The sequence below is a fragment of the Luteimonas notoginsengisoli genome (assembly GCF_042648885.1).
GTDB lineage: Bacteria > Pseudomonadota > Gammaproteobacteria > Xanthomonadales > Xanthomonadaceae > Luteimonas > Luteimonas notoginsengisoli.
On the sequence record NZ_JBHRYF010000008.1, the window covers coordinates 909,768 to 964,127 of the forward strand.

Here is a 54,360-nt window from a genome sequence, read left to right on the forward strand (position 1 = left end):
GGCGGGAAAGGCTCGCGGCTGAAGCCGCTCCCACAACGGCTTGCCGCAGGTCGGGGCTACGCCCCCGACACCATGCGTCAGGGCGCACCACGCCGCAGCGTCACCCGATCCACTGCCCACATCGCCGGCCGCGTGTCGCCGGTGAACACGATGCACAGGTTTGCGCTGGCGCGCTGACCTGCCGACAGCGGCGCGCGCAGGGTGATGAAACCGTCGTCGCCGGGCGCCGCGGGCAGCGGCACGCTGGCCAGCAGGTCGCCCTCGCATCCGTTGCGCAGTTCCAGCTCGCCGTGCGCGCTGCGCGCGGGGCGGAACTTGCGGTTGGGCTCGTCGCCCGCCAGCTGGAAGTAGTAGGGAATGCGACCCGCACGTACTTCGACGGCGGCAATCCCACCCAGCGGCGCATCGCGCCACAGCCAGCAGGGGTTGAAGATGTCGATGTTGTAGATCGCGCGCGGGCCTTCGGGCGGGCCGTCGTCTTCCAGCCGCAGCATCAGGCCCTGGCTGCACATCGCCAGCGCTTCGTCCTCGCGCTGCAGCAGCGACGCGGCATCGAAGCGCCGGCTCGTAGGCTCTGCCAGCGCGCGTCCATCGACGAACGCGGCTGCCGCCACCTGCGCCGGCAGCGGTAGCGACAGCGGTTGGCGATAGCGCGGCGAGTCCGTGGTCGGCGCGCTGCCATCGGTCGTGTAACGGATTTCGCCAAGCTGCAGCGGGGTCGACATCGCCACGCGCAGCGTCGCCCGGGAAGGCTCTCGCGCGCCCTCGATGCGCACCGCGAACGGCGTCTGCGCGTAGTCGATGCCGAATGCACGGTAACGGCGCAGCTGGGCCGGGAGCCGCGCGAGGAAGTCGTCGTAGTCCTTGCGCGCCCTGGGCGACCAGCCGGTTTCCGCCACCGCCGCGATCCGCGGGAAGAACGCATGCTCGACGCGCTCGAACGTGCGCATGTGCTCGGTCCACACGTTGGCCTGCAAGCCGAGGATATGGCGCGCCTGCGCGGCGGTGAGCGCGGCCGGCACCGGTTCGAAGTCATAGGCCTTGCGCAGCGGGATGAGCGTGGGTCGGCCCGGCGGCTCGTCGGGCGAGTCGGTCTGCAGGTAATCCAGGTACAGGTGCGAAACCGGCGCCATCACCACGTCGTGGCCCTTGCGCGCGGCCTCGGTGCCGCCTTCGATGCCGCGCCATGACATGACCGCGGCGTCGGCGGGCAGGTCGTCCTCCAGGATCTCGTCCCAGCCGATCACCCGCTTGCCGCGGGCCGCCAGGAAGCGCGCCATGCGTTCGACGAAGTACCCCTGCAGCTGCGCCTCGTCCGCCACGCCCAGCGCGCGCATGCGTGCCTGCACCTTCGGCGAGGCCTTCCACTGGTCCTTGACCGCCTCGTCGCCGCCGATGTGCACGTAGCGGCCGGGGAACAGTTCGGCCACTTCGGCCAGCACGTCCTCGAGGAACGCGAACGTGTCCTCGTCCGCGTTGAACAGATACTTGTGCACGCCCCACTCGCTGGACACCGGGCTCGGGCCGTCGACGCTGCCCAGCCGGGGATAGGTCGCCACCGCCGCCTGCGCGTGACCGGGGATGTCGATCTCCGGCACCACGGTGATGTGGCGCTCGCCCGCGTAGCGGACGATGTCGCGCACCTCGTCCTGGGTATAGAACCCGCAGTACGGCACCGGCCGGCCGGTACGCGGATCGATGCCGCCGTCGCCGGCAGGAATGCGGCAGCCGCCGATTGCGGTGAGCTCCGGATACTTGCGGATCTGCAGGCGCCAGCCCTGGTCGTCGGTCAGGTGCCAGTGGAAGGTGTTGAGCTTGTGCCGCGCCATCGCGTCGAGAAGCTGCTTGATCTCGTCGACCGACTGGAAATGCCGCGCGGAGTCGAGCATCAACCCGCGCCAGGCGAAACGCGGCGCGTCGTCGATACGCAGCGCGGGTATGCGCGTCGCCGCGCCGTCGTTGACTTCGGTCGTGGCCAGCTGCCAGAGCGTGACCGCACCGTAGAACAGGCCACGCGCGTCGCCGGCCGCGACCACAACGCGCTGTGGAGAAACATCGAGCGAATAGGCTTCGGGCGATGCGTCCGGCGTCATGGGCGTCATGCGGAACTCGATCGCGGGCGCTTCGCCCGTGGCCGCATCGCCCACCTGCAGCGCGATGCCGCGGCTACGCTGCATCAAGCCGGCGAACTGCCGCGCCACCCGCGCCGCCCGCGGATCCGCGGCAACGAGCGGCGTGTCGGCGAGGAGCGAGAACGCGCCTTCGCCCCGTACGAGCGAGGCGGGGGCAGGAATCAGCGACAGTGGCGCTTTTGCGCCTGCTGTGTCTGCCGGCGTTGCTGCGATCGCGGTGACGGGCAGCAGCGCGAGCAGCAGGAGAATGTGTCGGAGCTTCATGGCGATTCCTTGCAGGGTCACGATGCCGAACGATGATAGGTGTGGTGCGCCTTTCTCTGCGCTGGGCCACGCGGGGCGGACGTCCTGAGCTTCACGTCCAGGTGGATGTCTCCCGATTCCCGCTGGAACAAACGCTCGCGTGCTGAAACGCCGGAGTGACGACTGTAGCGAAGGCGACGCCGGCTGATCCGCGGCCGCGCGTCGATCGCAGCGTCCACTTCGAGCCGATCCGGATTGGCACGCACTGCGATCGGCCTCCCCGAAACGACGCGGGCCCGGGAATCCCGGGCCCGCGAAGCCAAGCAGCCGGCCCGCGCTCAGTACTTCAGGCGGACGTTGAAGTAGTACTGCCGGCCATTGTTGTAGAACGAGGTGGGGATGTACGCGTTCTGGTAGTACTTGATCGTCGGGTTGTTGAGGTTCAGCGCGTCGAAGCTGAAGCTCAGCCAGTCGCTGGCCTTGTAGCTCAGCGATGCCGACAGGGTGCCGAAGTCGTCCTGGTAGTACGGATTGGCGCCCGACAGCCCGATCAGGAACGAGGAGCGACGCGTGTAGCTGACCCGCGCGCCGAAGCGGTCGTTCTCGAAGTACGCACCCACGTTGTAGGTGTCCTTCGAGTTGCCCAGCAGGTTGTTGCTGCCATCGGCCCAGGTATGCGACGTGCTGCCATCGGAGTAGGTGTAGTTGGCGAGGACGCCGAAGAACTCGCCGATGGGTTGCTCGTAGGCGACTTCCACGCCGTGGACCTTGGCGTCGGCGTTGACCGGCACGGAGACGTTGTATTCCTCGAGCTGGTGCGTCAGCTCGCTGAACAGCATCTGTTTCTCGATGCCGTACGCCACGTAATCCTGCAGGTCCATCGCGAAGGCGCCCACCGACAGCAGGCCGCGCGGCATGAAGTACCACTCGAGGTTGGCGTCGAAGTTGGTCGACAGCACAGGCTCGAGGTTCGGGTTGCCACCGCCGCCGGTCTTGTTGAGGTCCGACCCCCAGCTCGACGCGCCCAGGGCGGAATAATCCGGCAGGGTCTGCGTCTGCGAGGCGGCGAAGCGGAAGACCAGATCGTCGGCGAGGTCGAACTTCAGGTTCGCGCTTGGCAGCACGCGACTGTGCTTGTTGTTGGTGGACTTGCGGATCCAGTTGCCGAACAGGCTCGACACGTCCGCGTTCGCCGGGTCGGCGACCGACTGGTAGGTGTCGATGTCCTGGTCGACGTTGACATAGCGCAGGCCGACATTGCCGCTCCAGCGGTCGCCGGTGAAATTCGCCTGCACGTAGGCGGCCAGGTTGGTCTCGGCCACCGTCCATTCGGCGCCATAGTTGTGGCGACCGGTCGGGCCGTCGTTGTCGTACAGCCAGGTGGAGTTGTTGAGGATCGCCTCCTTCAGTGCATCCGGAGTGAAGTACCACAGGTCCCGCGGGAAGTTGCCGCCGATGTCGCTGGCGAACCCGTCCGGATACGAACCGGTGGCGCCGCCCTGGAGCGCGGACCAGATGTCGCCGGGGCTTGCACCTTCCGGCGACAGCGCCTTGCGCTCATGGTCGGCGTAGCGCACGCCGAAGTCGATCGACGACAGGGTGCCGCCGTTGAAGTACTGGCTGAAGTCGGCGGTGAACCAGTCCTCGTCGTCCTTGGCCGTGACTTCCTGGTTGCCCCAGGTGCCGAAGCTGGTCACGCCGGCCGGCGAAATGTCGCCACCGACGCTCCAGTCCAGCGGCGAACCGGCGCCATGGCTGGTCCAGCTTGCGCCGCCCCCATCAGCGACGGTCACCTCGGCGATGAACTGGCGCGCGGTCGAGCCTTCGCCGCTGGTGGTGCCGGCCTGGAACCTGGAGCTCAGGTTCTCGTTGATCTGCCAATCGACGTCGAAGGTCGCGTAGTTGCTCTTGGCCGTGGCTTCGCGGTAGATCATGTCGTACACGGCGTACGGCCTGCCGGCCACGCCGGTGTACGTGGCCTCCGTCAGCACGCCGTCCCTGACGACGTAGCCCGCGTCCGGCGCCTGCGCCCTCGCAAAGTTGCCGCCCCACAGCATGAAGTTGCGGTTGTAGTTGTTGGCCTTCATCTCCGAGCTGAAGCCGCTCACGCCCAAGGTCAGGTTGTCGCTGGGCTTGAACTGCACGTCGATCAGCCCGCCCTTGCGGTCGCGGGTCTGTTCGAACAGGGTCGAACCCAGCAGGCCCGGCGCATAGACGCCGACCAGGTCCGGGTTGGAAATGCCGGCCGGGTCGGTGGCCGCGATCTGGAAGAACCCGCCCGGGATTTCCTGCGCCTGGCGGCTCAGTTCGCGCTTCTGCTTGAACGCCTGCACCAGCACGCCGAACGTGCCCGCGTCGTTCTTGTAGTTGAACAGTCCCGAGAACTGCGGGTCGGTGCTCTCGGCGTTGTCGGAATGCACAGCGCCGATCGAGGCTTCAGCGCTGATCTGGTCGGCGAACTGCAGCGGCCGGCGGGTGATGATGTTGACCGTGCCGGTGGTGCCGCCGTCCTGCAGACGCGCCTGGGAGGACTTGTTCACTTCCACCGAGCTGACCAGTTCGGAAGGCAGCAGGGTGTAACTGACGCTGCGGCCGACGTTGCTGCCCTGGCTGAGCACGAACCAGTCGGCCGAGCCGACGCTGTGGCCGTTGATCAGGGTCTGGGTCAGGCTGGGGCTCGTGCCGCGCAGGCTGACGCGGTCGGCTTCGTCGAAGCCGCCTTCGTCGGCGCTGGACGAGCTGATGTTCACGCCCGGCAGGCGCTGCAGGGTGTCGGCCACGTTGTGCGCCGGCAGCTTGCCGACGTCTTCGGCGGTGACCACTTCCAGGCGCGAGTTGGCTTCGCGCTTGGTATCCAGCGACTTTTCCATCGAGCCGCGGATGCCGGTCACCACGATCGTTTCGAGATCGGTCGTGTCGTCGGCCTGCGACGCCGGGGCGTCCGCCCGCGGCTGGTCCTGGTCGCTCGGGGTTTCCTGCGCCCGGGCCTGGGTGCCCAGGCCGAAGCCGAGGCAGGCGACGATCGCGGCGGACAGTGCGGATTTGCGGTACGTCATGGTCTCTCTCCCGTCTTGCGTTGATTGGCCGGCGTCGACTGCGTGGTCGTGCCGTGTCTTGTTGGTGCCGGCCAATGCGTCGCGACGGGCGTCGCGCGCACGCTGGCCGCTAGTGCGCTTGCTTCCCCGTTTCATTCACCGCGCTGGACAGGTACCAGCTGGCCGCGCCGATCACGCCCAGCTGCCCGTGTTCGACCAGCTTCACCGGAATCCGCTCCAGCGCCTCGCGCATCGGCCCCTTGTTGAGGAAGCGTTCGACGAAGCTGCTCTGCAGCAGGAATCCGCGGATCTGCGGCAGGATCCCGCCGGCGAGATAGATGCCGCCCTGCACCCCGTACAGCAGCGCCATGTCGCCGACCGTGCTGCCGAGCAGGCCGCAGAACACGCCCAGGCTTTCGCGCGCACGCGCGTCGCTGCCGTCGAGCGCGGCGGCGGTGATCGCGTCGGGCGTGCGGTAATCGGATGTCGTGCCGTGCAGCGCGCACAGCGCGGCGTGCAGGTGCATCAGGCCCGGGCCGGACAGGGCGTGCTCCACCGGCACGTGGCTGCGCTGGCCCAGCATCTGCTTGAGCAGCGCCATCTCCAGCTCGTTGCCCGTGGTCAGCGCGGCCTGGCCGGCCTCGGTCGCCAGCACCACCGGGCCATGGGCGGTCGGAATCCAGACCGCGGCGCCGAGCCCGGTCCCGGGCCCGACGACCAGGGTGGGGCCGGGCGCAGCGGTATCCGGCCCGGTGAGCTGCAGGACTTCGCTGGCGTCGACGTAGGCGGCCGCGTGCGCCACGGCCTCGAAATCGTTGACCAGGCGGAAGGCGCGGAAGCCCAGCCGCGCGCGGATGTCCTCGAGCGAGACCTGCCAGGGCAGGTTCACGGTGATCAGCGAGCCGTCGTCGAGCGGATAGCCCGCGCTGGCGATCGCGCCTTCGCTGACCGCCACACCGTCGAGCCCGGACACGAAATCCTCGATGATCTCGGCCAGCCCCGGGTACCGCGCGCACACGTACTTGCGGTACTTGAGCACGGACACCGGATGGGCGGCGTTGCCGCTGGCGCGGACCAGGCCGATGCGGACGTGGGTGCCGCCCACGTCGGCCGCGATGAACGGCGCATCGGCGCGATTCATGGCGTCCATCGGCATCGGGGTGACAGCTGCAGGCACGTGATCTCCGGTGTGGCATTGCACCCATGCGCGGCAGGGGTGGTGAAGTGGCCCGGAGTGTGGGAGTGCGCTGACAACGATGTCAACACACCGTCACCCAATGCTGCTGGACCGGGCTGGAGTGGCGACAAAAATGACGTGGATTGCATCCAAACGATTCCTTTATCGACAACGGAGTTTGTAATAAGCCGCTTTAGCGGATTCTGCAGTGCAGCAAAAGACGACGCCATGGTGCGCCGCACAAGCCAATCGCGATGCAAACGGAGCCGCCAGGGACGTATAAACGTGGCCGGAACGGGAAAAGTATGACAACGTTATTCCCGGGGCTGTCCGGTGCGACATCACACGACCGACGCCATCGCATCCGTTGCGCACAGGAGACATTGTCCATGGCCGTCGCCGCATCCGCATCGAAATCCGCAGGCACCACCGGCTCGATCGCCATCATCGGGTTGCTGTTTTTCATCTTCGGCTTCGTCACTTGGCTCAACGGGCCGCTGATCTCGTTCGCCAAGCTCGCCTTCGATGTCAGCGAGACGCTCGCCTTCCTGATTCCCAGCGCGTTCTACATTTCCTACTTCTGCCTCGCGTTGCCTTCGTCGTGGGTGCTGCGTCGCACCGGCATGAAGAAGGGCATGGCGCTGGGCCTGTTCGCGATGGCGATCGGCGCGCTGGTGTTCGGTCACTACACGACGCTTCGGGTGTACCCCGGCGCGGTGGCGGGCGTGTTCGTGATCGGCGCGGGCCTTGCGATCCTGCAGACCGCGGTCAATCCCTACATCAGCATCCTCGGGCCGATCGAAAGCGCGGCGCAGCGGATCGCGGTGATGGGCATCTGCAACAAGACCGCGGGCATCCTCGCGCCCTTGCTGATCGGCACGTTCGTGATGCACGGCATGGGCGACCTCGCCGCCGAAGTTGCCGGCGCCGACGCCGTGACGCGCGAGGCGCTGCTGGCCGGGTTTGCCGCGCGCGTGCACACGCCCTACATGGTGATGGCCGGCCTGCTGGCGCTGCTGGCGATCGGGATCGTGTTCTCGCCGCTGCCGGAAATCCGTTCCGAGGACGCCAACGCCACGGCGACAGGCGGCGCCGGCAAACGTGGCCTGCTGCAGTTCCCGCACGTCTGGCTGGGCGCCCTGTGCATCTTCGTGTACGTGGGCGTGGAGGTGATGGCCGGGGACGCGATCGGCATCTACGGCCAGGGCTTCAACCTGCCGCTGGACCAGACCAAGTTCTTCACCTCGTTCACGCTCGGCGCGATGCTGGTCGGCTACCTGGTCGGGCTGGTGGCGATCCCGCGCTTCATCTCGCAGGAGCGCTACCTGAGCCTGTCGGCGATGCTCGGCGTGGTGCTGGCGCTCGGCGCGTTCCTGACCCATGGCTACGTCTCGGTCGGTTTCGTCGCCGCGCTGGGGTTCGCGAACGCGATGATGTGGCCGGCGATCTTCCCGCTCGCCATCCGCGGACTCGGCCGCCTCACCGAAACCGGATCGGCGCTGCTGGTGATGGGCATCGCCGGCGGCGCGGTGATCCCGCAGCTGTTCGCGGTGTTCAAGCAGCACCACGATTTCCAGCTGGTGTTCGCGGCGCTGGTGGTGCCGTGCTACCTGTATATCCTCTACTACGCCCGGCGCGGCCATCGCGTCGGCCTCGACTGATCGGCGCGGGATGCACGGTGATGACGGACAAGCGCGGGCGGAGGCTGCATTGAACACGCGAAGGCCGACCATCAAGGACGTCGCCGAGCGCGCCAAGGTGTCGCTCAAGACGGTGTCGCGGGTGATCAACAACGAGCCATCGGTGATGCAGGCCACGCGCGCGCGCGTGCTGCGGGCGATCGACGAGCTCGACTACGAACCCGACCCGTCCGCGCGCAGCCTGCGCAGCGCCACGCCGTACGTGATCGGGCTGGTCTACGACAACCCGAACCCGTATCACATCATCGGCGTGCAGAACGGCGTGCTCGCCGCGTGCCGCGAAACCGGCTTCGACCTGCAGATCCACCCCTGCGATGCGAGCTCGCCGCTGCTCGCCGACGAGCTGGGCGAATGGGCCCGGCGTTCGCGCCTGGCCGGGCTGGTCCTGACCGCCCCGATGTCCGAATCGAAAGAACTGGTCGATGCGCTGGCCGCGCGCGGGGTGAAGCTGGTGCGCATCATCGCCGCGACCGAGGATCCGAAGGACGGCCACCCGTGCGTATTCGTCAACGACCGCGCCGCGGCCTACGAGATCACCGAGCACCTGGTCCAGCTTGGCCACCAGCGCATCGGCTTCCTCTGGGGCGGCGCGGCGCATCGCTCGAGCCGGGAGCGCTACCAGGGCTACGAGGATGCGCTCAAGGACTATGGCATCACCCTCGACAAGCATCTGGTCGTGCCCGGTGACTACACGTTCGATGATGGCTTCCGCGGCGCGCGCCGGCTGCTCGCGCTGCGCGAACCGCCGACCGCGATCTTCGGCTCCAATGATGAAATCGCAGCCGGCGTGCTGGCCGCTGCAAAATCGGCCGGCGTCGACGTGCCTTACGAGCTGTCGATCGCCGGCTTCGAGGACAGCCCGATTTCCAAGCAGTCATGGCCGGCGTTGACCACCGCAAAGCAGGCGACCGGCGACATCGCGCGGCACGCGACGCGGCTGCTGGCCGGCAGCCTGCGCCAGGACGCCTACGACGACCATCCGATGGCGATGCACAACCAGGGCTTCGTCCCGCAGCTGGTGGTGCGCGGGTCGACCGCGCCGATGCGCGCACGCGGCAACGGCAGCGGTCGCGGTACGCAGCAGCCGGAGCGTGAAACGTGAGCGCGACCACGCCCGCGGCGGCGACCGCGCCCGAATCGACGCTGATGTTCCGCGAGGCCGCGGAAGCCGCTGATGTGGTGGCGCGGCAGTTCGCGCGCAACCGCTACGTGGTGGCTGGCCTGTGCGCCGACCTGCGCCGTTCGCCGCCGCCGTTCGCGGTGACGTGCGCGCGTGGCAGTTCCGACCACGCCGCAACCTATGCAAAATACCTGCTGGAAACCCAGCTCGGCATCGTGACCGCGTCCGCGTCGCCGTCGGTGGGCTCGGTGTATGGCGCCACGCAGTCGTTGCAAGGCGCGCTGTACGTGGTGATCTCGCAATCGGGCAAGAGCCCGGACCTGTTGCGCAACGCGCAGGCCGCGCGCGACGCCGGTGCGCGCGTGGTGGCGCTGGTCAACGTCGAGGATTCGCCGCTGGCCGGGATGGCCGACACCGTGATCCCGCTGCACGCCGGCGCCGAGCGCAGCGTGGCGGCGACCAAGAGCTACCTCGCGTCGCTGTCGGCGATCCTGCAGCTGGGCGCCTGCTGGAAAGGCGAATCGCCGCTGCTCGATGCGCTCGATGCGCTGCCCGATGCGCTGCGCGCGGCGTGGCGCTGCGATTGGTCGCCGCTGGTCGACGGGCTGACGGACTCGCGCAACCTGTTCGTGCTCGGTCGCGGCCTCGGCCTGGCTGCGGCGCAGGAGGCGGCGCTCAAGTTCAAGGAAACCTGCGGCCTGCATGCCGAGGCCTTCAGTTCGGCCGAGGTGAAGCATGGGCCAATGGCGCTGGTGGGCCCGGGCTTCCCGGTGCTGGCGTTCGCGCTTGCCGACGAAACCGGTGTCGGGACGCGCACGCTGGCGGAAGAATTCCGTGCGCGCGGCGCGCCGGTGTGGGTGACCGCGGGCGATGCGGGCGTCGGCACGCTTCCGCTGGCCGATGCGCCGCACCCGGCATGTGCGCCGCTGCTGGTGGTGCAGAGCTTCTATCGCGCGATCAACGCGCTGGCGATGCGGCGCGGCTTCAACCCCGACCTGCCGCCGCACCTCAACAAGGTGACGGAGACGGTGTGATGGCGACCGCGCTGGCCAACGGCAGGGTGCTGCTCGACGATGGCCTGCACGACGGCCTCGCCGTGCTGCTGGAAGGTGGCGATATCGTGGCGGTCCTGCGTGATGACGATCCGCGCGTGCGCGCTTCGGATGTCCACGACCTGCAGCGCGGCGTGTTGCTGCCCGGGTTCATCGACGCACAGGTCAACGGCGGCGGCGGGGTGTTGTTCAACAACGCGCCCGACGTCGCGGCGTTGCGCGCGATCGGCGCGGCGCACCGTCGCTTTGGCACCACCGGCTTCCTGCCCACGCTGATCAGCGACGACGTCGACGTGATGCGCGCGGCGATCGACGCGGTGCGCGAGGCGATCGAGCAAGGCGTGCCGGGCGTGCTCGGCATCCATCTCGAAGGCCCGTACCTGGCGCCAGCGCGCAAGGGCACGCACGACGCCGGCAAGTTCCGCATTCCGGACTCGGCGGAAATCGAACTGGCGACCTCGCTCGGCACCGGCGTGACCCTGCTCACGCTGGCTCCGGAACAGGTGCCGGCGGAAAGCATCCGCGCGCTGGTTGCACGCGGCGCGATCGTGGCTGCCGGGCACACCGCGGCCAGCTACGAGCAGGCCCGCGCGGGGCTCGGCGCCGGCGTGCGCGGCTTCACCCACCTGTACAACGCGATGACGCCGCTGCAGGGGCGCGAGCCCGGCGTGGTCGGCGCCGCGCTGGAGGATCGGGGCAGCTGGTGCGGGATCATCGTCGACGGCGTGCACGTGCACCCGGCCAGCCTGCGCGTGGCGCTGGCGGCCAAGCCGCGCGGCAAGCTGTTCCTCGTGACCGACGCGATGCCGCCGGTCGGCGCCGACAGCCCCGACTACGTGCTCTACGGCGAGACCATCACCGCGCGCGACGGCGTGGTGCGCAACGCGGCGGGCGCGCTCGCCGGCTCCGCGCTCGACATGGCGACTGCCGTGCGCAACGCGGTGTCGATGCTCAGCCTGCCGCTGGAGGAAGCGGCGCGGATGGCGTCGCTGTACCCGGCGCAGTTCCTTCGGATCGACAACGCACGGGGGCGGATCGCGCCGGGTTATCGCGCCGACCTCGTGCTGCTCGACGACAAACTCGACGTCGCCACCGCATGGATCGCCGGATCGCTCCTGTAGGAGCGGCTTCAGCCGCGAGCTCTTGTGTGGTCCGGGACGGCAGCCGGACCCCGCCCTGCGGTTCCCTGCATTGGTGGGAGCGACTTCAGCCGCGAGCTTTTCGATAAGACGACGACATTGGTATCGGCGGCAAGGAGCTCGCGGCTGACGCCGCTCCTACAGAGCATTGCAATGCCCGTGCAGGAGACGCACTGTCCGTGACCTATACACGCCGCTTCGCTTCCGTCGATGCCCTGCGCGGCCTGACCGTCGCCGCGATGCTGCTGGTCAATACGCCCGGCGACTGGGACCACGTCTACGCGCCGTTGCTGCATTCGCAGTGGCACGGGTGCACGCCGACCGACCTGGTCTTTCCCTTCTTCCTGTTCATCGTCGGCGTGTCGATCGCGCTGGGCATCGTTTCGCGCGTGCAGTTCGGCGTCGATCGAGATCCGCTGCGCCCCGCATCCCTGCAACGCGCGCTGCTGTGGCGCGCCGCGCGCATCATCGGACTCGGCCTGCTGCTGCACGTCGCTGCGTGGTGGCTGCTCGACAGGGAAGACTTCCGCCCGTGGGGCGTGCTGCAGCGCATCGGCCTGTGCTTCGCCGTCGCCGGGTTGCTCGCGCTGCATATCCGCGCGCGCACGCAGTGGCTGTGCATCGGCGCGCTGCTGCTCGGCTACTGGGGATTGCTGGCGTGGACCGGCGGTGTCGACCCGTGGACCAACTTCGCCAGCCGCGTCGACACCGCGATGCTCGGCCCGCACGCCTACCTGTTCGATTCCGCAACCGGCCGCGGCCACGATCCCGAAGGCTTGCTCAGCACGCTGCCGGCGATCGCCACCACCCTGCTCGGGCTGCGCGCGGGCGACTGGCTGCGGCGCGGGGACGCCAGGCGGATCTGCGCTGCCGGCGTCGTCGCGCTGCTGCTTGGTGCGCTCTGGGCGCAGGCGTTCCCGATCAACAAGAACCTGTGGACCTCGTCCTACGTGCTCTGGTCTGGCGGCTGGGCGCTGCTGGCGCTGGCCGCGGCGCACGTGCTCGTCGACCTGCGCGGCTGGCCGGCGCTGGGTCGCGCCTTCGGCAGCAACGCCATCGTCGCGTACGCCGGATCGGCGCTGATGGTGTACGGGTTGATCGCGCTGGGCTGGTGGGAACCGGTCTATCGCGTCGGCTTCGCCGCATGGATGACGCCGCGCTTCGGACCGACCCTGCCGTCGCTGGCATTCGCACTCGCGTTCGTCGGGCTGTGGTGGGTCGTCGTGCGCTGGATGGATCGGCGCGGTTGGCATCCGAAGATCTGACCGTTGGTGGCTGCCGGAGCGATCAGTCGCCCGATCGCCGCGCTTCCGCGATCGCCGCGATCCTCGCCTTGCGCAGCGCCTCGCCGATCTGCGGGCCGGCGAGGCCTTCGCTGGCGATGTCGCGCGCGCCCACGGCGAGGGCGGCGGCGTGCAGGCGCAGGAGTTCGCCGCGCTGCGGGTAGGGCGCGTCCTGCAGGCCGGCGCGGCCGCGCTTGTCGGCTTCGCAGGCGACGGCGAGCTGCGCGATGCGATCGGGCTTGCGGAAGCCGTCGCAGCGGGCGAGCAGGTCGTGCACCGTGGCGTCGCGCAGTTCCAGCAGGCGATGGACGTTGAGGTGCTCGCGGCACGCCATGAGCGCAAGCTCGCGGTGCGCGACCGGCACCTTCAGCCGCTCGCACAGCGCGCGCAGCGGCGCCAGGCCGCGCTGTTCGTGCATCACGTGGCCCGGCAACTCGTCGTCCGGCGTGAGCGCCTTGCCCAGGTCGTGGGTCAGCGCGGCGAAGCCGACCACCGCGTCGCCGGGCGCAAGCTGCGCTGCCATGTCGCAGACCAGTTCGACGTGGACGCCGGTGTCGACTTCCGGGTGGTACTCGGCGCGCTGCGGCACGCCGTACAGCGCATCGACTTCGGGCAATACCGCAGCCAGCGCGCCGCAGTCGCGCAGCGTTCGGACGAAGGCGGACGGGCGCGTCGACGCGATCGCCTTCGACAGCTCCTGCCACACGCGCTCGGGCACCAGCGCGTCGAGTTCGCCCGAGGCGGACATCCCGCGCATCAGCGCCATCGTTTCCGGCGCGACGCTGAACCCCAGCGCCGCGAAGCGTGCCATGAAGCGCGCCGCGCGCAGCACCCGCAGCGGATCCTCGACGAAGGCCGGGCCGACGTGGCGCAGCATTCGCGCCTCGATGTCGCGCGCGCCGCCGAATGGGTCGACGAGGTTGCCCTGGGCATCCTGCGCGATCGCGTTGATGGTGAAGTCGCGTCGACCGAGGTCCTCTTCGAGCGTCACCGACGCGTCGCTGTCGACGACGAAGCCGCGATAGCCGCGCCCGGACTTGCGCTCGGTTCGCGCCAGCGCGTGCTCCTCGCTGGTTTCAGGATGCAGGAACACGGGGAAATCGCGGCCCACCGGCTTGAAGCCGGCGGCAAGCATCGCTTCGGGCGTCTGGCCGACGACGACATGGTCGCGATCGCCGGCTTCCAGGCCCAGCAACCGGTCGCGCACCGCGCCGCCGACGAGATAGACGCGCATCGTCTTCAGTGCGACGCGTTCTGCGCCAGCAGGGCCACGATGTCGGCCGCGCCTTCCCCGCGCCCGATCGTGCGTGCCAGCGGCTCATCCTGTCCGTGCAGCCAGATCCGCAGCTCCGATTCCAGGTCGAAGTGGCCTTCGGTCTGCAGCGAAAACATCGCGATGCTGCGGTAGGGGATGCTGCGGTACTCGATCCGCTTGCCGGTGACGCCCTGCTTGTTGACCAGGACCAGCCGCCGGTCGGTGAACACCAGCAGGTCACGGATCAGCCCGAAGGCGCGCTGCAGTGTTTCGCCCGGCGCAAGCAGGGGCGCGAACTCCTCCGCGATCTTGTCCAACGGCTGTTCGCCGGCATTGCCGAGCAGGCTGTCGATCAGGCCCATCGAAGTGTCCTCATGCACAAGGCGGTGGAGAAAGCTTAGCCCTGCTACCGGCGATGTGCGCCCCGGGTCCATGTCGCGGATTCCCGCTTGCGACGCGTAGCCATACTCAGTCGCGCGCCGCAACCGGGCGTGCCGCGGCCGGCGCAGGGCATGTGAACTTCTTCCGCGTCCCGCCCGTCTGCCCGCGCAGGCGCTGGCTCACCGGCAGTGCGTCGCCGTTCAAGCGCCAGTCGTAGATCACGCTGAAGGCGAGCACGCGGGCGACGTAGTCGCGGGTTTCCTTGTAGCTGATGGTCTCGATCCAGAAGTCCGGATCCATCGACGGGCGCTGCGACTGCCAGCGCGCCACCGGCGTCGGACCGGCGTTGTAGGCGGCGATGGCGTAGTAGGTCTGGCCGTACTTGTCTTCCATCTGCCGCAGGTAGGCGCTGCCGATGGCGATGTTGGTGTCGGAGTCGTACAGGCTGGCGGCGCCCGCGTAGGGGATGCTGTTGCGTTTGGCGACCGCGGCGCCGGTCGAGGGCAGCACCTGCATCAGGCCCATCGCGTTGGCGCTGGAGCGCGCACGCGGGTTGAAGATGCTCTCGGCGCGGATCTCGGCCGCGATCCAGGCCGGGTCGAGGCCGTGCTTCGCGGCCTCGCGGCGGATGGTGTCGCCGTGGTGCAGCGGGAAGCGCAGCTTGTACAGGCGCTTCTCCTCCGGATGCTCGGCGGTTTCCAGGCCGAACACCCCGCGGTCGAACCAGCCGTTGTCCTGCGCCACCTCGATCGCCAGCCGGCGCTGCCGCTCGTCGAAGCGTGACAGCGCGTCGTTCCATTCGCGCTGCGCCCAGCCGATCCGGTCGATGCGCTGCAGCGCGATGGCACGCACCAGCGCCGGGTCGCGGGCGACCGGGGCCTTGGCCGAGGGATCGTCATTGGCGATCCACGGGCACAGCGCGTACGGCTGGTCGAGGCGATCGGCGGCGAGGAAGCCGTGGAAGTCCGATTCGCGCGCGGCGCTGCGATACAGCGCCTGCGCGCCGGCCTTGTCGCCGGTGAGTTCCGACAGCCGCGCGGCGAAGTACGTCCAGCGCGACTCGCCGCGCTGGGCATCGCCCATCGCCTGGATCGCGGCGAGCGCGGCGCTCCAGTCCGAACGCGAGAGCGCTTCGCGCGCCCGCCACTCGTGCAGGCGCGCGTCATAGGCCGATGCCGGCACTGCGGCGAGGCGGCGCGCGGATTCCGGTTCGTAGGATGCGGCGGTCCACAGGGCGATCTGGTACAGCACGCGGCCGCGTTCGGCTTCGGTGAACCCCAACGCGCTCGCAAAGCGCGGGAGCGCGTTTTCGGCCGCCACCGGCGTCGACTTGGCCAGCTTCGCCAGGCCCTGCGAAGCGATCAGGCGACTGCGCGGCGTCTTCGGCCAGGACAGCGCGCGGTCGTTCACGGCGTCGAAGAACGACGCGTAATCGTTGGCCAGCGCAAACTGGTCGGCTGGCAGGCCGCGTGCGGCGGCGCGCATCACCGACGGCTGCCACTCGGCGGCGGCCTTCTCGATCCGCTCCCAGCGCAGCTCCGGCGGCAGCCCGCCCTTGGCCGCGAGGATCGCGAACGGCGCATCGCAGCCGTCCGGCAGCGACTTGCCGCTGCTGCGCCAGATGTCCTGGGCGTCCTTGATCCACTGCGCGTCGGCGGCGCCGGTGGCCTGGCGGGCATCGAGCTCGGCGCAGCGCAGCGCGACGTCCTTGATCGAAGGCGACCAGGCGGCACGGAATGCCGGCCAGTCCTGGCGCCGCGCCAGCGCCGCCAACCACATCGAACGGAAGGCCTCGGCGACCGCCTCGCCCTTGTGCCGCGACAGGAACGACTGCGCCTCGCGGACAGGCAGCGTGTCGATGCGGCGGCGCAGGTCGGCGTATTCGAGCCAGCCGTACAGCGGGTCGTTGGCGAAGCGCGCGGTGTCGACCGGCCGACCGCGCTCGGCCGCGGCGATCGCGTCGCCGATCGGGCTGATGGCAGAGGCCGATTGCGCGTGCGCGCTGCCTACGGCGAGCAGGCAGGCCAGCGTGCAGAGCAGGGTGCGGAAGCTGTCATTTCGCATCGCCCGACTATAGCGAAGGCCGGGTGAACGCTCATCTTGCTGAGGTCGCAGCGCACGAGGGGCGATCGCAGCCGCGCGCGAGTTCCGACGCGACAGCGGTAACCTGCACGCCGCCATGCCGCTGCGCGGCGACACCGATGCCCGAGAGGCGCACGCATGCTGGATGGAGTCTGGATGTTCCCACTGCTCGGCATCGTCGCCGGCCTTTTGGCTGGCCTGCTCGGCGTCGGCGGGGGGCTGGTCCTGGTCGCGGCGCTGGTCTGGCTGCTGCCGCTGCACGGCATCGGCCAGGACGCGGCGATGCATGCGGCGCTGGCCAGTTCGATGGCCAGCATCGTGCTCACCGCGGCCTCGTCGGCCTTTGCCCACCATCGTCGCGGCAGCGTGCTGTGGCCGACGGTGGCGTGGATGGCGCCTGGCCTGCTGGTGGGCGGCTGGCTCGGCAGCCTGCTGGCGGTAGCGCTCGACGGCGCGGTGCTGAAGTGGGGCGTGATCGGCTACTGCCTGCTCGCCGCGGGGCAGATGGTCTTCGGACGCACGCGAGCTCGCGATGGCGACGTGGTGCCGGCGGGGGCGGGCATGACGGCGGCTGGCGTCGGGATCGGCGCGGTGTCGGCGGTGGTCGGCATCGGCGGGGGCAGCATGACCGTGCCGCTGCTGGTCTGGCGCGGCGTGGCGGCGGTGCGCGCGGTGGGCACCTCCTCGGCCTGCGGGGTGGTGATCGGTCTGGCCAGCGCGGCCGGGTATGCCCTCAACGCGCCGGCGGGTGCGTTGCCGGAACACGCGGTCGGCTATGTCTACCTGCCGGCGGCGATCGGGGTAGCGGTCACTTCGGTCGCAGCCGCTCCGCTGGGCTCGCGCCTGGCCCACGCGGTCGGGGGGCCGGCGCTGAAGCGGGTATTCGCCGCGTTCCTCGTCCTCGTCGCCGCCAGCCTGCTGCTGCAATAGCCGCAAGCGTGCCACCGGCATTTGTGCGGCGCCGGGGAATTCGTTACAAACGGTTCGTTGCGACGCACTGTTGCAACCGAAATGATCGCCGCGGACAGGGGGCCGGCGGTCCATCACTCTTGGGAGAGAGATCGATGATGCGCCTGCCCCACGCAAGACTCGCCCTGGCCATCCAGGCATCGCTGCTGCTGTCGTTTTCCGGCCTCGCCGGCGCCCAGGACGCTCCTGCCACGGCCGACCAGGCCACGACCCTCGACACGGTCACCGTGACCGGTACCCGCATCAAGAAGGCCGAGCTCGAGAGCCAGGTGCCGGTGCAGGTCCTCACCCGCGAGGACATCGACCGCAGCGGCTTCACCTCGGTCGCCGACATCGTCCAGAACCTCACCGCCAGCGGCGCGGCGCTCAACACCAAGTTCAATTCCAGCGGCAACTTCGGCTTCCCGCCCGACGGCGGCGGCGTCGGCGCCGGCGCGGCGACGGTGGACCTGCGCCACCTCGGGTCCAAGCGCGTGCTGGTGCTGGTCGACGGCGTGCGCTGGGTCAACGAATCCTCGGCCTCGGGCGTGGGCTCGTCGGTGGACCTCAACACCATCCCGCTGTCGATCATCGAACGCATCGAAGTGCTGGAAGACGGCGCCTCGTCGATCTACGGCTCGGACGCGATCGCCGGCGTGGTCAACATCATCACCCGCCGCAGCATCGACGGGGTCAAGCTCGACTTCAACTACGGCGACTACGACGACCTGGCCGGTGGCGAGAGCTACGGCGCCGACCTGGGCTGGGGCGGCACTACCGACCGCGTGCAATGGTTCCTGGGCGCGTCGTATTACAAGCAAAAGCAGATCGCGTCGTCCGAATACGGCCCGGCGAGCGAACCGGTGCCAGGCACCGGCCTGTCTAACGGCAGCTCGGCGACGCCGCAGGGGCGTTTCGTGTTCCAGGATCCCAACACCGGGCAGGTCTACAGCATCACGCCCGACACCGGCGTGGCGGATCCCACCTACACCAGCGGCCAGCCCGACTGCCCTACGACGCGCACCGACGACTACCACTGCTTCGGCACCCCGGACCGCTTCAACTTTGCGCCCTACAACCTGTTGTCGACCCCATCCGAGCGCAAGAGCGTGTTCGGCCAGGTGCGCTTCGACTTCACGCCGACGTTCAGCGGCCACGCGAAGTTGCTTTACAACCAGCGTGAATCGGCCAACCAGGCGGCGCCCGAGCCGATCTTTCTCGGCACCGATGCCGGCGTCTACAACGATTACGCGGAAAAGACGCTGGTGATCTCGGCGCTCAATCCGTACAACCCCTTCGGTTTCGACCTGACCACGATCGGGCCGGATGCCAATCTCTTCCTGCTCGGCCGACGCCCGGTCGAGGGCGGGCCGCGCCGCTACCAGCAGGAGGTCAAGACCTGGTACGCATCGGCGGGCCTGGAGGGGTCGTTCGACGTCGCAACGCGGCCCTGGAACTGGGATGTCAACGTGGCCTTCAGCCGCAGCCGTGCCGAGCAGACCAACACCGGCAGCTACAACATCCGCCGTATCAACGAAGCGCTCGGCGACCCGGCCGCGTGCGCCGCGATCGCCGGCTGCGTACCGCTGAACCTGTTCGGTGGCGAAGGCACGATCACGCCCGAGATGCTGTCCTTCATCCAGCCGGTGGTGCGCGACCAGAGCGAGAACAAGCTGTCGCTGTTCACCGCCAACCTGACCGGCGACCTGTTCGAGATGTGGGCCGGCCCGCTGTCGTTCGCCGCCGGCTACGAGTACCGCAAGTACGAGGGCAGCTACACGCCCGATCCGATCACCATCGCCGGCGAATACAACGGCGTGCCTTCGGGCGCGACCTCGGGCGACTACGACGTCAACGAGGTGTACGTCGAATTCAACGTGCCGCTGATGCGCGATGGCTGGTTCGGCAAGAGCCTGGACCTGAGCGTGGCCGAGCGCTACTCCGACTACTCGACGTTCGGCGGCGAAAGTACCGGCAAGATCGGCCTGCGCTGGCAGGTGGCCGACGAGCTGCTGCTGCGTGGCTCGTTCGCGCAGGGCTTCCGCGCGCCGTCGATCGGCGAACTGTACGGCACGCTTGCCCGATTCGATGCCACGCTCACCGATCCGTGCAACAACGCAGCGTCGACCACGCCGGCGTGCGTCACCGAAGGCGTTCCGGCCGGCTACGAGCAGTCCAATCCGCAGATCTCGGTCGTCACTTCGGGCAATGCGAACCTGCAGCCAGAAACCAGCCGCAGCCTGATGCTGGGCAGTGTGTGGAGCCCGTCGTTCGCCTCCGGTACGTCGTGGTCCGACAGGCTCGACATCGGCGTGACGTTCTACCGGCACACGATCGACAATGCGATCCAGGCGCGTGATGCGCAGACGATCCTCGAGCGTTGCATCTTCACCCGTGACCCGGAGTCCTGCGGCTTCTACGACCGCAACCCGGTCAGTGGCCAGATCGTGCGTTTCGACGACATCCTCGACAACCTCGGCACGATCAAGACCGACGGATGGGACTTCAACGTCGGCTGGAGCCTGCCCGAGCGCGACTGGGGTCGCCTGCGCTTCGACTGGAAGAACACCTGGGTCGGCCACTACGAGCTGGTCAACGAGTCGGGGCAGGCCGAGCCGCGGCGCCCAGGCCTGGAGCTCAACAACAGCGCGATCCCGGAATGGACTTCCACCCTCGTCACCGACTGGACGCGGGGTCCGTGGACGGTGGCATGGACGGTGCGCCACATCGATGCGCTGACCGAGTCGTGTGCCGGTGCCAACGGTTTCGACATCTGCGACGACAGCGCCAACGACATCAATCACCTGCCCGCCACGACCTACAACGACCTGCAGGTGTCATGGCAGAGCACCGCGTGGATGAAGGGGCTGAGGATCAGCGCCGGGGTCAACAACATCGCCGGCAAGGATCCGCCGATCTGCCTGAGCTGCACCCTCAACGGCTACGACGCGTCGACGTACGATCTTCCGGGCCGCTTCTGGTACGCGCGCCTGGGCCTGGATTTCTGATCGGATGCCGCCCCTCTCCCGCCTGCCGGAGAGGGGCGGTTGCGGGCGCCGCCCGGCGCGCCGCGCGCGTCAAGCGCGAGTTGCGTTCTTCAGCCGGCATGTCTTCCTGTCCCGCTCGCAGGGGAGGAACATGAGCGCGCCTTGCGACGCCGACCGTCACCTTGCAGCCTCAGCCGCTCAGCCGCTCAGCCGCTCAGCCGCTCAGCCGCTCAGCCGCTCAGCCGCTCAGCCGCTCAGCGCTTGAGCGCCTGCTCCGGCACGTCCAGTTCCAATGACAGCGCCAGATGGTCGGACGCGGCCGCGGGGAGCGCGCGCATCTCCCGGCAGCCGAGATCGCCGCTGACCAGGATGTGGTCGATCGCACGCTGCGGCTTCCAGCTGGGAAACGTATGGACCGCGCACGTCGGCGGCTGCAGGCGGGTGCGCTTGTAGAGCACTTCCATTTCCGGCCGGTCCGAGGTGCAGTTGAAGTCGCCCATCAACACCGCGTGCGGGTGGTCGGACAGCAGCTCGGCGATGAACGACAGCTGCGCCAGCCGCGACTGCGCGCCCAGCGACAGGTGGGCCACGGCGATCGTCAGTCCCTCGTCGCCGTCGCCGAAACGCGCCAGCAGCACGCCGCGGCCCGAGATGCGGCCGGGCAGGGAATGGTCGATCACCTCCAGCGGCTCGAGCTTGCTGAGCAGGCCGTTGGCGCTGGAGGCGACGTTGCCGACGCGGCGGTTGGGCTGGTGGCTCCAGTAGTCGAAGCCGCCGCGTTCGGCGAGGTAGTGGGTCTGGTTGGTGAAGCCCGAACGCCAGCTGCCCGGATCGCTTTCCTGCAGGCCGACGATGTCGTGGTTGCCGGCCATCGCGGCGATCGCATCCAGCGCGCCGCGCTTGTTGCCGGCCGGCAGCACGTGCGACCAGCTGCGCATCGCATAGTCGCTGTAGCGGCGCGTGCTGGAGCCGGCCTGGATGTTGGCGCTGAGCAGCTTGAGGCTCTGGTTCGGCATGTGCCTTCGTCCGCGGCGTTACTGCCCGGCCGCGCGCTCCTTGGCGATCAGCTGCTCGGCGTTGTCGATCATGTTCTCGTAGCTGGTGCCCTTGACCAGGTACTTGCCGTCGATGACCAGCGTCGGCGTGCCGGTGATCTGGCTGCGCATCGCGAACTGCTTGGCGCGGCTGGTCTTGGCGTTGATCGCGAAGCTCGACATGGTGCTGGCGAACTGCTTCGGGTCGGCGCCGTGCTTGCCGTAGAACGCGGCGATGTCCTCCACCGAATCCCGGCCGCGCTCGCCCTTCAGGCTGCGGTCGATGTGGATCGCCTGATACAGCGCGTCGTGGGTCTTGTCGACCAGGCCCATCGACTCGGCGGCATAAAAGGCGCGCGCGTAGTCGTCCCAGGTGCCGCCAAACAGCGCCGGCACGTAGGTGAAGCGGACATCCGACGGCAGTTTCGCCTTCCACGAGCGCACCAGCGGCTGGAAGTTGGCGCACGCCGGGCACACGTAGCCGAAGATCTCCACCACCTCGACCTTGCCGTTGCGCGGCTCGAACGGCTGGCCGTTGGGAATTTCCACGTAGTCACGGCCGGCCACGAGCGAGGCGCCCGCGTTGGGATCGATCGGCGGCGGTGGCGGGGCCGGCGCTTCGGTTGCCGCTTCGGTCACTGCTTCGTCGGCGGCAGCGGCCGGTGCATCGCCGGCGGCGGTATCGGCGGCCGGCGCCTGCGCGGCGGGCGCCGGGGCGGCATCGGCGGGCGCGGCGTCCTGGCGCGAGCAGGCCATCAGCGGCAGCAGCAGCAGGGACAGGAGGGCGAGGCGCTGGGTCATGGTCGGTTCTCGTCTGGGTGGCGAAATCGGGATATCTGGAAGATGCGCAATCGGTGGGGTCACGGCCGCTCGCGCGCGGCGCGCTCCATCGCCACCAGCTGCCCGGCGATCCGCAGGGCCTGCTCGTGGCTCGGGGCCTGCACGCGGTACTTGCCGTTGACGACCAGGGTCGGCGTGCCGCGCAGGCCGCTGGCGATGGCGAACTCGCGCGCCCGCTGCATCATCGCATCCACGGCCGGGCTGGCCATCGCAGCCCTGAACCGGGCCGCATCGATGCCCTCGCCGCGGGCGAAGGCGGCCAATTCGTCGACGCTTGCGTGGCTCATCGGCACGGTCTGGGCGGTGTGGATCGCGCGGAACAGCGGGCCGTGGAGCCGATCCAGCGCGCCGAGCTGCTGCGCCGCGAAGCAGGCGCGGCCGTAGTTGTCCTGCGGACTGAAGGCGGCCGGCACGTAGCTCACGCGCACGTCGGCGAGCTGCTTGCGTTTCCAGGCATCGAGCGCGGGCTGCAAGTCGGCGCAGTGGTGGCAGGTGTAGGCGAAGATCTCGGCCACCTCGATCCGGTCGTCCGCCGACGACCAGCGCTGCCCGCCGGGGATGACCACGTAGTCCTGGCCCTCGACCGGGGCGTTCGACGCCGACTGGGCAATCGCGGCCAGCGGCAACAGCAGCAGGCACTGGAGCAGGAGCAGCGCGAGCGCATGGCGCCACGGCGCGAGCCGCCAGAACGCGGGGCGGCCGGGCTTGGCGACATGGGGGGCGGCGGCGTGGGTCATGGCGTCCATCGGAAGGCGGGAACGGGCGGCAAAAAAAAACGCCGGCACAGAAGTCTGGCCGGCGATCTGATTCAAGGACTGTGAACATCCGACCGCGGGTCGGAAGCGAAGTTCATCAGCCCTGCTCGGGCTGCGCCGCCGGTTCAGCTTCGGGTGCGGCCTCGGCTGGGGCCGGCGCCGGCGGTGGCGGGGTCGCTGCCGGCGCGGCGGCGGGCGCCTGCTTCGCCGCCTTGGCCATCGCCATCTGGGTCGCCATGTCCGGACGCTCGTGCAGGCCCTGCAGATAGCTGCCCAGCGAGCTGATCTCCTCGTCGGTCAGCGACTTGGAAATCGTGGCCATGATGTTGAACAGGTGCGGGTCGGTCTGGCTGGTGGTGCCGGTGCGGTATTCCTGCAGGCGCCGCTCGACATAGGCCGCCTGCTGGCCGCCGACGTGCGGATAGGCCGGCCCGGGATTGCCGGCGCCCGCGGGGCCATGACAGGCCATGCAGGCCGGGATCCCGCGCGTCGCGTCTCCGCTGCGGAACAGCTTCTGCCCGACCTGGTAGAACTTCATGCCCTGGTTGGGGCCCGAGGTGATGACGGTGTCGTCGGCGATGCCGGCGCCCGCCTTCTGGGTGGCGAAGTAGGCACCGACGTCGCGCATGTCCTGGGCGCTGAGCATGGAGGCGAACGGCACCATCACCGCGGCCATGCCGCTGTTGCGCTGGCCGTTCTTGAACAGGGCCAGCTGGTGGGCGACGTAGCGCTCGCTCTGCCCGGCCAGGCGCGGGTACTGCGGGTCGGTCGGGTTGCCGTCCAGGCCGTGGCACGCGGCGCAGGCCCCGGCCTTGGTGGCGCCTGCCTGGGGATCGCCCCACTTGGCCTTGGCCAGCTCGGCGACCGCGGACGAATCCAGCGAAGCCGTCTGCACCGGCGCGTTGTCGGGCAGTGGCGTCACGGTGGTCTGGGCGACGGCGGCCGCGGCCACCACCGCAAGGGCGGCGAGGCCGGCAAAACCGTAGGCACGGGCGTGGCGCATGAGCTGGGCTCCGGATTCCATGAGATCGCGCAGGCCCCGGCCGGCGCGGCAGTGCAGGGGCGGTTCGCACCCGCTTGAACCGGGAATTATCGTCGCGCGCCGCAAGTCCGGTCAAACCTGCGTGGCGTCCACGTGCCGCGTCGCCCTTCCTGCGCAGCTGCATCCGGTCCCGGCGCCCGCGTCGGCCATCGCGTCCGCCGCCCCGCAACGCCCCGCACCGCAAGCCGGATGCCTCGTGCCGCCACGGCCCTGTGCGATCCTAGCGCCCATGTCCAATCCGCTCGCCCGCGCGCGCTACCTGCTCGCCGCCCATACCCCGCGCCAGCTTCCGCCCGATGGCGGTTTCGAAGTGGCGTTCGCGGGCCGCTCCAATGCCGGCAAGTCCAGTGCCCTGAACGCGCTGTGCCAGCAGAACGCGCTGGCCCGCGTCTCCAAGACCCCCGGTCGTACCCAGCAGCTGGTGTTCTTCGACGTCACCGCCGGCAGCGGCGGCGCGGCCGAAGTGGCGCCGGAGGACGCCCGCTACCTCGTCGACCTGCCCGGCTATGGCTACGCCAAGGTCCCCCAGGACCTGCAGGCGCACTGGCAGGCCTTCCTCGACGGCTACTTCGGCAGCCGCATGGCGCTGCGCGGGCTGGTGGTGGTGATGGACATCCGCCATCCGCTCAAGGAATACGACCGGCAGATGCTCGGCTACGCGGTGCAGCGCGGCCTGCCCGCGCACGCGCTGCTGACCAAGGCCGACAAGCTCGGTCGCGGGGCCGCGGGCAACACCCTGCAGGCGGTGCGGCGGGAACTGTCGGGCGCGTTCGGCGACACGGTCAGCGTGCAGACGTTCTCGGGCGAATCGAAGCTGGGCGTCGACCAGGCCCGCGACGTGGTGGGGGGATGGCTCCAGCTCTGATGGCGCCCATGCGGTCACCTCGCGCTGCGCGGTGAGGCGCCGATTGCTGTAACCGCCGCCGGCCCCTGCGTCCGTTTTCGTCGCCCCCGCGCGTATTCCGGTTCGAACCGGTGGACGAGCGCGTCCCCGGACCGGAGAAGGGGCACGCTGCACAGGATCCGGATCGGCACCGCGCTGCTAGTGATCGCGACCGCGACGTCGGCGTCACCGTCACCGCCGCCCCAACTGGCGGCCGAGCAGGTGAACCTCGATCCCTCTGGCCTGCGCGCACTGGGAGGATGGGTCCATCAGCGCCTGGCGCAGGCCTCCGTGTTCGACGAAAAGGGCTACGTCAGCCACCTGATGCTGCCGATGAGCTGCCAACCCAAGGCCATCGTGCTGGTCACCCTGGAGACGAGTTGTTCGATGCCGGCGGCATCCGCGACATGGCGTTCCAGGTGTATCGGCGCGACCCCTGACGCGCCCTGTCCGGCGTGGCCGCTCCATCGGCGGAACACAGAAGGCGCGTGAGCGACGCGTCCGGCGCCGGGGCACCGGATATAGTGCGTGCTTGCGGCGGCGCGGGCCGGCGTCTTCCAATGTCATCGAAGCGAGCGCGCCCTTGTCCAGCCCCAGCCATGCCGCCGACACGCCGATCACCGGGCGCGAGCAACTCGTTGAATACATCGCCTCGGGCGAGAAGCCCAAGGCCGACTGGCGCATCGGGACCGAGCATGAAAAGTTCGGTTTCCGCCTCGACGACCTGCGGCCGCCTGTGTTCGACGGCGAGCGCGGCATCGAGTCGCTGCTGCAGGGGCTGACCCGTTTCGGCTGGGACAAGGTCGACGAACACGGCCGCACCATTGCACTGCTGCGCGACGGCGCTTCGGTCACGCTCGAACCGGCCGGCCAGCTCGAACTGTCGGGTGCGCCGCTGGAGACCATCCACGAGACCTGCAGCGAGGTCGACGGCCATCTGCGCGAGGTCAAGACGGTGGCCGACGAACGCGGCCTGGGATTCCTCGGCATGGGCTTCCAGCCCAAGTGGCGCCGCGAAGACATGCCGTGGATGCCCAAGGGTCGCTACGCGATCATGCGCGCCTACATGCCGAAGGTCGGCGACCTCGGGCTCGACATGATGACCCGCACCTGCACGGTGCAGGTCAACCTCGATTTCGCCAGCGAAGCGGACATGGTGAAGAAGTTCCGCGTGTCGCTCGCCCTGCAGCCGATCGCGACCGCGCTGTTCGCCGACTCGCCGTTCACAGAAGGCAAGCCCAACGGCTACCTCAGCTACCGCTCGCACATCTGGACCGACACCGATCCCGATCGCACCGGCATGCTGGACTTCGTGTTCGAGGACGGATTCGGCTACGAGCGCTACGTCGACTACCTGCTCGACGTGCCGATGTATTTCTCCTACCGCGACGGCACCTACCACGACGCCAGCGGCCAGAGCTTTCGCGACTTCATGCAAGGCAGGCTGCCGGTGCTTCCGGGGGCGCTGCCAACGCTGGTCGACTGGTCCGACCACATGACCACCGCCTTCCCGGAAGTGCGGATGAAGAAGTTCCTGGAGATGCGCGGCGCCGATGGCGGCCCCTGGAACCGGCTGTGCGCGCTGCCGGCGTTCTGGGTCGGCCTGCTGTACGACGACGCCGCGCTCGACGCGGCGTGGGACCTGGTCAAGGACTTCACGCGGGAGGAGCGCCATGCACTCCGCGACGGCGTGCCGGCGCGCGCACTGAAGCTGCCGTTCCGCGGCGGCAGCGTGCGCGAGCTCGCCCTGGAGGCGTTGAAGATTTCCGCCGGCGGCCTGCGGCGACGCGCCCGCCTCAACGGCAACGGCGCGGACGAGAGCATCTTCCTCGCCACGCTGGTGGAAGCCGCCGAAGCCAGCGAGACCCCGGCCGAACGCAAGCTGGCGCTCTTCCATGGCGAATGGAACGGCAGCGTGGATCCGGTGTTCCGCGAGTTCGCGTACTGATCGCCAAGCCGGCGGCCTCTCGGCTCCTGTAGGAGCCGCTTCAGCCGCGAGCTGTTGCTCTTGCCCATCCCCCTACGAAGGCAGGGGAGGCTGGGAGGGGTGTCCACGGTTCGCGCCGATCCGAAAGACACCCCCTCCCCAGCCTGCCCGGCCATCGAGCGCAGCTCGATGGCGTTCGTCAGGACGCGAACCAGTGGTTCGAAAACCGCCTTCTTCACCCCTGCCTTCGCAGGAGAGGGAGCTGAAAGCTCGCGGCTGAAGCCGGCCCTACAGGGTTTCCGCAACGCCGTTTTCGCAGCCGTTGCGAAACGGCGTGTAGGCTTTCGGCATGGGCAAATCCGAATCGAGCAACACCCTCACCGATCCCGACGCCGATACCGCTGCGCCGCTGCGCGACATCGACTTCGCCGAGACCGACGCGCTGCTGCGCGACGACGTCCGCCGCTTGGGTGCGATGGTCGGGCAGATGCTGGCCGAACAGCAGTCGCCGGCATTCCTCGACCAGGTCGAATCGGTCCGGCGCATGGCCATCGCCCGGCGCGAGAACGACGAACCCATCGACGCCCTGGCCACGCGCCTGTGCGAGGTGCCGCCCGACGACGCCGAAGCCCTGGTGCGCGCCTTCGCCGCGTATTTCGGCGCCACCAACCTCGCCGAGCGCGTGCATCGCATCCGCCGCCGTCGCGACCACCAGCGCAACGGCGACGCGCCGCAGCCCGGCGGGCTGGAGGCGGTGCTGGGCGAACTGCGCGACGCCGGCGTGTCGTTCGACGAGCTCGCCGCGTTCCTGCCGCGGCTGTCGGTCGAGCCAGTGTTCACCGCGCACCCGACCGAGATCGTGCGCCGCGCGCTGCTGGACAAGGAGCGCACCATCGTCGAGCGCCTGGTCGCCGACATCGACCGCTCGCGCACGCCGCCGGAGCGCCGCTCCGACGAGGCGCGCATCCGCCTGGCGCTGACCTCGACCTGGCAGACCGCCGATGCCCCGTCGCAGAAGCCGACCGTGCAGGACGAAGTGGAACACGTCGGCTTCTATCTCGCCCACGTGCTGTACCGCACGCTGCCGGTGTTCTACGAGGCGTTCGCCGATGCGATCGAAGCGGTTTACGGCCAGCGCGTCGCGGTGCCGAAGGTACTGCGCTTCGGCACCTGGGTCGGGGGTGACATGGACGGCAACCCCAACGTCAACGCCGACACCATGCGTGCCGCGCTCGACGCGCAGCGGGCGCTGGCCCTGGCCCAGTACCGCGCCGACCTGCGCGCGCTCGGCGGGGTGCTGACGCAGTCTCTGGGCCGGGTCGAGGTCGACGACGCGCTGCTCGCGCGCATCGAGGCCTATGGCGCGCAGTGGCCCGGGGTGATCGCCGCCATCGCGCCGCGCCGCGCCGACATGCCCTATCGCGTGCTGCTCGAACTGATGGACGCAAGGCTCGCGGCGACCGGTACGTCGCAGGCCGACGGCTATGCGGGCCTGGATGGATTCATCGCCGACCTGGAACTGCTCGACGCCAGCCTGGCACACCATCGCGGCGAGCACGCCGGCCGTTTCGCGCTGCAGCGCGTGCTGCGGCGCGCGCGCGGCTTCGGCTTCCACCTCGCCGCGCTCGACCTGCGCCAGGACTCGGCGGTGCACGAAGAGGCGCTGGCCGCGCTGCTCGCCGATCCGGACTGGGCCTCGCGGCCGGCGCCGGAACAGGTCGAGCGCCTGCACCGCGCGATCGAGGGCGAGGAAGCCGCCGGCGGGGTGCCGGAGAACGAAGTCGCCGCCTCGACCTTGGCCGTGTTCCGCGAAGCGTGCGAACTGCGCGGGTCGCACGGCGACGATGCGATCGGCCTGTACATCATCAGCATGGCGCGCAGCGCCGCCGACGCGCTGGCCGTGCTGGCGCTGGCGCGGATGGCCGACTGCGTGGAAGGCGAGGACGCGCGCGTGCCGCTGGACGTGGCGCCGCTGTTCGAGACCGTCGACGACCTCGACGCGGCGCCGGCCGTCATGCGCGCCCTGTTCGACGACCCCGTGTACCGCGCGCACCTGCGCGCGCGCGGCGATCGGCAGACGGTCATGCTGGGGTACTCGGACAGCGCGAAGGATGGCGGCCTGCTCGCTTCGCGCTGGGCGCTGCAGCGCACCCAGGTGGAGCTGTCCGCGCTCGCGCAGGCGTCGGGCGTGCGCATCGTGTTCTTCCACGGCCGCGGCGGCTCGATCAGCCGCGGCGGCGGCAAGACCAGCCGCGCGGTGCTGGCCGCGCCGCGCGGCTCGGTGGACGGCAGCCTGCGCATGACGGAGCAGGGCGAGGTGATCCATCGCAAGTACGGTATTCGCGCACTGGCGCTGCGCAACCTGGAGCAGGCCACCGCGGCGGTGCTGCGGGCCAGCCTGCGCCCGCGCGCGCCGGATTCGCGCGAGGCACGCTGGCGCGAGATCGCCTCGGAGCTCGCCGGGGTGGCGCGGTCGCACTACCGCGCGCTGGTCTACGACGCGCCGGGCTTTGACGACTACTTCCGCGCCGCAACGCCGATCGACGTGATCGAGCGGCTGCACATCGGGTCGCGACCAGCGCGCCGGCGCAATGCGGGGATCCGCGGGTTGCGCGCGATTCCCTGGGTGTTCGCCTGGGCGCAGAACCGCTCCGGCCTCACCGCCTGGTACGGCGTCGGCCAGGCGCTGCGTCACGGCGTGGAAACCCACGGCCGCGAGGCGATGGCGGAAATGGCGCGCGACTGGCCGTTCTTCGGCACCCTGCTCGACGACCTGGAAATGACCCTGGCGAAATCCGACCTGGCGATCTTCGAGCGCTACTCGCGCCTCGCCAGCGCGCACGACATGTTCTTTCCCGGGATCGCGGACGAGTTCGCCCGCACCCGCGACACGCTGCTGGCGATCCGCGACGAGGACGCGCTGCTGACCCGCGACCCGCGCCTGCGGCTGTCGATCCGGCTGCGCAATCCCTACGTCGACCCGATCAGCCTGCTGCAGGTCGAACTGCTGCGCCGCTGGCGCGCAGGCGGCCGCCAGGACGACGACACCCTGCGCGCGCTGCTGGCGACGGTGAACGGGATCGCCGCGGGAATCCAGAACACCGGTTGAGCCCTTCTCTTTTTTGCAGGAGCGGCTTCAGCCGCGAGCTTTCATGCGATCCCTTGCGACGGCCAAGGTGAGAAGGCCGCCGGCCCATCGGCTCGCTGCCTGAAGAATGCTGTCGACCCGAGCCCGGTGGCCGACGGTTTGTAGGGGCGCTTCAGCGCCGCAATCCGTAGCCGCCTCTTCGCAGCATCCCTCTACCTTCGCAGGGTGCGACAGCCTGCGGCCGGAGCCGCCATGCAAGAGACCGGAACGGATCTAGACTCGAAGTCCCTTTCCGCCGGAGTCCTCCGATGTCCCAGGACCGCAATGACCTCGTCTTCTATACCAATCCCCAATCGCGTGGGCGCATCGTGCGCTGGATGCTGGAAGAAGTCGGGCAGCCCTACCGCACGCACGTGCTCGCGTTCGACGGCGCGCAGAAATCGCCCGAATACCTGGCGATCAACCCGATGGGCAAGGTGCCGGCGATCGTGCATCGCGGCGCGGTGGTCACCGAGGGCGCCGCGATCTGCGCCTATCTCGCCGACGCCTTTCCCGATGCCGGGCTGGCGCCGCCGCTCGCCAGCGCGCTGCGCGGCGCCTACTACCGCTGGTTGTTCTTCGCCGCCGGCCCGGTCGAAGCCGCGGTGTCGGCCAAGTCGATGGGTCTGCTGGCGCCGGCGGATCGCGCGGGGCTGGTCGGCTATGGCAGCTTCGAGCAGACCGTCGACACTCTGGAAATCGCGGTGCAAGCCGCTTCGCCGTGGCTGCTGGGAGACCAGTTCACCGCGGCCGACGTGTACGTCGGCAGCCAGGTGTCGTGGGGGCTGTTGTTCAAGACCTTGCCCGAGCGACCGGCGTTTGCCGAGTACGCCCACCGGCTGCGAGCGCGCGAAGCCGCGCAGCGCGCCGCGGCGCTCGACGATGCGCTGATTGCGAAGCCCGAATAGGGCGGCGCCAGATCTGACGATGGGGCCCGATGTCCTCCGTGCCGGGACGCGGTCGCGTCGCTGCGAACGGGTCCGGTATACTGGGGCCCAGTATCCAGCGACGCCGATCCATGCCCCACAGCCCTGCCGAGAAAAAGCGCGTCCTGGCCCGCGTCCGTCGCGTGCGCGGGCAGCTCGACGCGCTCGAACGCGCGCTGGATGCCGGTGCCGACTGCGCGCCCGTGCTGCAGCAGATCGCGGCGATCCGCGGCGCGGTCAACGGGCTGATGGCCGGCGTGCTGGAAAGCCACCTGCGCGAGGAACTCGTGCAGGCCGCGGCCACCCCCGAACAACGCCAGGCCGGCATCGACTCCGCCGTCGCGCTGGTCCGCTCCTATCTCAGATAACCGCACACCGGAGACATGCCATGAAATCACGCGCCGCCGTCGCCTTCGAGGCAGGAAAGCCGCTGCAGATCGTCGAGATCGACGTCGAGCCGCCGCGCAAGGGCGAGGTGCTGGTGAAGATCACCCACACCGCGCTGTGCCATACCGATGCGTTCACCCTGTCGGGTGACGATCCCGAAGGCGTGTTCCCCGCCGTACTCGGGCACGAGGGCGCGGGCGTGGTGGTCGAGGTCGGCGAGGGCGTGACCAGCGTCCAGCCCGGCGATCACGTGATCCCGCTGTACACCGCCGAATGCGGCGAGTGCCTGTTCTGCAAATCCGGCAAGACCAACCTGTGCGTGGCGGTGCGCGCGACACAGGGCAAGGGCCTGATGCCAGACGGCACCAGCCGCTTCTCGTACCAGGGCAAGCCGATCCACCACTACATGGGCTGTTCGACCTTCAGCGAGTACACCGTCGTCGCCGAAGTCTCGCTGGCCAAGGTCAATCCCGAGGCCAATCCGGAGCACGTGTGCCTGCTCGGCTGCGGCGTCACCACCGGCATCGGCGCCGTGCACAACACCGCGAAGGTGGCCGAAGGCGACAGCGTGGCGGTGTTCGGCCTCGGCGCGATCGGCCTGGCGGTGATCCAGGGCGCGAAGCAGGCCAAGGCCGGCCGCATCATCGCGATCGACACCAACGCCGACAAGTTCGCGCTGGCCCGGCAGATGGGCGCGACTGACTGCGTGAACCCGAAGGACTCCGAGATGCCGATCCAGCAGGTGATCGTCGAGATGACCGGCTGGGGCGTGGATCATTCGTTCGAATGCATCGGCAACGTCAGCGTGATGCGCGCGGCGCTCGAGTGCGCGCACCGCGGCTGGGGCCAGAGCGTGATCATCGGCGTGGCCGGCGCGGGGCAGGAGATTTCCACCCGCCCGTTCCAGCTGGTCACCGGGCGCAAGTGGATGGGCACCGCGTTCGGCGGCGTCAAGGGACGCAGCCAGCTGCCCGGCATGGTCGAGGAGGCGATGCGCGGCGACATCCAGCTGGCGCCCTTCGTCACCCACACCCTGCCGCTGGCACGGATCAACGAAGCGTTCGACCTGATGCACGAGGGCAAGTCGATCCGCGCGGTGATCCACTACTGACCGGTGGCCTGCCCCGCATTCGAGAGAAATCTGTTCCGCGAGGCAGGGCGGGCATGGACGACGGGTCTTCTCGGAGCCCGTCCCTTCACCCGACGCATCTCCCGCTCGACGGCGGGGCTCGTGTACGCACAAACGGCGAGGCAAGCACCATGGAACGCATCGAACATCGCGCCTGCTTCGGCGGCTGGCAGGACGTCTATCGGCACCGCTCGGAGGTGCTCGACTGCGACATGACCGTGGGCGTGTACCTGCCGCCGCAGGCCGCACACGGGCCGTGCCCGGTGCTGTACTGGCTCTCCGGACTGACCTGCAACGAGCAGAACTTCATCACCAAGGCCGGCGCGCAACGGTACGCCGCCGAGCACGGCGTCATCCTGGTGGCGCCGGACACCAGTCCGCGCGGGCAGGACGTGGCCAACGACGAGGCCTACGACCTCGGCCAGGGCGCCGGCTTCTACGTCAATGCGACGCGCGAGCCGTGGGCGAAGCATTACCGCATGTACGACTACGTCGCCGACGAACTGCCGGCGCTGGTCGAAGCGAAGTTTCCCGCCACCGACGTGCGCGCGATCAGCGGACACTCGATGGGCGGACACGGCGCGCTGGTGATCGCGCTGCGCAACCCGGGCCGCTACCGCAGCGTGTCGGCGTTCTCGCCGATCGTTGCGCCATCGCAGGTGCCGTGGGGAGAGAAGGCATTCGCCGCCTACCTTGGCGACGATCGGGAAGCCTGGAAGCGGTACGACGCGGTCGAACTGGTGAAGGGCGCGCGCGAGAAACTGCCGCTGCTCGTCGACCAGGGCGACGCGGACGAATTCCTGTCCGGGCAGCTGAAGCCCGAGCTCCTGCGCGCGGTTTGCGCTGCGGCCGGCCATCGGCTGGAACTGCGCCTGCAGCCCGGCTACGACCACAGCTACTACTTCATCGCCAGTTTCATCGGCGATCACATCGCGCACCATGCCCGGGCGATGCGGGCATGAGCACGCCCGTACCGCTGGTGTTCCACGTCGTGGTGCGGGTGAAGCCGGAGTGCGTCGACGAGTGGCTGCGTGAGATCGCGGCGATCGCCGACGCGATGTCGCAGGAGGACACATTCCTGTCCTGCGACCTGCATCGCGACGCGCACGATTCCAGCGTGTTCACCCTGTACGAGCGCTGGGCCGAGCCCGACGTGGAAACCTTCCTCGCCCGCCAGGACAAGCCCTATCGACGCGCGTATGAGGCGAAACTGCCGCAGCTGCTGCAGGGTCCGCGCGAGCCGCAGGTACTGGTGCCGCTGCGCCGGTGGTCGCGCGAAACCTGACCCAACGTCAACTGCCCTCGTAGGAGCGGCGGAAGCCGCGAGCCTGCGAGAGGAGGTCGTTCGCAGGCGATGCTCGCTGGCCTCGTGGGAGCGGCTTCAGTCGCGATCCCTTGATTCGAGTGCCCAGAAAACAGGCGATCGCGGCGCAAATTGCTTCTACAAGAAAGCCTTCTCCGCGACGACAGGCAAGCGCCATGGCTAGATTCGCGGCTTCCGCCGCTCCTACGCGCCGCGCGAGTCCAGCAGGAAGTCGGTACAGGCGAAGCGCTCGCCGCTCAGGACAGTTTCGCCGCGTTCAAGTGCCAGCGGCGCGACGAACATGGGGCCGTCGTAGACGCACGTGTGGAACTCGCCGTTCTCGCCGCAGGGATCGACGCCTGCCGGCAGATCCCCGAGCAGCGCCGCGTCGAAGTCCCGTCCGGCGAAGGTCGCGTCCATCTGCCCGGTATCCACGCAGCACAGGCGGGCGCGCAAGCCGCCGTCGAGCATGTCGCGCGCGAGCTGCGCGGTATCGGCGCCGAACAGCGGCGTCAGGATGTCCCAGCCCGCGCGCGCGCACTGCGCCTGGCGCCAGGCGCGGAGGTCTTCCAGCAGCAGGTCGCCGAAGGCGGCCGTCCGCAACCCGGGCCAGCGCTCGCCCGCTCCGGCCAGCGCGCGGGCCATCGCAGCTTCATAGACGTCGTTGCCGCAGTTGGCGGGCATGCGCGCTTCGAGGAGCGGCAGGCCACACGCCGACGCCTGCGCCAGCAGCACGTCGCGGCGCACGCCCTGCATCGAAGAGCGATCGTCCTCGATCGTGATGCTGGACAGCAGCGAGACGACTTCCACGTCGTCGCGCCGGCGCAGTGCGTGCAGCGCCCACGCCGCATCCTTGCCGCCGCTCCAGCACAGCAGCACCGGCTTGCGCAGGCCGCTGCGCGTCATCGTCTGCGGGGAGGCGGCCGACGCTGATGGAGCGGCATGCGGCGGAGAAACTCAGGCCGACGACACATCGCGCAGTTCCCAGGCGCTACCGGCCAGCCAGCGCAGGCGCTGCTTGAACACCGTGCCGGCGATCGACGTCACCACGATCAGATCGATGTGCAGGTCGTCCTGGCGGCCTTCGACGGTGGCGCCGGGATCGGTGAGGCCGAGCGCGGGATCGACCTCGTCCGGATCATCCTGCGATGCGCGCCAGCGTTCGAACAGCGCATTGGTGCGCAAGGCTTCCTGCAGCTCCTGCGCCATGCCCTCGGCGCCCTGCGAGCGGAATGCGAATTCGCCGGCGGCACGCGCCTTGGCCGGATCGGGGATTGCGACGTAGTAGCGGGTGGCCATCGTTGTCCTCGCGGGTGTGGGGTCGGGTTTGCGTAGCAGAGGCAGAAGCCTCGGGCTTTGCTTCGTCGCCTTGCGTAGCACGAGAGGGGCATCGCTCGCGGCTTCCGCCGCTCCTGGCGGAATGCTGACAGGCTAGCAGGCGGGCGTGAGTTGGATGTCTTCGGAATAGACGGAAAAGCTCGCCGCTGAAGCCGCTCCCACGAGAGCGGAGGATGTCCGCGCGAATCAGGGCTTGCCGAACTCGTGCGGCTCGGCCGCGAAGCCGACCACTACCGCGCCCTTGCCGACGTTGACCATGCCGGTCAGGCTCATCACGCTTTCGAAGACTTCGATGTTGTGGGCGTCGCAGGCGTCGCGCAGCGCGCTGTAGCCGGGCAGGGCGCGCATCTCGTCGAGTTCTCCGCCGTAGCACAGCGCCACGGTGGGAGTCAGCAGGCCAGCGGCCACCCGGCGCGCGGTGAATTCGAACGTCTGCTGCGTCGCCGCCTCGAAGCCCTTGATCTTGGCGACCGGACCGGTGTCGCCGCGGTAGCCGCGCAGTACCGGCTTGATGTCCAGCGCGGTGCCGAGCGCAGCGCTGAACAGGCTGACGCTGCGGTCGCCCTTGGTGCGCGCGCGGTTGCGGATGTAATACAGATCGCGCGGGATCAGGTAGCCGTAGGTGTTCACCGCGAGTTCCTCGAGCCGGCTGCGGATGCGCGGCGGCTCCTCCCCGGCCTCGCGCAGGCGAACCGCCTCGATGGGCAGGATCGCCTGCGCACTGAACAGGTTGCGGGTGTCGATCACGCGCAGCGCGAACGGCGTGTTGTTGCCGGCCTCCGAACGGATCGCCCGGTATCCGTTGAGGATCGCGTAGCTGGCCTGCTGCGCGTTGTCGAAGATCGGGCTGCGGGTGCGCGTGATCGTCATGCAGAACACGTAGTCGTAGTCGATCACCAGCTTCTGCAGGAACAGGTCGCGGATCTGCTCGACGGTGAACGGAACGGTCTCCGCGTTCGCGCCGCGTTCGGCGATGTGCGCGTCGAGATAGGCGAGGGTGGCGGCCGGATCGCGATAGTCGACCTGCACGGCATCGTCGATCCGAACGGTGATCGGCAGGAGCTCGATGTTGTGGCGGTCGATGAATTCCTTCGGCAGGTCACAGGCCGAGTCGACGACGAGTCCGATGCGCATGGGCCGGGTCCTGTGCGGTGGTGCCGGCCGCCACGATACAGCAGGCGCGCGCGTGCCTGGCGCGGACGGCGCGGGGCGAATTCACCGGCGCCGGGCGGCTTCGGGCAGGGTCGCCAGGCGGCGCATCTCGGGATCGTCGAGCAGCGCGGGGTCGCGCAGGACGGCCACGGCCAGGTCGTGCGCGTCATCGCCCCAGAACAGGGCGTCACCGATCGCCAGCGTCGGCACCCCGAACAGGCCGGCCGCGATCGCCGCCTCGGTGTTGGCGCGCAGTGCGGCCTTGACCGTTTCGTCGGCGAACGCGCTTGCGGCAAGGCCCAGCCGCGCCGCCAAGGGTTCCAGCGCAGCGCCGCTGTCGCCCGCTTCGCCGCGCGCCCAGATCCAGTCGAAGATCGCGTCGATCGCATCGGGCGTACTGCCGGCGGCGATGCACAGCCGCAGCGCTGCCAGCGGGTTGAACGGATGCGCCGGCGGGAACCGCAGCGCGATGTCCTGCTGCCGCGCGCGCCAAAGCGCGTGGCGGTAGGTGAACACGCGTTTGCATGGAATCTCCGCCGGCCCCTTCTGCCCGACGGCATCGAGCACCGCGCCGAACACCACCGGCACCGGCAGCACCGGGTCGGTCCGCATCAGCGCGCGGACTTTCGGCCACTGCAGGTACGCGAACGGCGAGATGAAATCGAAGTACCAGCGCAGCGGCGGCGCGCTCATGGCCGGTTCTGCGCCTCGGGCCGATGACCAGGTGGTACGCGACCAACTGCGGTACGTGGCAGGCCCCCTCCATCAGCCCCGGCCACTGGTTGCCCCGGCCGAAGGCATCGTCGAGCCCGAAGCTCGCCGCCACCGGCGGCGACGGCGGAAACCGCTTCAGCCTGCATCGCCCGCCAGTAGCCGTGTTCCATCGCTGTCTCCCGCGCCTGCCCGGCAGCATACGCCGGAGGTCGCGACACGCCAGCTTGCCGGGCCGGGGAATGGCGACGCGGCGTATCGCAGCAGCCCCGTACTGTGCCCGCTGGCCTTAACGGTCGGCGCCGCGGAGATCGAACGCCTGCAGTGCTGGCCATGACCTGCCGGCACGGTCGATGCCCGGTCGCGTGCAGCGACCTGGCGATGTCCGCAGCCACGCACGTCGGACGCAGCCGCGTGGAGGGCTCGCCGGCGGCATGACAAAATGGCGCGAACGGGAGACGCGCCATGAAGGGAAAAGAACAGATCGTCGAGAACTGGCTGCCGCGCTACACCGGCGTGCCGCTGGAGGACTTCGGCGAACACATCCTGCTGACCAATTTCGGCGGCTACCTCGGTCATTTCAGCCGCCTGGCGGGTGCGCCGATCGTCGGCATCGACCGGCCGATGCCCAGCGCCACCGCCGATGGCATCACCATGATCAACTTCGGCATGGGCAGCCCGAACGCGGCGACCATGATGGACCTGCTGTCGGCGATCGCGCCCAAGGCGGTGCTGTTCCTCGGCAAGTGCGGCGGGCTGAAGCGGAAGAACCAGCTCGGCGACCTGATCCTGCCGATCGCGGCGATCCGCGGCGAGGGCACCAGCGACGACTACCTGCCGCCGCAGGTCCCCGCGCTGCCGGCGTTCGCGCTGCAGCGCGCGGTGTCGACCATGATCCGCGACATGGGCATGGACTACTGGACCGGCACGGTATTCACCACCAACCGCCGCGTCTGGGAGCACGACGAGGCCTTCAAGGAACGCCTGCGGGTGATGCGCTGCATGGCGGTGGACATGGAAACCGCCACGATCTTCGCTGCCGGGTTCGCCAACCGCATCCCGTGCGGCGCGCTGCTGCTGGTGTCCGACCAGCCGATGATCCCCGAAGGGGTCAAGACCGAGGCCTCGGACGCGAAGGTCAGCGCCGAGTACGTCGAGCGCCACATCCAGGTCGGCATCGAGGCGCTGCGGCTGATCCGCAGGCATGGCAAGTCGGTGAAGCACCTGCGGTTCTGAGCGCGGCGCCCTCCCCAGCTCTTGTAGGAGCGGCTTCAGCCGCGAGCTTTTGCTTCCCCCCACGAACGTTATCGGGCGGTGCCTCATGACCGGACGGGTTGGAGAGGGTGCCGTCGGCATCGCAGCGGACCGTGGACACCCCTCCCAACCTCCCCCTGCCTTCGCAGGGGGAGGGGCCGACGCAAAGCTTCGCGGCTTCCGCCGCTCCTACAATGGCTGCGGACGGGTCGGCTCCCGTCGCGCAACGCCCGCCGTTGTGATCCCTCCTTCGGGGCCCCATCCATGATCACCAGACTCATCCTCCTGCTGACTGCCTTCCTGATGACCAACACGACTGTCGCTGCGCAAGTCCCCACGCCCCCCGACGTCGCGCGCAAGCCGCACGTGGTCGAGGCGCCGTTCGGCGCCACCCGCGACGACCCGTATTACTGGCTGCGCGACGACAGTCGCAAGGACAAGGAGATGCTGGCGTACCTCGATGCCGAGAACGCCTACGCCGACGCGGTCATGGCGCCGCTCAAGCCGGTGCAGGACAAGCTGTACGAGGAGATCGTCGCGCGCATCAAGCAGGACGACAGCTCGGTGCCTTACCGCGAGCGCGGGTACTGGTACTACACGCGCTTCGAAACCGGCAAGGACTATCCGATCCACGCGCGCCGCAAGGGCACGATGGAGGGGCCGGAGGAGATCCTGTTCGACGTCAACGCGATGGCCGAGGGCAAGGACTACTTCAGCCTCGCCGACTACGAGGTGTCGCAGGACAACCGCATCGTCGCCTGGACCCAGGACGACGTCGGCCGCCGCCAGTACAGCATCCACTTCAAGAACCTGGACACCGGCGAGGTCTATCCGGACGTCATCACCGGCGCGGCCTATTACACCGCGTGGGCCGACGACAACCGGACCCTGTTCTACGTCGAGAACGACCCCGATACCCTGCTGACCGTGCGCACGAAGAAGCACGTGCTCGGCACGCCGGCGAGCGAGGACGAAATCGTCTACGAGGAAGCCGACGACAGCTTCTACATGGGCATCAGCCGCAGCCGCGACGACAGGTACATCTGCATCGACCTGGGCAGCACGGTTTCCAGCGAACTGCGCTGCGCGCCGGCCGCCGATCCGGCCGCGTTCACCGTGCTCGCGCCGCGCGAGCAGGACGTCGAGTACGACGCCGACCATCTCGGCGACAGCTGGGTGATCCGCACAAACGCCCCGGACGCCGACGGCACGCCCGCGACCAACTTCAAGCTGGTCACCGCGCCGGACGGCAGCACTTCGCGCCGGGACTGGCAGGACCTGGTCTCGCATCGCGACGACGTCTTCATCGAGGACTTCGACCTCTTCGACGGCTTCACCGCGATCGCCGAGCGCTCCGGTGGGCTGGAGCGCATCCGCCTGCTCAAAGGCGACGGCAGCGAGGAATACGTCAAGGCCGACGAGCCGGCCTATTCGATGGGTCTGGACGTCAATTCCGAACACGACACCCCGTGGCTGCGCTATGGCTACACCTCGATGACCACGCCGGAGACGACCTACGAGCTCAACGTCGAGACCGGCGAGCGGCGCCGGCTCAAGCAGCAGCCGGTGCTCGGCTACGACCCGGCGAAGTACGCCACCGAACGCCTGTGGGCGACCGCGCGCGACGGCACCAGGATCCCGGTGTCGGTGGTCTACCGCAAGGGCTTCGAGAAGGACGGCAAGGCCGCGCTGCTGCAGTACGCCTACGGCAGCTATGGCCATTCGATCGACCCGGCCTTCAGCGCGACCGCGGTCAGCCTCCTCGACCGCGGCATGGTCTACGCCATCGCCCACATCCGCGGCGGCCAGGAGATGGGCCGCAAGTGGTACGACGACGGCAAGCTGCTGCACAAGAAGAACACCTTCACCGATTTCATCGACGTCACCGATTTCCTGGTGGCCGAAGGCTATGCCGCGCCCGACCGCGTCGCCGCGCACGGCGGCAGCGCCGGCGGCCTGCTGATGGGCGCGATCACCAACATGGCGCCGGACAAGTACCGTGTGATCCTGTCGCAGGTGCCGTTCGTGGATGTGGTCACCACGATGCTCGACCCGAGCATCCCGCTGACCACGGTCGAGTACGACGAGTGGGGCAACCCGGAGCAGCAGGCGTACTACGACTACATGCTGTCGTACTCGCCCTACGACAACCTTGCGCCGCGCGCCTATCCGGCGATGTTCGTCGGTACCGGGCTGTGGGATTCGCAGGTGCAGTACTGGGAGCCGGCGAAGTACGTGGCCAGGCTGCGCGACGTCGACACCGGCGCCATGCCGGTGCTGCTGCGCACAAACATGGACGCCGGCCACGGCGGCAAGTCCGGGCGCTTCCGCAAGTACCGCGAGCTGTCGGAGATGTATGCGTTCCTGCTCGACCAGCTGGGCGTGGAGAGCGGCGGTCGGTAAACATGGCGTTCCTCGTGGGAGCGGCTTCAGCCGCGAGCCCTTGCCCGGCCCGGCCCCTGCGACGACGGGAGAGGTTGGCTGGGGAGTCTCGGATCGCGGTACTGCTGACGGCGCCCAACCCGTCCGGCCTGCCAGCACGGCTGGCGTGCGTTCGTCGCCGCCTGAACGAATGATTCGCAAGCGCCTCCTCGCCCCCTGCCTTCGCAGGGAGGACGCCAAAGCTCGCGGCTGAAGCCGCTCCCACAAGCCTTGATGACCGAGCGTGACCTTCCGATGACCACGAACCGCTTTCGCTGGGCCTGGTGGCTGCTGGCCTACGTGAGCCTCGGCCTGGGGCTGCTGGGTGTCGTGCTGCCCGGGCTGCCGACCGTGCCGTTCGTGCTGCTGTCGGCCTACGCCGCGGCGCGCGGTTCGCAGCGCCTGCATCGCCGGCTGCTCGCGCATCGCGTGTTCGGCCCGATGATCGTCGACTGGCAGGCGCACGGCGCGGTGAGCCGGCGCGCCAAGCGCCTGGCGACGCTCGCGATGACGGGCTGCGGCCTGATCATGTGGTGGACGGCGCCGCGGCCGTGGATGGCGTTGCTCGGCATCGCGTGCATGGCGATCGTGGCCACCTGGCTATGGCTGCGGCCGGAGCCCCCGGCCGATCGGACCGGCTGATCGCCTCAGGCCGGGACGCCGCGGTCACGCCCGGGCTTGAGGATCAGCAGCTCGTCCGCTTCGCGGCCGCGGCAGCGTTCGAGGAAGCCGCTGGCGGCTTCCGGATCGGCGCGGTAGCGCTCGAACGCGGCGCGATCGATCTCGTAGTACTCCTCGTAGTCGACCATGCGGTTGGCGACCGGGATCGAGAGGTAGTAGCGCCCCGATGCCTCTTCCACGCCCAGCGAAAAGCGCAGTTCGCGACTGACGAACATATCATTGAACTTCAAGGCATCGCTCCGCGCGGGTCAGGGATCGACCGGCGTGGCAGTGTAGCGCGAGGCCGCGGTGCCACCGACGTCGATCACCGCCTCCGAGCTGCCGTCGGGCAGCTTGCCGCCGGGAATCCACAGGTCGTTCGCACCGGCCTCGTTGCCCGAGGGCATGCGCAGTCCGAGTTTGCCGGGATCGGCGAAATCCACGCGCATCAGCGGGTCGGCGCCGTCGAGCTGGCCGGCGGGCAGGCCCAGCGCTTCCTCGAGCGCGCGGGGATCACCGGCGGTCTCGGCCAGCAGCCGATCGGCCTCCTGCTTCGGGATCACGAACGACGTGCCGTCGGTCTGGCCGGGCCCGTACTTGTCGAGCTTGCTCTGCAGCTGGAAGCGGGTCGCGCCGTCCTCGAATTGCGCCAGGTGCTGGTCGATGTAGGACTCGGGCAGGTAGCGCGACGGGTCCGGACGCTGGCCCTTCGCGATCGCGCTGATGTCCTCGATCTGGGTCCTGCTCAGCGGCACCAGGTCGTCCGCGCCGCGCGCGATGCGCCCGGCGTCGCCCAAGTCGTCGAGCCGTCCGGTGACCCGGCCCACGTCGGCGGCGACGTCGCCGGCCCGGCCGACGCGCCCCAGCGCGCCCGCCGCTTCGGTGCCGCGAATGACCGCATTGGCCTCGCCGGCACCGACGAACAGGCTGCCGACGTCGAGCACGAGGCGGCCGGCGAACTTCGACCAGTCGCCGTCGGCTGCCGCCTCCTGATACCCATCGGTGACGCCGTCCCAGAGCGCGTGCGCGGTCTGCAGGTTGCCCTCGGGATTGCTCACCCAGGCGACCGGGCTGCCGAGGTTGTTGAGGGCCACCGCCGTCTGGCCGACGGTTTCGAGCCGCGCCAGGTTGCGGTCGGCATGGGTGGCCCATTCCAGCGGATTGACCAGCTTGCTGGCGCCGTCGGCCAGCTGCACGACGCCGGCGCCCATGTCGTAGGCGCCGACCAGCACGCCCTCGGTGACGCCGATCGCGTCGGAGACCTGCTGCGCCAGCGCCTCGCCGACCACGCCCCCGTGGTCGCGGCCGAAGTCGACCAGGCCATCGCGGAAGCCATCGATGCCGTCCTCCGCCGACTGCACCGCGCCGTCGATCTTGCCCCCGACCCAGTCCTTGGCGGATTCGGCGTCGTCGAGGCGATCGCCGACCCAGTTCCTCGCGCCGTCGAGTGCGCCGCCGATGTCGATGCCCATGGCCTGCTTCCCGGTTCCAGCCTGGTGCCGGAGTCTTGCGGCCAGCCTAGCCAGCGTCCGCATCGCGCGGCAGCTAGGGAAAACCCGCGCGCCTGCGCGTTCAGGCATGGCGGCGGCCCGGGCGCCGGGGTGCGCGCCGGACCTTCCGACTGCCCGCGCGGCTTCGCCCCGCGGCCGCGCGCGGCTACACTGCGGCCATGAACACCACACGCCTGACCCTGCTGTCGATCGCCGCCGCGCTGGCCCTGTCCGGCTGTGGCAACAAGGGCCCGCTGGTCCTCCCGGACGCGCCCGAGGAGGCCGAAACGCCGGTCGCCGCCGACGAAGCGGACGCTGCCGCAGCCGAAACCGGCGACGCCGCGCTTGGCGACACCACGACCGATGGCACCGAGGCGGTGGACGACACCGGCTCGCAGGACGACGCCGACGCGCCGGCCGAACCGGAACCGCTGCCGCAGGACGACGGCGACAGCGACTGATCGATGGGCGATCGTTCTCCTGCACCGGGATCGGCGCTGCGTTTCAGCAAGATGCACGGCGCCGGCAATGATTTCGTGGTCCTCGACCTGCGTGGCGACGGCGCCGAACCGTCGCCGGCGCTGTGCCGCGCGCTGTCCGACCGGCACACCGGGGTCGGCTGCGACCAGATCCTGACCGTCGAGGCGCCCGCCAGTGCCGGTGCCGTCGCCGCTTACCGGATCTGGAACGCCGATGGCTCGCCGTCGCAGCAGTGCGGCAACGGCGCGCGCTGCGTCGCCGCCTGGCTGGTGCGCGATGGCGCAACCGAGGGGCCCATGTTCGAACTCGACAGCGCCACCGGCACCCACGCCGTGGAAGTGCTGGGCGAGGGCCGCTACCGCATCGCGATGGGCGTGCCGCGGTTTTCGCCGCAGGCCATCGGCATGGCCGGATTCGACGACGAGCGCGACGAATACGACCTTGTGCTCGACGAGGACCTGCGGCTGCGCTTCGGCGCGGTGTCGACCGGCAACCCGCACGCGGTGATCGAAGTGGCGGACGTCGACGACATCCCGGTGGCGCGGTACGGGCGGGCGCTGCAGCAATCATCGGCGTTTCCCGAATCGGTCAACGTCGGCTTCGCCCAGGTCGTGGCGCGCGACCGGATCCGCCTGCGCGTGTTCGAGCGCGGCGTCGGTGAAACGCTGGCCTGCGGCAGCGGCGCCTGCGCGGCGATGGCGGTGCTGGCGCGCCGCCGCCGCATCGACCGCGACGTCGCCGTGTCGCTGCCCGGCGGCGAGCTGCGCATCGCATGGCCCGACGATGGCGCGCAGATCCTGATGTCCGGGCCGACCGCATTCGTATTCGAAGGGGAGTGGTTGCAATGAGTCAAACCGCCGAAAAGCTCGGTGCCCACGAAGTCGCCGCGTGGCTGCGGCTGCATCCGAAGTTCCTGCAGCAGTTCCCGGACCTTGCGATCAGCATGGTGGTGCCGCGCGAGGAAGGCCCGGCCGCATCGCTGGCCAGCTACCAGCTCGAAGTGCTGCGCGACAAGAACCGCGAGCTCACCCGCCGCCTGCACGACCTGTACGCGATCGCGCAGGAGAACGAGCGCCTCGCGGTGCAGACCCAGCAGCTCACGCTCAACCTGCTGCGCCAGGACAGCGCCGCGGCCACCGTGCGCGCGATGGCCGCCAGGCTCAACGAGGACTTCAACGGCGACCTGGTGCGCGTGGTGCTGTTCGCGCCGGTCGACGGCCTGGACGATGCCGACTGGCTGGAGGTGATTCCGCGCGACGATGCGGTGCTCGCGCCGTTCCGCGACTGCCTGGCCGAAGGCGAGCCGCTGTGCGGTCGACTGCACCCCGACAAGCAGGCGCTGCTGTACGGCCCGCGCGTGGACGAGGTGCAGTCCACCGCGCTGCTGCCGCTGGAAAGCGTCGGCCTGGTCGCCGTGGGCAGCCGGGATGCCAATCGCTTCTACCCGGGGATGGGCACGCTGTTCCTGCGGATGATGGGCGAGGCGTTCGCGACCGCGCTGCGCAGGTTCGAGGCCTGACGGATCGTCGTCGCATGGCGCGGTCCGACGACGGAAGTCCTGACTGCGCTGTGCTTCCGGCAAAGGCGGAAGTTTGGCTGGCTTCCACGGTAGACCGCGCCACCGCGGCACTCGTGGGAGCGGCTTCAGCCGCGATCTTTGTTCCCAGCTGAAAGACATCGCGGCTGAAGCCGCTCCCACAAGAGCGGCAGCGCGACCACGAGCGCGATGGCCATCCCCGGGAAAGCCGCTGGATCCAGCAGCTTGTATCGTTGCAATACGCTCCACCTCGCCGGAGCGCCGGCGTGGGCCCTCGCAATGACCGCACCCAGCATCAACGACTACCTCGCCCATCTCGAAGTCGAGCGGCGCATGTCGGCGCACACGCTCGACGCCTACCGCCGCGACCTCGCCGCGCTGACCGAGTGGTCGCAGGGCCAGGGCATCACCGAGCCCGCATCCCTGCAGCCTGACCAGCTGCGCGCGTTCATCGCCGCCGAGCATCGGCGCGGTCTGTCTCCCAAGAGCCTGCAGCGCCGCCTGTCCGCCTGCCGCAGCTGGTTCCAGTGGCTGCTGCGACACGGTCGGATCGCGCTCAATCCCGCCGCCGCGATCCGCGCGCCCAAGGCGCCGCGCAAGCTGCCGCAGGTGCTCGACGCCGACGAGGCCGCGCGACTGGTGGAAGTGCCGACCGACGTCAGGCTCGGCCTGCGCGATCGCGCCCTGCTGGAGCTGTTCTATTCCTCCGGCCTGCGCCTGTCCGAGCTGTGCGCACTGCGCTGGAGCGACCTCGACCTGGGCAACGGGCTGGTGACCGTGCTGGGCAAGGGCAGCAAGCAGCGCAGCGTGCCGGTCGGTTCGCATGCGCGCGCCGCGCTGGAGGCCTGGCATGTCGAAACCGGGGCGCCCAACGCCGCGCCGGTGTTCCCGGGCCGCGGCGGCGGCCCGATTTCGCAGCGCGCGGTGCAGATCCGCATCAGCCAGCTGGCCCAGCGCCAGGGCATGTTCAAGCACGTGCACCCGCACATGCTGCGCCACAGCTTCGCCAGCCACATGCTCGAATCCTCCGGCGACCTGCGCGGCGTGCAGGAGCTGCTGGGGCACGCCGACATCGCCACCACCCAGATCTACACCCACCTGGATTTCCAGCACCTGGCCAAGGTCTACGACGCCGCCCATCCGCGCGCGAAACGCAGGAAGGACGATTGATCCACGTCCTTCTTGTAGGAGCGGCGCAAGCCGCAAGCGTCCTGCCCGCTCCAGCGACGTCATTGGATGGCTTCGCATCACTTGCCCTGCGGTCGACCTGCCTGTCGTTCTGCGCGCTTGGCGCTTGCCCCGCCAAGAGCACTTCGCGATGTCGGGTCAGATCTTGTGGGAGCGGCTTCAGCCGCGAGGTTTGCGCTGTCCCGGCGAAGGCAGGGCAAAGAGGCGCTGCCCCTGAGCCTTGGCTCGTGCGCCGATGAACACACGCCAGCTGTGCTGGCGGGCCGGAAGAATTGGGAAGGGGCGTCTTCCGGATATTGGCGAATAGGACCACCCCCCTCCCAACCTCCCTTGCAGTCGCAGGGAAGCGGCCAAAAACGCGCGGCTGAAGCCGCTCCTACGAAAGCGATGGTGGGGGTTGCGTCCTACCCCGCCGGCCCCATCCACTGGGTTCGACCCCGGAGGCCGCATGGACCCCAGCCAGAATCCCAACGTGTTCCACGCCACCACCATCGTTTCCGTGCGCCGCAACGGCCATGTGGTCGTGGCAGGCGACGGCCAGGTCACGCTCGGCAACACGGTGATGAAGTCCAACGCGCGCAAGGTGCGTCGCCTGGGCAAGGAGGGCCAGGTGCTCGCCGGCTTCGCCGGCGCGGCGGCCGATGCGTTCACGCTGTTCGAGCTGTTCGAATCGAAACTCGAGAAGCACGGCCAGCTCACGCGCGCGGCCGTGGAACTCGCGAAGGACTGGCGGACCGAACGCCGTTTCGGAAAGCTCGAGGCACTGCTCGCCGTGGCTGACAAGGACACCTCGCTCATCGTCAGCGGCACCGGCGACGTGATCGAACCGGAGGATGGCCTGGTCGCGATCGGTTCCGGCGGCCCGTTTGCGCTGTCGGCGGCGCGCGCGCTGCTTGCGCACACCGAACTCGATGCGAAGGCCGTCGCCACCGAGGCGCTCAAGATCGCCGGCGACATCTGCATCTACACCAACGGCAACATCGTCGTCGAAGAACTCTGAACCTCGAATCCCGGAATCCCAGGATTCCCGAAACCCCCTGTAGGAGCGGCTTCAGCCGCGAGCTTTTGATCCGCCGCTCGTGACTGGCAAATAGCCCGCGGCTGAAGCTGCTCCCACAAAATCAACGTCGATACCAATATGCCCAGCAAACCCGACACCTCCCACGCCACCATGACCCCGCGCGAGATCGTGCAGGAGCTCGACCGCCACATCGTGGGCCAGCAGCAGGCCAAGCGCGCGGTCGCGATTGCGTTGCGCAACCGCTGGCGCCGTTCGCAGCTCGACGACGAGTTGCGCAACGAGGTGATGCCCAAGAACATCCTGATGATCGGCCCCACCGGCGTGGGCAAGACCGAGATCGCACGGCGCCTGGCGACGCTGGCCAACGCGCCGTTCGTCAAGGTCGAGGCGACGCGCTTCACCGAGGTCGGCTACGTCGGCAAGGACGTCGAGCAGATCATCCGCGACCTCGCCGATACCGCGGTCAAGCTCTACCGCGAGCAGGCCAAGCAGCGCGTGCGTACCCAGGCCGAGGACCGCGCCGAAGATCGCATCCTCGACGCGCTGCTCCCGCGTCGCGCGGTCCCTGCCAGCGGTTTCGGCTTCGGCGCCAGCACCACCGTGGACATCGGCGCCGAGCCTTCGGCGCAGGGCCACGACAACGACACCCGGACCAAGCTGCGCCGGCAGCTGCGCGCCGGCGAACTCGACGAGCGCGAGATCGAACTCGAGCTGTCCGCGAACGTGGGCGTCGACATCATGACCCCGCCAGGCATGGAGGAGATGGGCCAGCAGCTGCGGCAGATGTTCTCCAGCCTCGGCGGCGGCAAGACCCACAAGCGCAGCCTGAGCATCAAGGCCGCGCGCCCGCTGCTGGTCGAGGAAGAGGCCGGCAAGCTGGTCAACGAGGACGAGGTGCGCGAGGCCGCGATCGAGGCCTGCGAGCAGCACGGCATCGTGTTCATCGACGAGATCGACAAGGTCGCCAAGCGCAGCGAAGGCATGGGCGCCGATGTCAGCCGCGAAGGCGTGCAGCGCGACCTGCTGCCGCTGGTCGAAGGCTCCACGGTCAGCACCAAGTACGGCTCGGTCAGGACCGACCACATCCTGTTCATCGCCTCGGGCGCGTTCCACCTCGCCAAGCCGTCCGACCTGATCCCGGAAATGCAGGGCCGTTTCCCGATCCGGGTGGAGCTGTCCGCGCTGAGCAAGGACGACTTCGTGCGCATCCTCACCGAGCCCAAGGCCTCGCTGACGCGCCAGTACGTCGAGCTGCTCCGGACCGAGGGCGTGGCGCTGCAGTTCGCGCCCGACGCGGTCGAGCGCCTCGCCGAAATCGCCGCGCAGGTCAACGAGCGCCAGGAAAACATCGGCGCCCGACGTTTGCACACGGTGCTCGAACGCCTGCTCGACACCTTGAGTTTCGAGGCCCCGGACCGCAGCGACGGTGTCGTCATAGACCGCGCGTACGTCGACAAGCATCTCGGCGAACTGGTCCAGGACCCGGACCTGAGCCGTTACATCCTCTGACCGCAGGACCGCCCGCGATCGGAACGTCGCAGGAGCGGCGGAAGCCCCGATGCTTTTGCCTTTCCGCGGTAGCGCAGGAGAGTTCGGCTAAAGTTTTCTTCGGGATCAGCTCGAACTGTTGTCGCCCTCCCACCCCATCACCTTCGGGAGGGGATGCATCGAGCGTCGAGGCAAACCTCGAGGCGGGAGGCGTCCCCGGGGCTTGGCGTACATGGAACGATTGATTCCGCTGCACGGGCAGGGCAGGAATTGCCTTGCAGCGGGCGGTCAAAGAAAAAGCTCGCGGCTTCCGCCGCTCCTACAGCGCCCGAGCCGCCTTGCGTGACTTAGCGCCTTCTTACCCAGGCTTGCCCTAGCCTTTCCACCATGCCCCTGCAGGATTTCCACCCCGCCGTCGCCGGCTGGTTCCGCGACACATTCCCGAGCGGGCCGACGCCGGCCCAGGCCGCCGCATGGCCGGCGATCCGCGCGGGGCGCGACGTCCTGGTGGCCGCGCCGACCGGCTCGGGCAAGACCCTGACCGCGTTCCTCGCCGCGCTCGACGAACTCGTGCGGCGTGGCCTCGCGCCCGAGGGCCTGGCCGACGAGACTGCCGTGGTCTACGTCTCGCCGCTCAAGGCGCTGTCCAACGACATCCACCTCAACCTCGAAGCGCCGCTGGCCGGCATCCGCGCGCGGCTCGCCGCGATGGGGCTGCCCGACGTGGAGATCCGCACCGCGGTGCGCACCGGCGACACGCCGGCCAAGGCGCGCCAGCAGGCGCTGCGCCGGCCGCCGCACGTCATGGTCACCACGCCCGAGTCGCTGTATGTCCTGCTGGGTTCCATATCGGGGCGCAGGATGCTGGCCACCGTGCGTACGGTGATCGTCGACGAGATCCATGCGGTGGCGGATGGCAAGCGCGGCAGCCACCTGGCGCTTTCGCTGGAGCGGCTGCAGGCGCTGGTGCCGGAAAAGCTCACGCGCATCGGGCTGTCGGCGACGCAGAAGCCGATCGAGGACGTGGCGCGCTTCCTGGTTGGCGTCGGGGGCGACGCGAATACCGCGCAGGCCGGATCGGTTGAGCTGACGCCCGGATCTGGCTCCGGCAGCGAGATCGTGGCCGACGGCCCTGCGGCGGCGTGCGAGATCATCGACATCGGTTACGGCAAGCGGCGCGACCTTGCCCTGGAAGTGCCGCCCACGCCGTTGTCGGCGGTCATGTCCAACGAACAGTGGGAACAGGTCTACGACCGCGTCGCGCAGCTGGTGCGCGAACACCGCACCACGCTGGTCTTTGCCAACACCCGGCGCGTGGTCGAACGCGCAGCGCGGCACCTGGCCGAACGGCTGGGCAAGGACGTGGTCGCCGCCCACCATGGCAGCCTGTCGCGCGAGCTGCGGCTGGATGCCGAGCAGCGGCTCAAGCGCGGCGAGCTGCAGGTGCTCGTCGCCACTGCCTCGCTCGAGCTCGGCCTGGACATCGGCGACGTCGACCTCGTCGTCCAGCTGGGTTCGCCGCGGTCCATCGCCACGTTCCTGCAGCGCGCCGGACGCTCCGGCCATTCGGTCGGCGGCGTGCCCAAGGCGCGGCAGTTCCCGCAAAGCCGCGACGAGCTGGTCGAGTGCGCGGCGCTGCTCGATTGCGTGCGTCGCGGCGAGCTCGACGCGCTGAAGATCCCCGAAGCGCCGCTCGACGTGCTCGCGCAGCAGATCGTCGCCGAGACCGCCTGCCAGGAATGGGACGAGGACGCGCTGTTCGCGCTCGTGCGCCGCGCCGCGCCGTATGCGCGACTGACACGCGCCCGCTTCGACGACGTCGTGCGCATGCTCGCCGATGGCTACACCACGCGCCACGGCCCGCGCGCCGGCTACGTGCACCGCGACGTGGTGCACCACCGCCTGCGCGAACGCCGCGGTGCGCGCATGGCCGCGCTGACCTCGGGCGGCACCATTCCCGACAGCGGCGACTACTCGGTCATCCTGGAACCCGAAGCGCACGGCATCGGCACGGTCAACGAGGACTTCGCGGTCGAGAGCCTGGCTGGCGACGTGTTCCAGCTCGGCAACACGAGCTATCGCATCTTGCGCGTCGAACCCGGCCGCGTGCGCGTCGAGGACGCCAAGGGCCAGCCGCCGAACATCCCGTTCTGGCTCGGCGAAGCGCCCGGCCGCAGCGATGAGCTGTCGCACGGCGTCGCGCGCCTGCGCGAGGAGGTGGCGTCGCGCCTGGACCAAGTCCCTCCCTGCAGGAGCGGCGGAAGCCGCGACCACTCAGCCGATCCAAGCGACGCGGGATCGCGGTTTTCGCCGCTCCTACAGCAGCGTCATGCCGCGGCCATCGCCTGGCTCACCGACGAAATCGGCCTCTCCGGCGAAGCCGCGCAACAGATCGTCGACTACATCGCCCGGACCCGCGCCGTCCTCGGCGCGATGCCCACCCAGTCGCGCGTCGTGCTGGAGCGCTTCTTCGACGACTCCGGCGGCACCCAGCTGGTCATCCACGCGCCGTTCGGCAGCCGCCTCAACCGCGCCTGGGGGCTGGCGCTGCGCAAGCGCTTCTGCCGCAAGTTCAACTTCGAGCTGCAGGCCGCCGCGACCGAGAACGCGATCGTGCTCTCGCTCTCCACCAGCCACAGCTTCGCGCTGGAGGAAGTGGCGCACTACCTGCATTCCTCGTCGGCGCAGGAAGTGCTGGTGCAGGCGCTGCTCGACGCGCCGCTGTTCGGCGTGCGCTGGCGCTGGAACGCCACCACCGCGCTCGCCTTGCCGCGCTTCCAGGGCGGCAAGAAGACGCCGCCGCAGCTGCAGCGGATGAAGTCGGAGGACCTGCTGGCCACGGTGTTCCCCGACCAGGTCGCGTGCCTGGAGAACATCGTTGGCGAGCGCGAGATCCCCGACCACCCGCTGGTCGCGCAGACGCTCGACGACTGCCTGTTTGATGCGATGGACACCGAGGGCTGGCTCGACGTGCTGCGCGGCCTGGAATCGGGCGCGATCGAAGTCGTTGCCCGCGACCTGCCGGCGCCGTCGCCGCTGGCGGCCGAAGCGCTCAACGCTGCGCCCTACGCCTTCCTCGACGACGCGCCGCTGGAGGAACGGCGCACCCAGGCCGTGCAGTCGCGCCGCTACGCCGATCCCGAATCCGCTGGCGACCTGGGGCGGCTGGATCCGGCGGCAATCGAGCTCGTGCGCGAGCAGGCCTGGCCGCAGGTTCGCAGTGCCGACGAGATGCACGAGGCCCTGACCGGGCTCGGTGCGCTCGCCGAAAGCGAAGCCGCACGCAACGACGGCTGGACCGGATGGCTGCGCGAGCTGTCGGTCGACGGCCGCGCGACCTTGCTGGCGATCACTGAAAGCGACAAACATCGCAGCGCGCACCTGTGGGTCGCGACCGAATCGCTGCCGCAGCTGCAAGCGCTGTATCCACGCACCACCGCCGAACCGGACGTGGTCGTGCCGGCCGAATGCCTGCGCATCCAATGGAACCCCGAAACCGCGTTGCGCGAACTGTTACGCGCGCGCCTGACCGCGCTAGGCCCCACCCCCGTCGATGCGCTGGCCGGAGACCTGGCGCTCGACGTGCGCGAGCTGGAAGCCGCGCTGCTTGCGTTGCAGGGTGAAGGTTACGCGATGCAGGGGCGCTTCACCCCCGGCGCCACGGTCGACGAGTGGTGCGAACGGCACCTGCTCGCGCGCATCCACCGCTACACGCTCGGCAAGCTGCGGCGAGAGATCGAACCCGTGGCGCTGCGCGACTACGTGCGCTTCCTGTTCGAGTGGCAGCACCTGGCGCCGAACGCTCGCGTCAGCGGGCCCGAGGCGCTGGCCGGCGTCGTGCAGCAGCTGGAAGGCTTCGAGGCGCCGGCCGCGGTGTGGGAGGGCGAACTGCTATCGGCCCGCGTGCGCGACTACGCAAGTTTCTGGCTCGACGAACTGTGCACCGCCGGTCGCGTGCTCTGGACCCGGCTGCGTCCGAATCCCAACCCGGGCGAGGGCGGACGCGGCGGTTCGCTGCGCGCCACGCCCGTGCTGCTGCTGCCGCGCCGCGCTGCGCCGCTGTGGAACCAGCTCGCGCCCGCGCCCGCCGACGACGAGGCGCTCGGTTCGCGCGCCCAGCGCGTGGCCGACCACCTGCGCGAACACGGCGCCTCGTTCTTCGACGAACTCGCCGACGACACCCGCCTGCTGCGTACCGAACTGGAAGACGCGCTGGCCGAGCTCGTGGTGCGCGGCCGCGTCCACTGCGACAGCTTCGCCGGCCTGCGCGCGCTGCTGGTACCCGCGTCGAAGCGCGACGGCGGATCGCGCCACCGCCGCCGCGCGGCCCTGTTCGGCATCCGCGACGCCGGTCGCTGGGCGCTGGTGCGCACGCCCGCGCGCTCGGCCCCGGACGCCGCGCCGGCTGCGCCGTCGTCGTCGCCGGATGCGATCGAACACGTCGCCCGCGTCCTGCTGCGCCGCTACGGCGTCATCTGCTGGCGCCTGCTCGAGCGCGAAGCTGCCTGGCTGCCACCCTGGCGCGATCTGATCCGCGTCTACCACCGCCTCGAAGCCCGCGGCGAGATTCGCGGAGGGCGCTTCATTGCCGGCATCCCCGGCGAACAGTTCGCCCTGCCCGAAGCCGTCGCCGCCATGCGCCGCATCCGCAAGCAACCCCAAGACGACCGCATCGTCGCCATCAGCGCCAGCGATCCGGCCAACCTGCTCGGCGGCCTGCTGCCCGGCGAGCGCGTGCCGCGCGTGCCAGGCAACCGTGTCGCGTTCCGTGATGGCGTTCCGGTGGCCACCGCCACGGCCGGGCAGGTCTCATTCCTCGGCGACCTCGACATCCAAGTGCAGCGCGATGCGAAGGTGGCTTTGCGGCGGATAGAGGTGCGTGGAACGCCAATGCCAGACCAAGCGTAGACAACACGCCGGGGGTTTGGACTACGGCTGTCAATGCGCCCGCGCGATCAGAACGACCGTCGTTGCGTGAGCACGCGTCCGTGGTGACTCGGATGGCCTGCTACACGTCGTAAGCGCGGGTGTAACTGTTACGACCTCTCTCTAGTCGTATATCGCAAAAGCCCGAACTGTTTTCCCCGAAAGCCAGGCGATCAACGCCTTGATCTGAAAGAACTATTCCCATTGTGAAATGCGAAGCCACCCCGGCATACTTGGCGCAACGCCCCCGTTCAGGGGTCGAATAGGTGTTAGGCCCCGTTATCCAGCAATGACCTCACTCCTACCAATCATTTTCCTTCTGGCCTTGGTTGCCATCATCCCCCTTTACGCGATGTACTTCTCGTCGCTCCAGGATTTCGGCAAGGAGTTCCAGCGGCTGCATCCGAAGATTTATGTGCAACTTGTCGGCGCAGAGCCGCCGTCCTTCTTCACGTCTAGCCGCACCTACAAGCTGTTCAGAGCCATTCAAACCGGCATGGACTTGGGTGAGCCATTAGACCCGGTACTCCTGTCTGCGTACCGCAGTACTCGCAAGCACCTGTGGCTTGGGCTATCGTGCTTCATGATTTTGCTGTTTGCAGGGCTCGGCGATAGCGTCATTCAAGACCTGTCGTCCGGGGCCTAACAATTCGTTCAAGCCGAACTTGCTTCGTTACACCAAACACATGGCAGAAAAAGCTTGCCATGTGTTTGGCTCCACTACGCAAGTCGGCTTAACTCAGGTGTTAGGCAGCAGACCGATTGTCGGGGCCATCGGTGACAAAGGCCCGAGTGGCATCAGGACTT

General features: G+C 69.2%; 43 protein-coding genes. 27 read left to right on the forward strand and 16 right to left on the reverse strand.

What is annotated here, in order from left to right; translation table 11 throughout:
- Positions 1-77: 77 nt before the first annotated feature.
- The 3 genes from ACFOM9_RS11970 to ACFOM9_RS11980 form a co-directional block, all read right to left on the reverse strand.
- On the reverse strand, positions 78-2,396 hold the full coding sequence (locus ACFOM9_RS11970; RefSeq protein ID WP_386710831.1) for a beta-N-acetylhexosaminidase: 2,319 nt from the start codon (positions 2,394-2,396) through the stop codon (positions 78-80).
- 317 nt (positions 2,397-2,713) lie between these two features.
- Complete coding sequence (locus ACFOM9_RS11975; protein WP_386710834.1) at positions 2,714-5,431, reverse strand: TonB-dependent receptor; 2,718 nt, start codon at positions 5,429-5,431, stop codon at positions 2,714-2,716.
- Between the two features lie 109 nt (positions 5,432-5,540).
- Positions 5,541-6,551: a glucokinase family protein gene (locus ACFOM9_RS11980; protein WP_386711066.1), complete on the reverse strand. Its 1,011-nt coding sequence runs from the start codon at positions 6,549-6,551 to the stop codon at positions 5,541-5,543.
- 425 nt (positions 6,552-6,976) lie between these two features.
- Here ACFOM9_RS11980 and ACFOM9_RS11985 point away from each other — a divergent pair, with 425 nt between their 5' ends.
- The 5 genes from ACFOM9_RS11985 to ACFOM9_RS12005 all read left to right on the forward strand — a co-directional run bounded on the left by ACFOM9_RS11985 (position 6,977) and on the right by ACFOM9_RS12005 (position 12,863).
- Entirely contained in the window at positions 6,977-8,248 is a 1,272-nt protein-coding gene (locus tag ACFOM9_RS11985) for a sugar MFS transporter (RefSeq protein ID WP_386710837.1), read from the forward strand.
- A gap of 10 nt (positions 8,249-8,258) precedes the next feature.
- Entirely contained in the window at positions 8,259-9,389 is a 1,131-nt protein-coding gene (locus ACFOM9_RS11990) for a LacI family DNA-binding transcriptional regulator (protein ID WP_386710840.1), read from the forward strand.
- Between the two features lie 44 nt (positions 9,390-9,433).
- A complete protein-coding gene (locus ACFOM9_RS11995) occupies positions 9,434-10,441 on the forward strand; it encodes an SIS domain-containing protein (RefSeq protein WP_386711069.1) in 1,008 nt (335 codons plus the stop codon).
- Positions 10,441-11,580, forward strand: a complete 1,140-nt coding sequence (gene nagA / locus ACFOM9_RS12000; protein ID WP_386710843.1) for an N-acetylglucosamine-6-phosphate deacetylase — start codon at positions 10,441-10,443, stop codon at positions 11,578-11,580. The genes ACFOM9_RS11995 and nagA overlap by 1 nt, the downstream gene beginning before the upstream one ends.
- A 191-nt stretch (positions 11,581-11,771) precedes the next feature.
- Positions 11,772-12,863, forward strand: a complete 1,092-nt coding sequence (locus ACFOM9_RS12005) for an acyltransferase family protein (protein WP_386711072.1) — start codon at positions 11,772-11,774, stop codon at positions 12,861-12,863.
- Between the two features lie 22 nt (positions 12,864-12,885).
- On the opposite strand, the gene ACFOM9_RS12010 is transcribed toward ACFOM9_RS12005, so the two are convergent.
- The 3 genes from ACFOM9_RS12010 to ACFOM9_RS12020 form a co-directional block, all read right to left on the reverse strand.
- Positions 12,886-14,115, reverse strand: a complete 1,230-nt coding sequence (locus ACFOM9_RS12010; RefSeq protein ID WP_386710846.1) for a multifunctional CCA addition/repair protein — start codon at positions 14,113-14,115, stop codon at positions 12,886-12,888.
- Positions 14,116-14,120: 5 nt separating this feature from the next.
- Entirely contained in the window at positions 14,121-14,498 is a 378-nt protein-coding gene (locus tag ACFOM9_RS12015; protein ID WP_386710849.1) for a PH domain-containing protein, read from the reverse strand.
- 106 nt (positions 14,499-14,604) lie between these two features.
- On the reverse strand, positions 14,605-16,581 hold the full coding sequence (locus ACFOM9_RS12020; protein WP_386710852.1) for a lytic transglycosylase domain-containing protein: 1,977 nt from the start codon (positions 16,579-16,581) through the stop codon (positions 14,605-14,607).
- Positions 16,582-16,755: 174 nt separating this feature from the next.
- On the opposite strand from ACFOM9_RS12020, the gene ACFOM9_RS12025 reads away from it, so the two are divergent.
- Together ACFOM9_RS12025 and ACFOM9_RS12030 are read left to right on the forward strand one after the other, a co-directional pair.
- A complete protein-coding gene (locus tag ACFOM9_RS12025) occupies positions 16,756-17,529 on the forward strand; it encodes a sulfite exporter TauE/SafE family protein (protein ID WP_386710855.1) in 774 nt (257 codons plus the stop codon).
- Positions 17,530-17,663: 134 nt separating this feature from the next.
- Positions 17,664-20,555, forward strand: a complete 2,892-nt coding sequence (locus tag ACFOM9_RS12030) for a TonB-dependent receptor plug domain-containing protein (RefSeq protein WP_386710858.1) — start codon at positions 17,664-17,666, stop codon at positions 20,553-20,555.
- Between the two features lie 233 nt (positions 20,556-20,788).
- Here ACFOM9_RS12030 and ACFOM9_RS12035 read toward each other — a convergent pair whose 3' ends face one another.
- The 4 genes from ACFOM9_RS12035 to ACFOM9_RS12050 all read right to left on the reverse strand — a co-directional run bounded on the left by ACFOM9_RS12035 (position 20,789) and on the right by ACFOM9_RS12050 (position 24,166).
- Positions 20,789-21,529 (reverse strand): endonuclease/exonuclease/phosphatase family protein, encoded by a 741-nt coding sequence (locus ACFOM9_RS12035; RefSeq protein WP_386711075.1) that lies wholly within the window; start codon positions 21,527-21,529, stop codon positions 20,789-20,791.
- A 39-nt stretch (positions 21,530-21,568) separates the two neighbouring features.
- Positions 21,569-22,369 carry a thiol:disulfide interchange protein DsbA/DsbL gene (locus ACFOM9_RS12040; protein ID WP_386710861.1) on the reverse strand — a complete coding sequence of 267 codons (801 nt, stop codon included), beginning with the start codon at positions 22,367-22,369 and terminating at the stop codon, positions 21,569-21,571.
- A 59-nt stretch (positions 22,370-22,428) separates the two neighbouring features.
- Complete coding sequence (locus tag ACFOM9_RS12045) at positions 22,429-23,145, reverse strand: thiol:disulfide interchange protein DsbA/DsbL (protein WP_386710864.1); 717 nt, start codon at positions 23,143-23,145, stop codon at positions 22,429-22,431.
- A gap of 115 nt (positions 23,146-23,260) precedes the next feature.
- A complete protein-coding gene (locus ACFOM9_RS12050; RefSeq protein WP_386710867.1) occupies positions 23,261-24,166 on the reverse strand; it encodes a c-type cytochrome in 906 nt (301 codons plus the stop codon).
- A 268-nt stretch (positions 24,167-24,434) separates the two neighbouring features.
- Between ACFOM9_RS12050 and yihA the strand changes: the two genes are divergently transcribed.
- The 9 genes from yihA to ACFOM9_RS12095 all read left to right on the forward strand — a co-directional run bounded on the left by yihA (position 24,435) and on the right by ACFOM9_RS12095 (position 33,869).
- Positions 24,435-25,070, forward strand: coding sequence for a ribosome biogenesis GTP-binding protein YihA/YsxC (gene yihA / locus ACFOM9_RS12055; RefSeq protein ID WP_386710870.1), 636 nt, complete (start codon positions 24,435-24,437; stop codon positions 25,068-25,070).
- Between the two features lie 180 nt (positions 25,071-25,250).
- Complete coding sequence (locus ACFOM9_RS12060; RefSeq protein ID WP_386710873.1) at positions 25,251-25,580, forward strand: hypothetical protein; 330 nt, start codon at positions 25,251-25,253, stop codon at positions 25,578-25,580.
- 73 nt (positions 25,581-25,653) lie between these two features.
- On the forward strand, positions 25,654-27,036 hold the full coding sequence (locus tag ACFOM9_RS12065) for a glutamate--cysteine ligase (protein WP_386711078.1): 1,383 nt from the start codon (positions 25,654-25,656) through the stop codon (positions 27,034-27,036).
- A gap of 328 nt (positions 27,037-27,364) precedes the next feature.
- Entirely contained in the window at positions 27,365-30,124 is a 2,760-nt protein-coding gene (gene ppc, locus ACFOM9_RS12070) for a phosphoenolpyruvate carboxylase (protein ID WP_386710876.1), read from the forward strand.
- Positions 30,125-30,411: 287 nt separating this feature from the next.
- Entirely contained in the window at positions 30,412-31,050 is a 639-nt protein-coding gene (locus ACFOM9_RS12075; RefSeq protein ID WP_386710879.1) for a glutathione S-transferase family protein, read from the forward strand.
- 110 nt (positions 31,051-31,160) lie between these two features.
- A complete protein-coding gene (gene frmR, locus ACFOM9_RS12080; RefSeq protein ID WP_386710882.1) occupies positions 31,161-31,436 on the forward strand; it encodes a formaldehyde-responsive transcriptional repressor FrmR in 276 nt (91 codons plus the stop codon).
- 20 nt (positions 31,437-31,456) lie between these two features.
- Complete coding sequence (locus ACFOM9_RS12085) at positions 31,457-32,566, forward strand: S-(hydroxymethyl)glutathione dehydrogenase/class III alcohol dehydrogenase (protein WP_386710885.1); 1,110 nt, start codon at positions 31,457-31,459, stop codon at positions 32,564-32,566.
- Positions 32,567-32,715: 149 nt separating this feature from the next.
- A complete protein-coding gene (gene fghA / locus ACFOM9_RS12090; RefSeq protein WP_386710888.1) occupies positions 32,716-33,546 on the forward strand; it encodes an S-formylglutathione hydrolase in 831 nt (276 codons plus the stop codon).
- Positions 33,543-33,869 (forward strand): putative quinol monooxygenase, encoded by a 327-nt coding sequence (locus ACFOM9_RS12095; protein ID WP_386710891.1) that lies wholly within the window; start codon positions 33,543-33,545, stop codon positions 33,867-33,869. The genes fghA and ACFOM9_RS12095 overlap by 4 nt, the downstream gene beginning before the upstream one ends.
- A gap of 222 nt (positions 33,870-34,091) precedes the next feature.
- Here the strand turns inward: ACFOM9_RS12095 and ACFOM9_RS12100 are convergent, their stop codons facing one another.
- The 4 genes from ACFOM9_RS12100 to ACFOM9_RS12115 form a co-directional block, all read right to left on the reverse strand.
- Positions 34,092-34,793, reverse strand: coding sequence for a Dph6-related ATP pyrophosphatase (locus ACFOM9_RS12100; protein ID WP_386710894.1), 702 nt, complete (start codon positions 34,791-34,793; stop codon positions 34,092-34,094).
- A gap of 51 nt (positions 34,794-34,844) precedes the next feature.
- A complete protein-coding gene (locus ACFOM9_RS12105) occupies positions 34,845-35,186 on the reverse strand; it encodes a hypothetical protein (RefSeq protein ID WP_386710897.1) in 342 nt (113 codons plus the stop codon).
- A 225-nt stretch (positions 35,187-35,411) separates the two neighbouring features.
- Positions 35,412-36,359 (reverse strand): DegV family protein, encoded by a 948-nt coding sequence (locus tag ACFOM9_RS12110; protein WP_386710900.1) that lies wholly within the window; start codon positions 36,357-36,359, stop codon positions 35,412-35,414.
- 81 nt (positions 36,360-36,440) lie between these two features.
- Positions 36,441-37,070, reverse strand: a complete 630-nt coding sequence (locus ACFOM9_RS12115; RefSeq protein ID WP_386710903.1) for a 2-hydroxychromene-2-carboxylate isomerase — start codon at positions 37,068-37,070, stop codon at positions 36,441-36,443.
- Between the two features lie 483 nt (positions 37,071-37,553).
- Here ACFOM9_RS12115 and ACFOM9_RS12120 point away from each other — a divergent pair, with 483 nt between their 5' ends.
- From ACFOM9_RS12120 to ACFOM9_RS12130, 3 genes are all read left to right on the forward strand, one after another.
- Positions 37,554-38,324, forward strand: a complete 771-nt coding sequence (locus ACFOM9_RS12120; RefSeq protein WP_386710906.1) for an AMP nucleosidase — start codon at positions 37,554-37,556, stop codon at positions 38,322-38,324.
- A 321-nt stretch (positions 38,325-38,645) separates the two neighbouring features.
- Positions 38,646-40,745, forward strand: a complete 2,100-nt coding sequence (locus ACFOM9_RS12125) for a S9 family peptidase (protein ID WP_386711081.1) — start codon at positions 38,646-38,648, stop codon at positions 40,743-40,745.
- A 273-nt stretch (positions 40,746-41,018) separates the two neighbouring features.
- Positions 41,019-41,405, forward strand: coding sequence for a YbaN family protein (locus ACFOM9_RS12130; protein WP_386710909.1), 387 nt, complete (start codon positions 41,019-41,021; stop codon positions 41,403-41,405).
- Positions 41,406-41,410: 5 nt separating this feature from the next.
- Here ACFOM9_RS12130 and ACFOM9_RS12135 read toward each other — a convergent pair whose 3' ends face one another.
- Positions 41,411-41,674, reverse strand: coding sequence for a hypothetical protein (locus tag ACFOM9_RS12135; protein WP_386710911.1), 264 nt, complete (start codon positions 41,672-41,674; stop codon positions 41,411-41,413).
- Positions 41,675-41,692: 18 nt separating this feature from the next.
- Positions 41,693-42,895 (reverse strand): hypothetical protein, encoded by a 1,203-nt coding sequence (locus tag ACFOM9_RS12140; protein ID WP_386710914.1) that lies wholly within the window; start codon positions 42,893-42,895, stop codon positions 41,693-41,695.
- Positions 42,896-43,092: 197 nt separating this feature from the next.
- On the opposite strand from ACFOM9_RS12140, the gene lptM reads away from it, so the two are divergent.
- From lptM to ACFOM9_RS12180, 8 genes are all read left to right on the forward strand, one after another.
- Positions 43,093-43,374 (forward strand): LPS translocon maturation chaperone LptM, encoded by a 282-nt coding sequence (gene lptM, locus ACFOM9_RS12145; RefSeq protein ID WP_386710917.1) that lies wholly within the window; start codon positions 43,093-43,095, stop codon positions 43,372-43,374.
- A gap of 3 nt (positions 43,375-43,377) precedes the next feature.
- Complete coding sequence (gene dapF / locus ACFOM9_RS12150; protein WP_386710920.1) at positions 43,378-44,241, forward strand: diaminopimelate epimerase; 864 nt, start codon at positions 43,378-43,380, stop codon at positions 44,239-44,241.
- Positions 44,238-44,912 (forward strand): DUF484 family protein, encoded by a 675-nt coding sequence (locus tag ACFOM9_RS12155; RefSeq protein ID WP_386710923.1) that lies wholly within the window; start codon positions 44,238-44,240, stop codon positions 44,910-44,912. Before dapF ends, ACFOM9_RS12155 begins: the two co-directional genes overlap by 4 nt.
- A gap of 297 nt (positions 44,913-45,209) precedes the next feature.
- A complete protein-coding gene (gene xerC, locus ACFOM9_RS12160; protein ID WP_386710926.1) occupies positions 45,210-46,100 on the forward strand; it encodes a tyrosine recombinase XerC in 891 nt (296 codons plus the stop codon).
- Between the two features lie 466 nt (positions 46,101-46,566).
- Positions 46,567-47,118, forward strand: coding sequence for an ATP-dependent protease subunit HslV (gene hslV / locus ACFOM9_RS12165; RefSeq protein ID WP_386710929.1), 552 nt, complete (start codon positions 46,567-46,569; stop codon positions 47,116-47,118).
- Positions 47,119-47,256: 138 nt separating this feature from the next.
- Complete coding sequence (hslU, locus tag ACFOM9_RS12170) at positions 47,257-48,648, forward strand: ATP-dependent protease ATPase subunit HslU (protein ID WP_386710931.1); 1,392 nt, start codon at positions 47,257-47,259, stop codon at positions 48,646-48,648.
- A 366-nt stretch (positions 48,649-49,014) separates the two neighbouring features.
- A complete protein-coding gene (locus tag ACFOM9_RS12175) occupies positions 49,015-53,535 on the forward strand; it encodes a DEAD/DEAH box helicase (protein ID WP_386710934.1) in 4,521 nt (1,506 codons plus the stop codon).
- Between the two features lie 307 nt (positions 53,536-53,842).
- The gene (locus ACFOM9_RS12180) at positions 53,843-54,199 is read left to right on the forward strand and encodes a hypothetical protein (protein WP_386710936.1); all 357 of its coding nucleotides are present in this window, start codon (positions 53,843-53,845) and stop codon (positions 54,197-54,199) included.
- Positions 54,200-54,360 lie beyond the last annotated feature (161 nt).

Bases quoted from the DNA above. Each gene is read 5' to 3' on its own strand.
- ACFOM9_RS11970 (WP_386710831.1), bottom strand. From the start codon at position 2,396: ATGAAGCTCCGACACATTCTCCTGCTGCTCGCGCTGCTGCCCGTCACC.
- ACFOM9_RS11975 (WP_386710834.1), bottom strand. From the start codon at position 5,431: ATGACGTACCGCAAATCCGCACTGTCCGCCGCGATCGTCGCCTGCCTC.
- ACFOM9_RS11980 (WP_386711066.1), bottom strand. From the start codon at position 6,551: ATGAATCGCGCCGATGCGCCGTTCATCGCGGCCGACGTGGGCGGCACC.
- ACFOM9_RS11985 (WP_386710837.1), top strand. From the start codon at position 6,977: ATGGCCGTCGCCGCATCCGCATCGAAATCCGCAGGCACCACCGGCTCG.
- ACFOM9_RS11990 (WP_386710840.1), top strand. From the start codon at position 8,259: ATGCACGGTGATGACGGACAAGCGCGGGCGGAGGCTGCATTGAACACG.
- ACFOM9_RS11995 (WP_386711069.1), top strand. From the start codon at position 9,434: ATGTTCCGCGAGGCCGCGGAAGCCGCTGATGTGGTGGCGCGGCAGTTC.
- nagA (WP_386710843.1), top strand. From the start codon at position 10,441: ATGGCGACCGCGCTGGCCAACGGCAGGGTGCTGCTCGACGATGGCCTG.
- ACFOM9_RS12010 (WP_386710846.1), bottom strand. From the start codon at position 14,115: ATGCGCGTCTATCTCGTCGGCGGCGCGGTGCGCGACCGGTTGCTGGGC.
- ACFOM9_RS12015 (WP_386710849.1), bottom strand. From the start codon at position 14,498: ATGGGCCTGATCGACAGCCTGCTCGGCAATGCCGGCGAACAGCCGTTG.
- ACFOM9_RS12020 (WP_386710852.1), bottom strand. From the start codon at position 16,581: ATGCGAAATGACAGCTTCCGCACCCTGCTCTGCACGCTGGCCTGCCTG.
- ACFOM9_RS12025 (WP_386710855.1), top strand. From the start codon at position 16,756: ATGTTCCCACTGCTCGGCATCGTCGCCGGCCTTTTGGCTGGCCTGCTC.
- ACFOM9_RS12030 (WP_386710858.1), top strand. From the start codon at position 17,664: ATGATGCGCCTGCCCCACGCAAGACTCGCCCTGGCCATCCAGGCATCG.
- ACFOM9_RS12040 (WP_386710861.1), bottom strand. From the start codon at position 22,369: ATGACCCAGCGCCTCGCCCTCCTGTCCCTGCTGCTGCTGCCGCTGATG.
- ACFOM9_RS12045 (WP_386710864.1), bottom strand. From the start codon at position 23,145: ATGACCCACGCCGCCGCCCCCCATGTCGCCAAGCCCGGCCGCCCCGCG.
- ACFOM9_RS12050 (WP_386710867.1), bottom strand. From the start codon at position 24,166: ATGCGCCACGCCCGTGCCTACGGTTTTGCCGGCCTCGCCGCCCTTGCG.
- yihA (WP_386710870.1), top strand. From the start codon at position 24,435: ATGTCCAATCCGCTCGCCCGCGCGCGCTACCTGCTCGCCGCCCATACC.
- ppc (WP_386710876.1), top strand. From the start codon at position 27,365: ATGGGCAAATCCGAATCGAGCAACACCCTCACCGATCCCGACGCCGAT.
- ACFOM9_RS12075 (WP_386710879.1), top strand. From the start codon at position 30,412: ATGTCCCAGGACCGCAATGACCTCGTCTTCTATACCAATCCCCAATCG.
- frmR (WP_386710882.1), top strand. From the start codon at position 31,161: ATGCCCCACAGCCCTGCCGAGAAAAAGCGCGTCCTGGCCCGCGTCCGT.
- ACFOM9_RS12085 (WP_386710885.1), top strand. From the start codon at position 31,457: ATGAAATCACGCGCCGCCGTCGCCTTCGAGGCAGGAAAGCCGCTGCAG.
- fghA (WP_386710888.1), top strand. From the start codon at position 32,716: ATGGAACGCATCGAACATCGCGCCTGCTTCGGCGGCTGGCAGGACGTC.
- ACFOM9_RS12095 (WP_386710891.1), top strand. From the start codon at position 33,543: ATGAGCACGCCCGTACCGCTGGTGTTCCACGTCGTGGTGCGGGTGAAG.
- ACFOM9_RS12100 (WP_386710894.1), bottom strand. From the start codon at position 34,793: ATGACGCGCAGCGGCCTGCGCAAGCCGGTGCTGCTGTGCTGGAGCGGC.
- ACFOM9_RS12105 (WP_386710897.1), bottom strand. From the start codon at position 35,186: ATGGCCACCCGCTACTACGTCGCAATCCCCGATCCGGCCAAGGCGCGT.
- ACFOM9_RS12110 (WP_386710900.1), bottom strand. From the start codon at position 36,359: ATGCGCATCGGACTCGTCGTCGACTCGGCCTGTGACCTGCCGAAGGAA.
- ACFOM9_RS12115 (WP_386710903.1), bottom strand. From the start codon at position 37,070: ATGAGCGCGCCGCCGCTGCGCTGGTACTTCGATTTCATCTCGCCGTTC.
- ACFOM9_RS12120 (WP_386710906.1), top strand. From the start codon at position 37,554: ATGAAGGGAAAAGAACAGATCGTCGAGAACTGGCTGCCGCGCTACACC.
- ACFOM9_RS12125 (WP_386711081.1), top strand. From the start codon at position 38,646: ATGACCAACACGACTGTCGCTGCGCAAGTCCCCACGCCCCCCGACGTC.
- ACFOM9_RS12130 (WP_386710909.1), top strand. From the start codon at position 41,019: ATGACCACGAACCGCTTTCGCTGGGCCTGGTGGCTGCTGGCCTACGTG.
- ACFOM9_RS12140 (WP_386710914.1), bottom strand. From the start codon at position 42,895: ATGGGCATCGACATCGGCGGCGCACTCGACGGCGCGAGGAACTGGGTC.
- lptM (WP_386710917.1), top strand. From the start codon at position 43,093: ATGAACACCACACGCCTGACCCTGCTGTCGATCGCCGCCGCGCTGGCC.
- dapF (WP_386710920.1), top strand. From the start codon at position 43,378: ATGGGCGATCGTTCTCCTGCACCGGGATCGGCGCTGCGTTTCAGCAAG.
- ACFOM9_RS12155 (WP_386710923.1), top strand. From the start codon at position 44,238: ATGAGTCAAACCGCCGAAAAGCTCGGTGCCCACGAAGTCGCCGCGTGG.
- xerC (WP_386710926.1), top strand. From the start codon at position 45,210: ATGACCGCACCCAGCATCAACGACTACCTCGCCCATCTCGAAGTCGAG.
- hslV (WP_386710929.1), top strand. From the start codon at position 46,567: ATGGACCCCAGCCAGAATCCCAACGTGTTCCACGCCACCACCATCGTT.
- hslU (WP_386710931.1), top strand. From the start codon at position 47,257: ATGCCCAGCAAACCCGACACCTCCCACGCCACCATGACCCCGCGCGAG.
- ACFOM9_RS12175 (WP_386710934.1), top strand. From the start codon at position 49,015: ATGCCCCTGCAGGATTTCCACCCCGCCGTCGCCGGCTGGTTCCGCGAC.
- ACFOM9_RS12180 (WP_386710936.1), top strand. From the start codon at position 53,843: ATGACCTCACTCCTACCAATCATTTTCCTTCTGGCCTTGGTTGCCATC.